The following is a 57,671-nucleotide window of genomic DNA, read 5'->3' on the forward strand; positions in this document are numbered from 1 at the left end:
GCACCGGGGCTGACGACGCAACACTGGCTGGAGGGCCATCGTACGCTCCTGCTGTGGGGCGGCAGTTTGCAAACTGAACCCGATGCCGCGCAACTGGCGGCCCTGCGTCGCTTGCGCCGTTTCCGCCCGCTTAATGGTATCGTCTGGGCGCTGACCGAACAACAAAGCGCGCAGCCGGTCTGGATGGATAAGGCATTGCGGATGTTGCAGAATCAGGCCCAACAGTTGCACTGGCAGGCGCCTGTCTATTTGTGGCAGGTGTGTCACAGTCTCTGGTCACAGGAAGGGCGGGTGACTCAGGCGGTGGGGTGCTTTTTACCTGAACGCTGTACCCCCGAGATTGTGGAGACCCAACTGCACCAGTTGATTGACCCGATACGCAAGCGGGGGATGCAGCAACTGTTGCCCGAGAATGCCCATGATTTTTTATATCGGCTGGCCTCCACGCTGGAGAAAACAGGCATTGACCACTGGCGCAAGGTGTTGACGCCGTGGCTGGCGGAGTACGCTCAGGTCGTGTCGTTGCGTGGCCTGATGTTCAGTCTGCCGCTGGAAGCGACCCTGGATGCAGGACCGCAAAGCTGGCTGCCCGATGCCGCCTGGCAGGGGGTATTAGCTGACAGTCGGCACCGGCATGGCAGACGGGTCGGATGGATCCAGAAGCGCAACGTTTATCACGGCCTGATGGCCCTGGCCTTATTGTGGGGCGCAGGCAGTGTGCTTTCTTTTTTTACCAACCGCGACCAGATAGCGGGGGTCAACGCGGCGGTGACTGATTTGCAAGCCCGTCCTGAGGCGTCCGATGCCCAGTTGATGGCGTTTAAGGCGCTGCGTAATGAAATGGGCCGGTTGCAGTACCGGGCCGAACATGGGGCACCCTGGTATCAGCGTTTCGGTTTGAATCAAAATCAGCCGCTGTTGACGGCGGTGTTGCCGTACTACACCCAAATGAATAACCGGCTGATACGGGATAAGGCGGCGGCGATACTGCGCCAAAAACTGAGCGCGCTGGTGAATCTGCCCCCGGGCAGCCCGCAACGGGCCCGCCGGGCGAAAGCCGCGCACAACCAACTCAAAGCGTATCTGATGATGGCCTACCCACAGAAAGCGGAGGCCGCGTTTTTAACCCGCGTCCTGAGTGAAAATGAGCCGGCCCGGGCCGGTATTGCCCCCGGTGTCTGGTTGAGTGCGGCCCCGGATTTGTGGGATTTTTATGCGGAGAATCTGCCCGCCCATCCGGAATGGCGGATTACGCCGGACACGGCGTTGGTCAGTCAGGCGCGCCGGATATTGCTGGCGCAGATGGGGCGGCACAATGCGGAAGCCACGCTCTACCAGCAGATGCTGCAATCGGTGGAGAAGGATTATGCCGACCTGACCTTAAGGCAAATGACCGGCGACACTGAGGCGGAACGGTTGTTTACCACGACACGCGTGGTGCCGGGAATGTTTACCCGTCAGGCGTGGGAAGGGCAGATACAGAAAGCGATTGATAACGCGGTAGCTTCACGTAAGGAAGCGATTGACTGGGTGTTGAATGATAACCATCAGGCCGTCCCGGCAGCCGTCTCACCGGCCGAGCTGAAAGCCCGCCTGACCGCGCGTTACTTTACCGATTTTGCCGGGGCCTGGCAGGATTTTCTCAACAGCCTGCGCTGGAATAAAGCGCGTAATCTGGCCGGGGTGACAGACCAGTTAACCCTGATGGCGGACGGGCGCCAGTCCCCGCTGATAGCGTTGATGAACACGGTGGCGTATCAGGGACAAACCGGCCAGCAGGGGCCGGCGTTATCGGATGCATGGGTGAAATCCGCGAAGACGTTGCTGAATAAAACGGCGGTGCCGGTGATTAACCAACAGGCTGGCGAAGTAAACGGACCGATGGACAGCACTTTCGGTCCGTTACTGGCGCTGATGGGGAAAAACAATCCACAAAGTGTGATGACCGCGGACAGCAACCTCAACTTACAAACCTTCCTGACCAGAGTTACTCAGGTGCGGCTGAAACTGCAACAGATAAACACCAGTGATGATCCCTCAGAGAGGGCGGGGAGGCTGGCGCAGACGGTGTTTCAGGGCAAAAGCACCGACCTGACGGAGACCCAGGGTTACGGCAATCTGATGGCGGCCAGTTTGGGTGACCAATGGCGCGGTTTTGGTCAGACGATGTTCGTACAGCCGTTAAATCAGGCATGGCAGGGAATACTGAAACCGGCAGCGGCAAGTTTAAATGAACAGTGGCAGACAGCAATAGTGGCTAACTGGAATACCGCCTTTGCCGGTCGCTACCCGTTTGCCGGTGGGCAGAGTGACATTTCATTGCCGATGCTGGGGCAGTTTATCCGCCCGGACACCGGGCGCATTGAGCAGTTTTTGACGCGCCAGTTAGGCGGCGTATTGCATAAAGACGGCAACCGTTGGGTGCCGGATAAAGTGAACGGTCAGGGGTTGCAGGTTAACCCGCGTTTCCTGAAAGCGGTGAATCAGCTCAGTCAGTTATCGGATGTGCTGTTTGCGGACGGCAGTCAGGGACTGCGGTTTGAACTGCGTGCGCGAGCGGCGCGGGATGTGGTGGAAACCGACCTGACGATAGACGGGCAGAAATTGCGTTACTTCAACCAGATGGAAAGCTGGCAGCGTTTTCGCTGGCCGGGAGAGACGTATAAACCGGGGGTGATGCTGACCTGGACCAATGTCAATGCCGGGGCGAGGCTGTTCGGTGATTATCCGGGAACCTGGGGACTCATTCGCTGGCTGGCGCAGGCGAAAGCGGAAAAGTGGGATGAAAGCCGTTACCGGCTGACATTCACTATGCCGGACGGTTTACCGGTGACCTGGATATTACGTACGGAAATGGGCAGCGGGCCGCTGGCGTTGCTGAAACTGCGGGGATTTACGTTGCCGAAAGAGATTTTTGACACGACACCGGGTGATGACCCGGTCATCTCACTGGTCGATGACGATGACCTGACGGAGGGATCATGTTGCAACGATTGATAACAACCTGTCTGGGTGAGCGTGATGTGTTGACCCTCGCCCGAAAGCAGACCGAACGGTGGACGACGTGGTTGTTGCCCATTAGCGCAGAAGCGCCGACCGGGGAGGATCCAGTTCATCACGATGATTTTCAGCGCATGCGTGAGGAGGTCAATAAACTCAGTGGCATTGATACGGCCCTTATCTGTCAATTGGCGGAAAAACTGCTGATGACCTACTGCAAAGATGTTCGCGTGGCGACCTATTACGTCTGGGCACGTCTGCATCAGGAGGGTGAAAACGGTCTGGCTGAGGGGTTGACGTTGTTAGCCGCGCTGGCGGACCGTTTTGGCGAAACCTTGCTACCCCATCGAGCAGGCAGCCGTCAGGCTGCGCTGGTATGGCTGACCGGGGGCAAAATTCAGGCCAGTTTATCCCGCTACCCGGAAGTGAATCGCGCCGATTTTGAACGCGTGCTGGCCGCGCTGGCGTTACTGGAACACGTGTTTGCCGACTGGGACGCGGCGGCTCGTCCCACCCTCGCCGGGCTGGCGGGACCCCTGGAAACCCGTCTGGCCCAATCGGGCGGTGTTGACGCCGTGGTGCCGCAAACTATCGCACAGACCGCGTCGGCGAACGGTGACGGGCCTTCACCCGTCGTGCGGCCCGTGCAGTCCGGGCGTGATTTGCTGGAACAGGCGCGTGAACTGGCGCGTTATCTGCATGATCAACCGCACGGGTGGTTATCCAGTCATCGCCTGATGAAAAATCTGCGCTGGGATACCGTCCATCAGTTACCGCCGCAGGATACCACCGGACTGACCCGTTTGGTGCCGCCTCGTACGGAATACCGGGCGCAGTTGAAACGGCTCTACCGGCAACAAAGTTGGCGTGAGTTGTTGGCGCAGGTCGACCGGATGTTTGCGGAAGGGGTTAACCACTTTTGGCTCGATTTACAGTGGTATCTCTGTCAGGCATTAAGCAAATTGGACCATCCTGATGAAAGTTGGGCGGATATTGTGAAACAGGATCTGAGCATCCTGCTTGGGCGCCTGCCGGGGCTGGAGAATTTGGCCTATAACAACGGAACACCGTTTGCCGATGAGGTGACCGGTCAGTGGATAGCGCGGGACGTGATGGCGGCCCAGGACCACGGGTTACCGGACGCCCCGCCGGCACAGGGTGAGAATGACATCCTGGCGCTGGAAGCGGAGGCGTTACAACTGGCGGACAGTGAAGGTATTGAGGCCGCGTTGCGTTGGCTGGGGCAATTGCCGGGGATCATGGGGGTGCGTCCCCGCTGGCTCCAGCGCTTGTTGATGGCGCGGGTGGCGGAGCAGTACGGCAAAAATGAGATGGCGTTGCATCTGCTTACGGAGCTGGACGCCGGCGAACCGTTGGGTCTGAGTGAGTGGGAACCGGTGCTAATGTTTGAGGTGAAAGCCCGGCAACTTAAGTTGCTGCGGATGAAAGCCCAACGCAGTGAACAGGATAAGGTGCTGACGGCACAACGCAGGGAGACATTGCTGGCCGGACTGGTGGCGATTGATCCGGTCAGGGCGGCGGTGTTGTGTGGCTGATGGCCCTAGAATATGGCATGACAATCTTATCCCTGTTCGACCCGTTTTACCCTCCCCAATGTATTTATTCTGAACTGTTTATTTGAGGACAATCCGATGGATGATTTAATCCTGCGCTATTACGAGGCAGAAATGCGCTACCTGCGTGAAGCGGGCAACGAGTTTGCCAAAGCCTATCCTGACCGGGCGGCTCTGCTCAATCTGGACAGAGTCGGCACCCGTGACCCCTATGTGGAGCGTTTGTTTGAAGGCTTTGCCTTTCTGATGGGCCGCCTGCGCGAGAAGCTGGATGATGACTTACCGGAGTTGACGGAAGGGCTGGTCAGTTTGCTGTGGCCGCATTACCTGCGCACCATCCCTTCCCTGTCCATTGTGGAACTGGGCGCGGATTGGGCACAGTTGAAACAGCTGAAAAATCCGGTGCAGGTGAAAAAAGGCTTTGAGATACTTTCGCAGCCGATCGGCCCGCAACAGACCCGGTGCCGCTATACCACCACTCAGGCGGTTCAGTTGCTGCCGCTGGCGCTGACTGACGCTTCGCTTAAATCTGAACCGGATGGCCGGGCTGTCATTCGCCTGCGTTTTAATTGTGGCACTCAAGTGGACTGGCGCCAGGTTGATTTGAGTCGTTTGCCGCTGTACCTGAGTGCGGACAGCCCGCTGGCCTGTGCGTTACATCGGGCATTGACGCTTCAGACGCAACAGCTGTATCTGCGTCTGCCCGGTCAGCCCGACCGCCAGCCGTTTGACGGGGGATTCTCCCCGTTGGGATTTGGCGATGAGGAAAGGCTGTGGCCGAAAGGGGACAGTGCGTTCAGTGGCTATCAGCTGCTGCTGGAGTATTTTACCTTCCGTGAGAAATTCATGTTTGTCGCGTTGTGCGGGCTGGAACAGCTGACTATACCCGACAGGACGCCGTGGTTTGAACTGGATGCGGTGTTGGGTGAAAGCTGGCCTCAGGAGTGGCCGTTTTCTGCGGCGCATATCCGTTTGCACTGTGTGCCGGTGATTAACCTGTTCCCGCTGGAATCCGATCCGTTGCCGCTGTCACCGTTGAAAACAGAGTATTTGCTGCGCCCGATGCGCCTTCAAGACGGGCATACCGAGATTTATTCGGTGGATGCGGTAGTCTCCTCGAAACGCAGTGATCACCAGTCGTATGTGCCCTTCAGTAGTTTTCGCCACAAAGGCGGTATGCTGCGCCATGACGCACCGGCGCGTTACTACCATACCCGGGTAAAACAGGGGCCGTCGGGTTTGTACGACACCTGGCTTATTCTGGGCGGGGAGGAGATTGATAATAATGAAGGATCGCGTGAAGCAGAAAATCTGTCACTCACGATAACCGGTACTAATGGGCAACTGCCTCGTCGGGCATTGCAGGAGACGCTGCTGGATACGGCGGTGTCTCCCCCGTTGGCGGAACTGACCGTGCGTAATCTGTGTGAACCGACATTGCCGTGTTATCCGCCAAACCGGGATCGCTTTCACTGGCGGGTGCTCAGTCATCTCGGCTCCAATTTCCTCAGTTTGATGGATAACCCGGAAGTGTTGCGCGGCACGCTGGCCCTGTATGACTGGACCGATGACGAGATGAACTATCGCCGTCTGACGGCCATTGTGGCGGTGAAACATGCGCTTATCGAGCGGTTTGAGCAGGGGTGCCTGCAACGGGGCGTGCATATTGAAGTCACGCTGGACAGCAACGGCTTTACCGGGACCGGGGATATCTGTCTGTTCGGTGAAATGCTCAGTCGCTTTTTTGCCTTGTACACCGATATCCATCTGTTCAACCGGCTGACGCTGGTCTTACAACCCACAGGAGAACGCTTGTCATGGCAAGAGAAGCACAGTCAGTGTATTCCCGGTTAATGCCCGGACTAAAGGACGATATTTCGACGCTCAATTTCTATCAGTTCTGTCAGGCCGTTGAGCGCACGGTCCCGGATCGGCACCCCCTGGGCAGTACGGATAATCCCGCCGATGATGTGATACGTTTCCGGCCCCATCCGGGGATGGGGTTCCCGACCAGTGCACTGAAAGCGATGGAAACTGACTGCGAATACCCGGATCGCCCCCCGACAGTCAGAACCACGTTTATGGGGCTGTACGGCGTGGATTCCCCGTTGCCGACCGCTTACCTGAACGATATCGCGCAGCACCGGGAAGGGCATGAAGCGGTGGAAGCCTTTCTGGATATGTTTAACCACCGGATACTGACCCAATATTACCGTATCTGGCGTAAATATTCCTACCCGGCGACGTTTGCCTCTGGGGGAAGTGACCCAACATCGCAGTGTTTACTGGGACTCATTGGCTTAGGCATCCCGGGCAGTCAGCAGCAGATTGCCACGCCGGTGTCCCGTTTTCTGGCGTTGCTCAGTGTGATGCGCCTGCCGACTCGGACGGCGGAAGGGGTAGCGGCGCTGGTGATGTTGCTGGCGCCGCAGACCCGTGTCGTAGTGACACCCGCCTGCCCGCGGCAGATTCATCTGCGGCAACCGGCCGGTTTTTCAGACTCGCAGCCGATTTCCCTGTCGCAACGTACCGTGCTGGGCAGAGTCGGCACGGATATCAACAGCCAGTTATTGCTGGCGTTGCACACGGATTGCCCGGAGGAAGCGCGAGGCTGGCTGCCGGGCGGGCAGTTACACACCGATTTGTTGACGTTGCTACGCGTTTATCTGGGTTGGCGGTACCGGGCCCGGCTGCAATTGACCCTTCAAACCCGAATATTACCGGTGCCGGTGCTGGGCAGCGATAAGCCTGTTCAGCTGGGGCTGACCGGGGTGCTGGGGTTGCAGGCTGAAAAAAATCAGGCAGCAATCCCGGACAAGATAACGGTGAGTCTGGGAGATTATCAGGGAATATCGCCGGACAACCATCAAAACACAGGAGGACACCATGTTCACTACCGCTTTTTATAAAACGGTGCCGATGATAGCGGCAATCACCTTACTGCTGACCGGCTGCGGGCTGACGCAGACGGTAGCCGATGGCACGGTATCCGCCACACAGTCCCTTTTTCATCGACAAGTGAAAACAGTGCGGCTGGATTTTACGCCCCGGGCAGCGGTCAACACGGATAGCGGGGAAAGTGTTGCCCTGTCCGTCCCTGCGCTGGTCCGGGTTTATCAGTTGCGGGACAACCAGGCGCTGGAAAAAGCGGATTATGCGGATTTGCTGGAGAACGGCGACCGTATACTCGCTGCCGATTGTCTGGCGAGCCGGGAGGTGGTGGTCAAACCGGGTAGTCATGCTTCACTCAATATGCCGATGGCGGCGCAGGCGAAATATGTCGCGGTGGTGGGTCTGTTCAGAAATCCCGATTTAGCCGGGGCGACCTGGCGCCTAATCATCAGACGCCAGGCGCTGTCACCGGATAAGCCGCGTACCATTGAGTTGAATGGCGGCAGCCTGACTCTGTTGCCTGAAAAGGAGTAAGTTGATGAAAAAGAAAACCAACAAGCCTTCCCTGTATGAATGCCTGTTCGGCAACGTTCGCGGCGGGTTGGATTTGCATCAGATCAGTGAGGAAAATCAGGTGATTTTGTCGGTACTGGATAATATGCAGTGTATCCTCAATGGCCGGGCGGGTTCGCTGAGCCATCTGCCGGATTATGGCCTGCCTGATCTCAGCACTATCCTGCAAGGGTTGCCTGAATCGTCACAACGCTTGATCGCGACGATTGAACACACGCTGCTGACTTATGAGCCCCGCCTGAAGCAGGTCAGTGTGACGTTATTGCCGGAGATTGAACCGACGCATTTGCGTTATGACATCAACGCCGAACTGAAAGAGGTGGGGCGGGTGCGTTTTAGCACGGAATTTGTCCCGGAAGGGAAAGTGTTGGTCCGCCATCTGCGCCAACCAGGGCGGATGGATTAATCTGCGGTGGGGCTACCTTGCCTGCCGCCGCTTTCTGTTATCGGAACGGGCCGGAGTGCCGCCCGGACTGTTGAATGCGTTGATGTTGTCCCGCTGCGTTAATCATGCTGATTTCAGCAACAAATCTGGGTGAAAATAAAGTGATGACTGAAAATATTGTCTATACCGGGGATGATCCCCGTACGCAGCCTGAATTCCGTGCGCTGAAAGACGAAATGAGCAAACTGAGCCATCCGGCACGGCCCGACATTGACTGGGCTAAAGTTGAACAGCTTTGTTTGACACTGTTTCAGGTTAACGGTGTAGAACTGCAAAGTGCCGCCTGGTACACATTGGCCCGGGCACAACGGGCCGGATTTGCGGGTATTCATGAAGGGTTGGCCCTGATTGAGGGGTTAGTGGCTCATCAATGGCCGCAATTCTGGCCGCAATCTACACGTGTACGGGTTGAGATATTGGCCTGGCTGGTCGCACGGTTACAACAGCTGTTACGTACCTCGGTTTTCTCCTATATTGACCTGCCGCTGATTTACCCGGTGGAAAAGGTTCTTGAACATCTGTGTGAAGTGCTTCAACGTCTGGAACTGAAATATGTAAGTCAACTCGACAGCCTCCGCGTGTGGCTTCACAACAGCGCTCAACGCTTAGAGCGGCTGAAACCGGAAACGGGGATGATGCCTGTTATCTCGGTCTCCTCCGTACAACCAGGGGGGAATGCTATTTTGACGCCCACAGCCCCCCTCCGGCCACAACTGATATATGTCATGCGTGAAACGGTTTCTGGTGTCCCCCCTCAGGGCAATGGGGTCCGGGCTTTACCTGTGTCCCGCGGGAAAGTCTGGCACGGTTTTGTCGCGGGTGTCGCGTTGTGCGCGCTGGCAGTGGCCGGTGTTTGGTGGGTGAAAGGGATGCGACAAGCGCCGCCGCTGGCGCAGGCATTGCAAGTGACCACGCAGCCTTTGCCGCGGACCTTACTCCCAGCGCAACTTGCTGAGTTGCGCCACCCGGACAACGCCGTGCTGCTGAATCAGTTGCAGGAGAAAACGCTGGCGGCCAGTCGGTCGCAACTGGCAAGTTTGGATACCTTGCCTGTGTTGTGGCGATTAACGTATGGGACGCAGCTATTATACCAACTGCAAACATTATGGCCGGCCAGCCAAACGGTGCAAGAGATGGAGAAACAGTGGCAACAGCAACGTGAAGCCACAGCGTTACCTGTCTCTGAACTGGAAAATTACCACCTGGCTCAATCGCGTCTGCAACGATTAGCGGCCCGCCTTGATGAGCTGGATGAAAGACGCGGTCGTTATCTCACGGGGTCTGAATTGAAATCGATGGTATTTGGCATTCAGCAACCGTTGGCGAGCACACCGCCATTGGAAGAATTATTGCGCCAACTGGCCGAACAACAAAAAAGCGGCACGGTCTCCCCGGCACTGTGTCAGCAAATTAACACCCGTTTCAATCAATTACTCAATCGTTATGCACTGCTCATGCAGCCTGCTATCCATTAATCAATTCACTGTAAGGATTTTGGTTATCTATGAACAATGTTGTTGACACTTTCTCTCACCTGGATGCAAAGGAATATGCCTTGGTGTGTCAAATCTGGCAGCGTGAACCGGTGTTGCGTGAATTGGTCGCGGAACTCGATAAATAGATACTTCTCGAACCCCGATACAGTGCTCTGTTTAATACCGACCCGATCAGTCGTTTCTCGCTGAGTCAATTTGCTTTTTTTGCGGGTCTCCCTCATTGCGAGTGCGAGTATCTCTGGTGATGTGATCTTCATAATTACCCCTATAACAGATAAATACAAAATATCCCCTGAAAGGGATATATCGACGATTAAGAGAAGGCAAACCTGACCCACGTTACCGCAGGTCAGGCACATCACTGTGATTTTCCTTTATAGAAAGGAGAACCATCACAACTCACGCTTTGGACAATCAATCACGTCGAAATTTTTGCTGTAACAAACGTAAAATTCATCACGATTGATCTGAATGGCTTTTCCCTTCAATGATGGGTTATTTTTCTGGAGGAACTTAATTAACTGTTTATTAGATGGACGATCATTAGGCAATACCAATCCATCAAACAGTTCTTGCTGTTTACTGAAAAATTGATCTGGCGTTGTAAACGCACAAACACCATGTTTTTCCCACTCACCTTGTAACAAATCTGCCCCTGGAGAAGCGCATAGATAAGGTTTAATCACCTGATAATCCAGTGGTGGCAAATCCCCTTTGCAAAGACGTGGATGTTTTCTGACATCAGACCAATCACGGCACTGTGCCATTGATTTACTATCACAGGTTTGCGCCCACAATCCGTGAATTACCCAACTAAATTTGTTTTCGGAGAAACATTGCAATTCAAACTTTTCATATTCACGCTGCGCTTCAGCAAATTTATTACTATTTTTCAGGCGCTCAATATTCTTTGCTTTACTCTTACAAAATGCTGGAGAATAACTAATAGACAGTTTGAAATAATCTGTCGATGCGATTGCGTTCTGACCATAACGGTCACCTTTAGCAACATAATCATAATCTTTCGGCGGAGTAGCAGGTAAGATACAAGACGCCCCCTCTTCCAATGTTGATAGAGACTCCAACGAGTCAGTCACTTCTGGTTGCTTCACACAACCCACAATCAGTAAAACGAATATTGCTGATAATAAATTAAAAAAACGCATCTTAATTCCTTTATGGGAAATTATTTCCCTGTTGATGGTAAACAAACAAAAACCTGCCAAAATTAAGGCAGGCGACTATTAAAATTATTTTTTTCAGTCAGATCAATTTGATACACAGCAAAACCGATCTCATCATTTTCCAAATATTTCACGGGATATTGAGAAAATGCTTTGATGAATTTCGCCGCTTTCTCACTTGGAGACGTTTCGAAACGGATATCCAATTTCTTGTCAGTTTTGATTGGCATAATCGACCAGTTATTCTCTGCTTTAGTCGCTACTATCCCTTTCTGTTTAGACATTTTGGCAATGTAAGCAGCCAAAATAGCGCGGTTCTCATCCGGTGAAGCGAATGCAATGTGATCTTCGCCTGTGCCGGCAAATTTACCACCATAGGCGCGGTAGTTATTGGTAGCAATGAGAAATTTAGCGTGAGGATCGATCGGTTTACCTTGGTAAGTCAGCTCTTTGATACGATTTGCTCCTTGATTGATGATCTGGCAATCAACGTCGTATTTAGCGGGCTGAGTCAGATCAATCTTATAATTCACGCCACTTATCATGTCGAAGTTATAAGTACGGAAACCGCTCCAATTCAACAGATACTGAGGCTGAGTTGAATTTGGATCAATCTGGTTATACATGCCGGCCGAACACTCCAACCATTCAATCACATCAGCACCCGTGACCTTCACAACAGCCAGTGTATTGGAATAGAGATACAAATCTGCTGCGTTACGAAAGGTTAAATCACCTTTTTCAACTTCAATAAACTCTGAAGGTGCATTTTTACGCCCGCCAACTTTGAATGGTGCCGCAGCGGCCAGAACAGGAATATCTGCTAAATCGGGATCACCTTGAATAAAACGCCGCGTGTAATCGGCTTGTGCATCATTCACAATCTGCACTGTCGGGTCGCTTTGAATCAAAGCCAAATAGCTATACATATTGGCAGACGCTTTGCCAATCAATTTACCGACAAAACCCCGCGTCCCCTGATGAGCTTGCCCGATAATTTTTGCCAACTCACTATCACACTCAACCAGTGCCTTTTTATTCACTTTGTCATAAATCGGGCGCGCTTCCGCTTTTGCTTCCGTCACTTTCCATGCCCCACCCCCGTTGTCGATAACCATATCAACAACACCTAAATGATCACCCCATTGGCCGGGCATAACAGCCGGAATACCATTAACCGTACCTTTAGCAACATCAACGCCTTTAATGTCTGCAAATTCTTTACTTGGAAACACACCGTGTGAGTGACCAAACATAATCGCATCAATACCTTTAACTTCACTCAAGTAATAAACCGAGTTCTCAGCCATTGCCTTATAAGGCTCCTTGGAAAAGCCGGAGTGAGGAATAGCAATAATCAAATCTGCCCCCGCTTTTTTCATTTGAGGAACAAATTTTTTCGCGGTTTCAGTGATATCATTAACGACAACTTTCTCATCCAGATTGACCTTATCCCAGATAACAATTTGTGGCGGTACAAAACCGATATAGCCAATCTTGATGGTATGATTCTTACCCTCCCGGTCTTTTACCGGCGTATCAACAATAATATAGGGGGTGAAATAGTTCTTACCGGTTTTCGCATCCATGATGTTGGCATTGATATAAGGGAACTTCGCACCGGCAATGGCTTTTTTCAGATAATCCAAACCAAAGTTAAACTCGTGGTTACCAAAGTTACCCACGGTATAACCCATTGTATTCATTAACTGATGTGCTGGATGAGATTCCCCTTTTTTAAGGCCTTTTGCGGCCACGTAATCAGCCAGTGGGCTACCTTGAATCAAATCACCGTTATCGACCAGAATGGAGTTAGAGGCTTCTGCTTTGGCTGCTTTAATTAAACTCGCTGTGCGTATCAAACCAAATTGTTCTGTAGGTTTATCCTTAAAGTAATCAAAATCAATCAGGTTACTGTGAACATCAGATGTTTCCATTACCCGCAAATCAACTGTTTCAGCATGGACATTACATGCGACCAATAAGGTTAATGTGGAGACTTTCAACACATTGTTAACCATTTCACACCTCTTTTTTAGGTAGTTTAGGAGGACTCAAAATCAGCTCTCCTTTAACTGTCAACTTACAAGTACAGATGAGCGTCGATTTCCACAATCATCTGTTTTTTATTTTCATAAGCTGGATTGTCGCTGTGCGCATCATCATATGCCGTTTCAACGAACAAACTCAGGCTATTGTACTGAGAAATTGCAAAACGTTTATCTCAACCAACAAGATAAATCTGTTTTTTTATAGTTAGGGTATCTGCATTTTTATCACGCAAAAGAGTCACTCACAGACATACCACTTTGCCAAGATCTCACTCCTCCTATGACACTAACACAGTAAAATCTGCCCTCTAGCCACCTTTAACACGGTTTAATTTAAGTTAAGTAAGAATAAAATATCTACAATGCGTTGTATTTAATTATTAGCTTTATTTCTGGACAAAAATCTCTCTATTCCATTGAGCCGGTAAAATATTCAGGCTAATAAATACCGCTCATAATATTACCGTATAAAACAAACTTGTTAACAAATTGTAAATATTTTCAAGCAATCAATTATCATCCATATTATGGTTTCCTTATATAAACTTTTATGGTTTTTAATTACAAAATAATCGTTAATTTAGGTTATAATGATGAACGCTTTTAATTAAAAATGAGTGATTCTATTAAAATTTCAATTTTTTGATATAACCTTCAACCAAACAATCTACTGTAACCATATAATAAATAAACATAAAAATCATTTTCGTGATAAAATGCACAATTACATCGTTAAACAAACAAATAATTAAAATTATTTGTGATAATAATCACATCATCAGGTAACTTTATCTTTTTAATTTTATTAACTACATTATTTATAAAAAAAACAATTTAAACATTAAACTTTAATAATTAATTTAAATATAAATTAATTTTAATTATAAAATAAGAAAACATTAAAATACATAAAAAACAATATTATTAATTTTATATAAAACCGATCTCTAAAATTAATTAAAATTATTTTTTGTAAAATATATAAATATATTGAACATATTATAAAAAGTAAAAAAACATTTATTTTTCAAATAAAATAAAAAACTAATTTAAAAAAATATAAAAATTAACTATCATACTGATTTAAAAGAAAAATAACCAAATGAATATTTTTAAAATTATAATTTATCAATAACTTTGACACCATTAGAATGACTATAAACGACTTTTCTGATCAGCATGACACATTCACCCATCGCCCCCACTATCTCACTCAATTCAGCAATGAAGAGAAAATAAAAAAATTTATGTTCCCCTCTTGACCAGAAACAATAATTACATTAATTTTATTTAACATTAGAAAGAATATTATTGAACCTTATCATTTCAGCACTCACTTAGAGCCGAAAGAATTTAGAATAAGTTTATAGCAATAATTGATTATAGTAATAGTTAATTGGTTAGAACTCGCGTTAACTATTCATTAATTTTAAAGAGATTTTAAGGTTAATCGCTGACGTCAAAACAAAAAACATAAAATAATATAACATTTTTAAAGCATTTTTTCTCATCAGGATTACTGAGGATTTCCTGACAAGTTAATAACACCTCTACTGTCTTTATTCATCACCATTAACCCTAAAATAATCAAAACATTATGATGGAGGTAACTGCAAATGAAATGGTATGTCAAGGAAGCCCTCGAAATTAATCAGGCTATACCATACGAGGAATCAATCAATATCGAAGCGGGTTTTGGACCAACAGGGCTTCCACACATAGGAACCCTTTGTGAAATCCTCCGAGCCAATCTCATCAAAACCGAATTGGAGAAAGCAGGCAGAACAGTTAATTTTTATCTCATTTCAGATGATTTGGACCCTTTCAGAAAAGTGCCTTTGAATATTCCAAATGCTGAACAATTAACGCCTTATCTAGGCCAACCGATAAGCAAGGTGCCGGACCCTTTCGGAAATTTCCCGTCATTCTCTGAAATGGCGGAATATCAACTCATGAAGCTCGCCACAGAATACGAAATAGAGTGTCAGCTAGTCAGAAACTCTTTAGCCTATCAAAATGGCGATTACAATGACGAAATCAAACTATTCCTACAAAATTTTTTGGTGCTAAACCAAATATGCAAGGAATCTACCGGATCTTTAAGACAAAGAACCTACAGCATGATCATGCCCATTTCTGAAAGAACTGGCACCGTACTGGAACATATTATAGTAACCGACGTGAACCCTGCATCAGGAGAAATAACCTATTACATACCTGGCGATGAAGTCATTAATAAACCCGGTTATGAATATGGCGTAGAAATTCGGGAGTTCTATAAAAATGAAATATTGGATCAAGAGCAAACTATTTCGGTACTAAACGGTAAATCTAAACTTCAGTGGAAAGCAGACTGGGGTATGCGCCTCCTTGCCAGAAACATTCATTTTGAAATGCATGGTGAAGATTTGCTGGCTTCTGCCGATGTTGCTCGCCAGATCGCGGGAGCATTAGACAGGCCAATTCCACGTTTTTACAAATATGGGCTTTTCCTTGATGATTCAGGTAAAAAAATATCGAAATCGAAAGGAAATAGTTTCTCTTTAGATGATATTCGCCATCTGCTTACACGAGACGCAATTCGCACTTACCTCTCAAAAGAGCCACAGAGATCGTCTAAATTTTATGTCGCACTGGCACCACATCTCAATGATCAAGTTAATATTTCGCAAAAAGATGGAAAAAGACTATCTTTTTCGAAGATAGCAAGAATATTACACGCGTCAAAACCAGCAAATAAACTCGCGGCTGAAAATTTTCTGAATCGCTATAAAAAACCGGGAGAGTCCATTTCAGATCAGGAATTGGAAATAAGTTATAATTATTATATCAGGACATGTAAAAATGAAAATCAAGGGTTACAAAACATTAAAGAAGAAAAGTATTTCTCAGCCATTGCCAACTCAATAAGTTCAGGAGAAATATCCACTAAAGATCAACTTTTCCAGCATATAATCAGTACATATGAAGACCATTTTTCAGATGATAAATCATCCCAAATATGGCCTCTGCTCTACCGAGGGTTATTTGGCGATACTAAAGGCCCACGCATTAAAACATGGTTAGATTTAAATGAGATGCAACATATTTTAACCCATTTTAACACCCCATATAAAAACTCATACCCAAAAAATGAGGAAAATATCGTTAACCACGAAATTAATAGTTCTCAAAAAGAGATATTCATAAACAATAAAATCGAGGAGAATCAAATCCATATGACTAAGTTATACAGCAAAATTAATTTCACCGAAATCAGAAAAAAATGTGACGAACTTTCCTCCGCTTTACAGAGGAATAGTGAGGCATTAGTTGAAGCGCTCTCTGGCTATCAATGTAAAAACGTCACCGAAGATGAAATTCTCCGTTCAATAGATGTCTTGAATAATATTGAGAACAACAGAGAATATTTCAAAAAGAAAATTTATGGTGTGACATCATTCCTCCCGCTTAACCAACCCATTTACGCTTCTGTATGTTTTGGTTTTATCCCTTCACTTATGGCAGAAAACGTGTGCATACGCCCCCCGACAGCAATGCATACACATTACAAAAAATTTGAGCAGGTTATTAATTTATCCAAATTTTCTCCAACATTATCTATTTCTTATGAAGATAAAGAGTTATTTTTAAGTCAACGCGTAAAAATAACTGATGCAGTAATCTTTACGGGAACACCAGAGAATGCGCTCAAAGTCCGTAAACATTTCAGAAAAAACACCTTATTTATTCTTAATGGCGCCGGTCATAACCCACTTATTATCTCAAAAGATGCAGACATTAATCTGGCTGTTGAAAGTGCAAAACGAGTTGTTCTTTACAATCAAGGGCAGGATTGTGCTGGTCCAAACGCCATATTAGTACACAATGATATATACGATTTATTCAAGCAACGATTAATCTCTGATTTGAAGAATATTGAAGATAGAGTTGGCCCTTATAGTGACTATAAAAATATTGTCGGTCCCAATAGCGATATTGATCACAGTATAAAAATTGCTTCAGTATTTAAAGTAAATAGACCCTATTGCACCTATGGAGGAGAAGTTAATCCCATCAATGGCATGATAAAACCCACGGTTTTCGAGAAAGAATTATCATTAGGTGGCAATTATAAAGAATTTTTTGCCCCTGTGTTCTTCTTACAAAGATATTATCAGGATCAAGATTTAATCCATTATTTTTCTGATCCTTTGTATTCTGCTAATGCTATGTATATATCTTTGTTTGGTACCAGTGACTATATCCATCATCAACTCAGCGAACGCCTTCACTTGCCAGATAGTATTCTGAGTAATACTGACTTACATCTGGAAGAACACGGTTATCTTCCCTATGGTGGTCAAGGGCCGGCTGCTTCATGCCTTTGGTATGAAGGTAATAGGATTAGCGGCAGTACGTTGCCACAACGTGATATATACCATTATTTAATTGAACCCTTTGATACCCTTCCCACGCCAAAGAGTGAAAAGCACCACTGTGTTCAAGCGGGAATTTAAGCTACTCCGGTAAGTCCTCACTTCAACTGGATGACCTGACAGCGCCGTACTTTCATAAGTAAGCACGGCGTGTCTCCGCGTTTAAATATACCCGTTATCTTTCAAGTTGCCTCTTTGTTGGCTGCACTCGCTCACCCCAGTCACATAGTTTGCTATGCTCCCGGGGATTCACTCCCTTGCCGTCGCGATCCATCTTGAAATCCATAGGGTATATAATAAAGTCATCAATCAGGATAATTGACACAAGATACTAGGGCTTATCCCTGTGATTCGCTATCATGCTACCTTATGTTGGTCATGCTCACCGATTCATTGAGCAAAAATATGGGGTAATTTTATGTTGTGGTTCAAAAATTTAATGATTTACCGTTTAAACCGGGAAATTTCACTTTCTGCGGATGAACTGGAAAAACAATTGAGTCCGTTAGCATTCACCCCATGTGGCAGTCAAGATATGGCGAAAACAGGTTGGGTGCCACCAATAGGTTCACACAGTGACGCCTTTACCCATGTCGCGAATAACCACATTCTGATTTGCGCCCGTAAAGAAGAAAAGATGTTGCCTTCACCGGTTATCAAACAAACGCTGCAAGCAAAAATTGAAAAATTGGAAGGAGAACAGCATCGCAAACTTAAAAAAACAGAGAAAGACTCTCTGAAAGATGAAATATTACATACCTTGCTACCACGGGCATTTAGCCGATTCAGCCAAACTTATATTTGGATCGATATCGCCAATAATCTGATCATTGTTGACGCAGCCAGTGCTAAACGAGCCGAAGATAATTTGGCATTATTGAGAAAAAGTCTGGGTTCTTTACCTGTTGTTCCTCTGACATTTACAAACCCGATAGAATTAACCCTGACAGAATGGGTACGTTCCGGTGATTTACCGACAGGTTTTGCTTTAATGGATGAAGCTGAATTAAAAGCTATTCTGGAAGAGGGTGGCGTGATCCGTTGTAAAAAACAAGATTTGGTTTCTGACGAAATCGCCACCCATATAGAAGCAGGCAAATGTGTCACCAAATTGGCGCTCGATTGGGAAGAGCGTATTCAATTTATGTTGTCAGATGATGGCGCTTTCAAGCGCATAAAATTCAGTGATACTCTGCGTGAACAAAATGATGACATTGATCGGGAAGATTTTGCCCAACGGTTTGATGCTGACTTTATTCTAATGACCGGCGAATTGAGTGCGCTGATTAAAAGCACCATTGAAGCACTAGGCGGCGAAGCGGAAAAATAATCACACGATTCATACAATAAACGCCAGTCTATACCCTATGGATTTCAAGATGCATCGCGACGGCAAGGGAGTGAATCCCCGGGAGCATAGCAAACTATGTGACTGGGGTGAGCGAGTGCAGCCAACAAAGAGGCAACTTGAAAGATAACGGGTATATACTGGCGATAATATCAACCTATTTCAGAACCAATAATAACGCCCATTAATCCAATTAAGGTATTCAATGAATTCAGCTAAAAAAGGCTATCAACCGCCTTTCTCAATTACAGCTAAAATGATCCAATTAGTTGCTGAAATCAGTGAGAATATCGGCCGGTTAAGCACTGAACAGGAACAAATAAAAGCTTTGCGGTTGAGACGTATCAATCGGATACGCACAATTCACGGTTCACTGGCAATTGAAGGTAACTTACTTGATGCAAGCCAAATCACAGCCATTATTGAAGGAAAGCGAGTTATTGCACCTATCAGTGAAATACAAGAAGCGCGTAACGCTATTTTGGCTTATGAAAAGCTCAACCATTGGCATTTCACATCAGAGCAAAACTTACTAGAAGCCCATTATGTTCTGATGAAGGGATTACTAGATAATGCCGGTAGTTATCGACACAGCGGCGTCGGGGTGATGGATGGAGAAAAAGTCATTCACATGGCTCCACAGGCAAACCGGATTCCAAAGCTGATGGGTGATCTTTTTCACTGGTTAGGCTCTACTGATATTCATCCACTTATTGCCAGTTGCATTTTCCATTACGAATTTGAATTCATTCATCCGTTTGCCGATGGAAACGGCAGAATGGGCAGGTTATGGCAGACATTAATCCTAAACCATTGGAACCCTTTATTTGAATTTATTCCCGTTGAAAGCCTGGTTTATGAACATCAAGCTCATTACTATCAAACAATTAATCTAAGTAGCCAACTTGCTGATTGTGCGCCATTTATTGAATTTATGCTGCACATGATCCGTGATGCAATTCTGACATCCACCCATCAGGCTACCCATCAGGCTACCCATCAGGCTACCCAACAAGTTAAACAACTAATTATGGTATTGAAAGGGGAAATGAACCGTGGGCAACTGCAATCAGCACTTGGATTAAAAGATCGTAGCTCATTCCGTCTGCGCTATTTGCAACCCGCACTGGCAGCAGGATTAATTGAAATGAGCCATCCAGAAAAACCTAGCAGCCCATCACAACGCTATCGTTTGACAGCAAAAGGGACAAATTTAAAAAATCACCATAAACAGTAAAGAGTCACCAATCCCTACCTTTCAATGATGCCCCTATTTTAACGGCACTATAATTCTTTGACACACTGCACACAGAACGAATCTATTTATACCCGTCATCTTTCAAACTGCCTCTTTGTTGGCTGCACTCCCTTGCCGTCGCGATGCATCTTGAAATCCATTGGGTATAGTTTAATTCAATAAAATAATGATTCATATAAAAACATTTATCACCTTACAACCAAATAAACATCATTAAAAAAATATTATTTTCAAAGACAATCCCATTATATAGAAAGATAATTACTATTAATTTATTAATAATAAAAATCTATTTATTCCGAAAAAAAACTTATTTCAATTAATTATTCAGACTCTTATAAGAGTCTGAATAACTTTATTCTCCAATAATTAACGTAAAAAGAAAACAATTTATTCTAATATTTTCTCTGCATATAAAATTAATGATGAATTAGCTCCAATAAATACAGCGTTACCGTTGAAGGTTTCGCGCCTTTATCTACCAACGTTAATTTATTATTAGCTATAGACACATTAATCTGGTTAGTCACCTCTGGCGGCGTCATTTTTTCCAGCGATCCGCCTTCTTGAATACGATATGCTTTAACTTTAAATTTCTTGCAACCTATATGATCAATCACCACTGTAACGCCGTGATCACTATAAGTATAATCACGAGTTTTAGGCCTCAAAAGAGAATCTTCAGGAAGTTGTTGTACTGGCTCTTTCTGCACTACCGCATTATTAGATTGAATGGTTGTCGGATCAACACCGCCAAACCATTTATTCTTACTACCGGTATCCGTTAATTGATCTAATGTTCGGCTGGTATCCAAATAGTATTGTCGATATAAATCCGCAGGAACTGGTGCTACATTACCATCAGAAAAACCCTTATCCACTTTATAATTTGCCGCGAGGATGTTAATTTTATTACCCGATTTATTTTCGGCAGCCAAAACCGTCAAGCCAGTTGAAAAATCCTTTTGACTACTTAATATATAAGGTGTTTTCAACATTTTAGCAAAAAGACCAAAAGATTGGGCTGAATAGGTACAGAAATTTCTAACACTTGGGTTTTTAGAATTAGGTTGATCATTAAATAAACCAAAAGGTAAACCATCACCCCGATAATAATGAGCCAGGTCAACTTTGGTATATTGCATATAAATCAATGAGGAGGCGATATAGGCTGCATTTTTAGGACTCTGCACTTTTGTAAATGTATTTCTCGATCCAAAAGGAGTAGAGTTCCACTCAGTACAAATACTCTCAGTTTTAGTAAAGCCATAAGTATGCAAACTTTTCTGAATCGTATTACCCATATCAATAATGTTTTGCGGGTCCCCAGTATCAACGTATCCATGCCAGGAAAAGAAATCTAACGGTACATTATTATCACGACAATATCGGAAAAACCCATCAATATAATGTCCTCCTGCATGATTACTAAACGAAATACCTGCACCACCGACTTTAGCATCAGGATCAACCACCTTAATTAATCTCACTACTTTTTCATATAATTGATAATACTTTTGTGGATCATCACTATTCCAGAAAAACAGCAAATCAGGCTCGTTCCAAATCTCCCAATAACTTATTTTTCTCGGCAGCCCAATGTTGGCATAGTTTACACCATAACGATTCACCAAGGCTTTAACTAATGCTGCATAAACATCAAAATCCTCTGGCATTTCATAACCGCCATCAAGTGAACGCCCAATACGAAAAAAAAGTTGTCGCTGAATATTATCTGGATTCACATCTACTTTATTATTCAAAACATCACGCAAATAAGCATCGGTCATTTCATAATTGGCATCTTTTAATGCAAGATTCACATCATGATTTCTCATCCCAATAGCCGCATTGGGAAAAATACTTCTGACATTTGCAATATCAGCAACAAGCTTTTTAGCCGCCGGTTTCTTTTCCTCCGGCACATTGATAATCATTTGATCTTGGTTGTTTTTCCTATCCACCTGGAAATAATTATCTATATCCCCAATACCAAAGCCGTCATGGAGCCGGACATGTGTAACTCCCATCTGATTAAATTCATTATCTAAATTAGGGAAACCTGGCGCTATCGATTTAGGAAGACCATTGACACCATTAACCGCTTTAAGATGTGAGTTATACCCCGCTGATAAATCTCGATGATTTTTATTAAATGAAAAAATTTTAGTCATAATACCCTCTATATTAATTAAGAAATTGTACTCCTATAAACCAAAAACAATATCAAAGAATAAATAAATTTATCTGAAAACTCAATAACAATAAATGAATGGAAGACCCAGACAATAGTTAAATATTACTTTTAACTACACCTTAAAATTACCAGCTATTACTTTGAATTTATTGAATTAAATAAACAATTACATTAACACAATTATTTAAAATAATAAAATTGACTCGACGGCCTATTTACTCATAGAATCATAAAAAGAGAAAAAAACACACAATAAAACCATACAGAGCGTAGATTATGTTTAAAAACATCGTACAAAAGATCATTGACACATATTAAAAACATATTTCCAACCTTAACAAGCCACCATGAAATATAAAAAACCATATAATTCAATTAATTGCTATCAAAATGGCTCTTTTCAGAGCCTATCAGATTAAAATAATTTTATTTTTCATTGATTAATTGAACAGGGGAGATAATTTACAATAATATCTCTATTGCATATAAAATCAATTATCATCTAGCTCTAATGAATATAATGTTACCGTTGCAGGCTTCGCTCCCTTATCCACTAGCGTTAATTTATTATTAGCTATAGACACATTAATCTGATTAGTCACTTCCGGTGGTGTCATTTTTGCCAGAGATCCACCTTCTTGAATACGGAATGCTTTGACTTTAAATTTTTTATAATCTATATGATTAATTACTACGGTAACACCTTGGTCGCTATCAGCATAATCACGATTTTTAGCTCTCAACATATTATTATCTGGAAATGGCTTAACAGGCTCATGTTGTACTACCGCGTTATCAACGTGAACGGTTGTCGGATCAACACCGCCAAACCATTTATTCTTACTCCAAGTATCCGTTAATTGATTCAGTGTTCGGCTGGTATCCAAATAGTATTGTTGATATAAATAATCAGGGGCTGCATTACCATCGGCAAGACTCTTATCAACTTTATAATTTGCGGCAAGGATATTAATTTTATTGCCTTCAGCATTCTCAGTTGCCAAAACGGTTAAACCTGTTGAGAAATCCCTATGACCACTTAAGATATAAGGTGTTTCAAACATTCTGGCAAACAGGTAAAAGGATTGAGCTGAATAAGTGCAAAAATTTTTAGCACATGGGTTTTTAGGATTAGATTGGTTATTAAACAAACCAAAAGATAAGCCATCTCCGCGATAATAATAAGCTCTGTCAGCTTTTATATATTGCATATAAATCAACGTAGAAACAATATATGCCGCATTTTTAATTCCCTGAACTTTTGTATATGTATTTTTTGTTCCAATTGGGCTAGAATTCCATTCAGTACAAAAACTTTCTGTATTGGTAAAACCATAAGTATGCAAACTTTTTTGAACCACATTCCCCAAATCAATAATGTTTTGTGGATCTCCAGTTTCAACGTATCCATGCCAGGAAAAGAAATCTAACGGTACATTATTATCTCTACAATATTGTAAAAACTCATCAAGATAATCTTCTTGTCCTCTATCAATAAATGCAATACCCGCACTACCTACTTTAACCGAAGGATCAATAGCTTTAATTATTCTTGCAATCTTGGCATATAATTCATAATATTTTTTAGGATCATCATTATTCCAGAAGAAAAATAAATCAGGCTCATTCCAAACTTGCCAGTAAGTTATTTTACTTGGTAAACCAATTCTGGCATAGTTTAAAGCATAGCGATTTACCAACGTGGCGACTAATATTGCATAAATATCAAAATCCTGCGGTATTTCATAACCACCATCACCGGTACGTCCAATACGAAACATGATTTGTCGCTGAATATTATCTGGATTCAAATCAGCTTGATTATTCATAATATCTAACAGATAAGCATCAGTCATTTTATAATTAGCCTCTTTTAATGCAAGACTAATATCATTACTTCTCATTCCAGCCGCCGCATTGGGAAAGATGCTTCTGATATTTGCAATATCAGTGAGCAGTTTTTTAGCCGCGGGTTTATTTTCTTCTGGGACATTAACAATTATTTGATTTCGATCATTAACTCTATCCACCTGGAAATAATTATCCATATCGCCAATACCAAAACCATCATGAAGCCTGATATTCGTAATTCCCATCTGATTAAATTGATCATCTAAATCAGGGAAACCCGGCATCAAAGATTTAGGAACACCATTGACACCATTAACTTCTTTAAGCAATGAATGATTCCCTGCGGATAAATCTCGATGATTTTTATTGAATGAGAAAATTTTAGTCATAATAAACCTCTATATTCATTAAGAATGATATTGTTATAAGTGTAAAATAATATAGAAGAATAAATATATTTCTCTGACAACTCAACAACAATAAATGAACCGGATACTTAGAGAATAGTTAAATATCACCTTTAACTATATCTTAAAATTACCACCTATTAATTTTAATTTATTACAGCAATCAACAATCACATAGATATAATTATTTATGCCAATAATCTAACCTGTGATTTATTTAACAAAATCAGCACCAAAGAACATATATTTCAATAATAAATTGATATTAATAACGATAGTAAAAAAACACCCAATAAAATCGTATAGTGAGTGAATTATATTAAATAATATCACATAAGATCATTAATATATATCAGGATAATTCGCTTAAATAATCTCGGCAAGCCTCTTTTGCAATAATGACATAAATACTGTTAATTTTGCTGGCGGGTGAGCAAGTGCCCGCAGTAAATAAATATCTTCTTTACGTCCATCTGGATCATTAAATAAAGGCACCAGTTTTTCAGAACGAATATCTGTGGATACCACCCAATTAGGCAGAAGCGCTATTCCAAATCCACTCACCGCGGCCATTCTCAATGTTTCAAAGTCATCGCTGCGAAGAATCCTTTTCTCATCGTTGAAGTTAATAGAATCCCGATAACGTGACCAGCAAATGCCAGCGGGGTCATGATGTTTATCAAGCAAATAGTGATTATTTAATTCGGTAAATGACGTCGGTGTTCCATGCCTTTGAATATAGCCTGGGCTGGCACAAATAATCCAAGTTTGTGTAGAGATGCACTTTGAATAAAGCGTGCTATCTTTTAATTCATCAATACGAATAACGGCATCAAGACGATCTCTGACAGGATCAGTTAAACGTTCGGTTTGATCAAGTTCAACCTGAATTTTAGGATATTGAGTAAATAGCTCTGCTAGCATCGGAATAATATGTTGACGCCCAAAGGTTGGCAAACAAGCTATACGTAATACCCCTTGCGGCTCACCATTCAATGCCGCTAATTCAGCCTGAACATCAACAAGATCATTGATAATACCTTGCGCCTTTGAAAATAAAATCTCCCCGGCATCAGTCAACGATAAACCACGGGTAGAACGAAAGAATAGTTTTGTCTCTAGCATCTGTTCGAGGTTATCTACTTGACGAGTGATAGAAGATGCCGCCATACCTTGCAAACGAGCAACGGCAGAAAAACTTTGTGAGCGGGCAACATGAATGAATGTTGCTAGCATATCGGTACGTAATAAATCTTTCATCGCAATTTTTACCTTCGAATATTCAAACGCCTTATATACCTTATAGATTTCAAGATGCATCGCGACGACAAGGGAGCGAATCCCCGGGAGCATAGATAACTATGTGACCGGGGTGAGTGAGTGCAGCCAACAAAGAGGCAGCTTGAAAGATAACGGGTATATATTACAAATAATACACAACATCATAATAACGCTATCATCTTTGCATTCTACGCAAAACAACTTTGCTCGCTCTCTTCATTCCCGCAATCTGCGGATAGTGTCAAAATCATTTCATCATAATTCCGGCCAAATGCTGAGAGTTCCCATGTCAAATACAGCAATTAAACCAAATCTTATTTCTTCCGTTTCTCTTATCTTATTATCTGCTGCTTGTGGTTTTGCTGTAGCGAACATTTATTATAACCAACCATTATTGCCAGTAATTGGGACAAGTTTTAACGTTAATGGTTCAATATCTGGCTGGATCGCGACACTAACGCAGATCGGCTACGCAATGGGGCTTCTCTTTTTTGGACCACTTGGAGATGCACTAAGCCGTCGCAAACTGATTTTCTGCCTCTTAATCGGCAATATAATCAGCCTTATCTTATGTGCCACAGCACCAAATTTTACATATCTTCTGGCAAGTAGCCTGATTGTGGGGCTAACTTCTATTTCAGCACAGATCATCATTCCTGCCGTATCCGGCTGGGTAATACCAGAAAAGCGCGGCCGAGCGGTAGGAAGCCTGATGAGTGGCCTTTTTGCCGGAGCACTGCTTGCCAGGGCACTGAGTGGTGCAGTCGGAGAACATGTCGGCTGGCGTGAAATGTTTATATTGGCAGCTTTAATTGATATATGCCTGCTTTTTCTGGTCTGGTTTATATTGCCACAAATAGAAATACCACACACGATAACTTACAGCCAACTTCTTATTTCACTCGGTAAATTAATAAAGCAACAATCCCTTTTGCGTGAAGCAGCATTATCCGGTTTTTTACTGTTTGCCGCTTTTAATACGCTGTGGGGTTCTCTGGCCTTATTGCTTTCTCAACCACCTTACGGATGGGGAAGCGATATTACAGGCCTCTTTGGTTTGACGGGAATTGTGGGAATGTTAGCTTGACCAATAATAGGTTCATTGACAGATCGCTTTGGTGGGAGAGCTATTGTTGCCACAGGTGCTTTATTAGTGACATTAGCCTTGTGTCTAATTAGCGGCACGAGCCACAGTATTCTATTTTTATTCGCCAGTATTATTCTATTGGATCTTGGTAGCAGAGCGGGTTTAGTGGCAAATCAAACACGGTTATACACATTATTACCTGATGCCCGTAGTCGGCTTAATACCGTATTTATGACCTGCTATTTCACCGGCGGCGCAATAGGTTCCTCTTTGGGAGCTGTCGCAGCCTGGCATTTTTCTTGGTATGGCGTCGCTTTCAGCGGCGGAGGATGCGCATTATTAGCCGTTCTGAGGGTTCTGTTTAGTTCAAACAGCAGATAGAAGTTACGTCAGTGAAAATCATACATTCAATCATAACCCATAAGTTATGCATAACTCTTGAGTTATGCCTCAAGATGCGATATAACCTCCTCTGTTAAAGGAGGCTGAATGTTTGAGTTGATATTTCACCCTGATGCTTTAGATGAAATTCGGGCGCTTGATAAACCAATGAAAGCAAAAGTATTAACGGCACTTGATAAGCTAGAAGCAAAAGGCAATGCATTACGTTATCCCAATACTGATATTATTCGTGAGGGATTATTTGAATTGCGAGCTGGCAAGAAAGATATTACGCGAACTTTTTTTGCTTTCGCCAAAGGAAAGAAAATTTATATCTTACGTACATTTATAAAGAAAACACTAAAAACACCACCCACCGAAATAGCCATAGCCTTAAGAAGGCTTGAGGAGTTGAATGATGAGCATTAAAGGTGTCCCATATTCCGACGTTAAAGCTGAACTGCTTGCTGATCCAGAAGTTCATACCCTTTATATGGCTGAGAAAAAAGGAGAAGAGTTGAAGGAGCTTCTTCTTAATATGCGTAATCAGGCAGGATTAAATAGCACCCAGGTTGCCGAACGGATGGGAATCACTCAACCCGCCGTAAGCAAACTGGAAAAAAATGCTGGAAAGGCCAGTATTTTAACACTTGAGCGCTATGCTGCTGCTTGTGGAGTCAGTTTAAGCATTAGCTTTCTGTCTAATTAAGAGCAAGTAAAGCTGCCACCCTTAGTGACTGAATTAAGTCATTAGCAATCTGATCCTCATGATGAGGTTTGTCTGTTCTCACCGAAAATCTCATTTACCACTTTATTTCCACTAATGCTTTCTAATCTCAACCGCGCTTTCCAGCGCGGTGATTTATTGAAGCGGTCGCTAACCTGATGAAACCGCTTCCATCCCTACCAAGCCCACTTTCAGATAGCCCGATTTACGCAAAGAATCCATCACGCTCATCAGTGTTTCATAATCCACGGTTTTATCAGCTTGAAAGAAAATGGTTGTCTCTTTATTGGATTGGGTCGTCTGATCCAATACCGCCGCCAAAGTATCATAATCGACCTGTTGATCTCCGACATAAAGCTGGCGATCAGCTTTAACCGTCAAGAATACCGGTTTTTCTGGACGCGGCTGCGGTTTTGCCGATGAAGCGGGTAAATCCACTTTAATATCAACGGTTGCCAGTGGTGCTGCTACCATGAAGATAATCAATAACACCAACATCACGTCAATAAATGGTGTGACGTTGATTTCATGCAATTCGCCACTATCATCCAGATCTTCATTAAGACGTATTGCCATAAATCACCTTGTCTTGCTATTTGCTAAATCCAGATCACGGCCAAGCAGTAATATTGACTGTGCCGCCATGTCACCAACCTGACCACGGTAAGCAACGATCATACGGGCGAAGATGTTATATATCACAACGGCAGGGATCGCTGCGACCAAACCAAGTGCTGTCGCTAACAAGGCCTCCGCAATACCCGGCGCCACAACCGCGAGGTTAGTTGTCTGTGAGTGGGCAATACCGATAAAGCTATTCATGATGCCCCACACCGTACCAAATAAACCAACGAAAGGAGAAATCGCCCCAATGGTTGCCAGATAGCCATTACCACGCCCCATATGACGGCTGATAGCCGCAACGGAACGTTCCAGACGGAAAGCGGCACGCTCTTTCGTGCTATTCAAATCAGTACTCTCAGAAGATAATTGACGTTCTGCCTGTACTTCACTCAGCAACAAGCGGCCAATACTGTGTTTGCTGAAACCTTCGGCAATTTCCGTAGCCTGATCAAGGCTATTCACGTCCGTTAAAGCGAATTGCTCTTTACGTAAACGACGGCCGGCAGCTATCAGTTCAGTACCTTTTGAGAAGAACAGAGCCCAAGTAATAACAGAAGCAATCACCAAGCCAATCATCACGGTCTTAACCACAACATCAGCGTTCTGATACATCCCCCAAATAGACAGATCAGTAGCAAAGCCACTGGAAAGGCTGGCTTCATCAGCAGGAGCTTTAGGTGCAACCTCATCCGTTGCAACCGGCGTCACTTGGGCGCCCTCCGTCGCAGATGCCGTTTGCAACGCAATCTGATTTGCAAGTGGTGCAGTTGCATCCGTCACCGCCGGGGGGGATGCCGGAATAGACCCTGAAATCTGTACGGTTTTCGCCGTGTTATTGGTCTCTGTTGCAGATGCTGGTGCTGTATCAGCCAATGCCGAACCTGCCAGCCCGAGCGCTAATATTATTGAAGCAGTCAAATTTCGCATCAGTTGGCCTTTACTCCCTTTGCTATAAACCTTGTTATTTAGCAGTGAATTACTTTTCGTCATCTCACTAACCTTATTTATACTGAGTCTTTGCTCATCTTCACCAGATTGAATGAACATGCAGGCTGATAATATCAAACCTTAAGTGATTTGATAGTAATTATCATTATTGTTTAATAAAAAAGTATTACCCCTTCACAAAATAAAGTTAAGCACCCCCTACTCACAGGTAATGAGATGAATTTTCGTCAAGTTGTTCTAATCCCTTTGTACAAAAAGGTCTAAATCTTTTAACGTGTTAACTCTATTTTTTACACCATTTCAAAAATTGAAGTGTTCTAAGGTAGCAATGGATCATGGCAGAAAAAAAACTGGAAACTTCACTGGTCAATGCTGGTAGAAGCCAAAAATTTACTCAAGGCGCGGTCAATCCCATCATTCAGCGAACATCATCGGTGATCTTCGATTCTGTCGCCGCCAAAAGACATGCGACGCAAAACCGGGACAAGAGCGAACTGTTTTATGGCCGCCGTGGGACACAGACTCATTTCTCTTTTCAAGCAGCAATGGCTGAACTAGAAGGTGGCGCCGGCTGTATGCTTTACCCTTCTGGTGCTGCCGCGGTTAGTAATGCCATTCTCGCTTTTGCCGCCGCCGGTGATCATATTCTATTAACCGGTTCGGCTTATGACCCGACGCAAAGTTTCTGTGACAAGATATTGTCACGGATGAATATTACCACCGATTATTTCGATCCCATGATTGGCGAAGAAATTGCTGATCTGATTAAGCCCAATACCAAAGTGGTGTTTCTTGAATCCCCTGGCTCCATCACAATGGAAGTACAAGATATCCCCGCGATTGTCCGCGCAGTGCGCCAAGTCAATCCGGATATTGTCATCATGATCGATAATACTTGGGCAGCAGGCGTGCTGTTTAAAGCGCTAGAATTCGGCATCGATATTTCGATTCAATCAGGCACCAAATATATTATTGGTCACTCAGACGCAATGTTAGGTATTGCTGTGGCTAATGAACGCTGTTGTGTACAACTGCGAGAGAGTTCCTATTTGATGGGACAAATGGCAGATGCCGATACAGTTTATATGGCCAGCCGTGGATTACGGACTTTAGCTATTCGTCTGAAACAGCATGAAAAAAGCAGTATTGAAATCGCACGCTGGCTGCAACAACGAACCGAAGTCGCCGCAGTCTATCACCCCGCTCTGCCTTCCTGCCCCGGTCACAATAATTTTATCCGTGATTTCAGTGGCAGTAGTGGCCTGTTCTCTTTTCAATTGAAAGAGAAATTAACCCCACAGCAATTTACGGATTATCTGGATAATTTTCACCATTTTAAAATGGCATTCTCATGGGGCGGTTTTGAATCCCTGATCCTGGGTTATCAACCAGAAGAGATAAAAATGATGCGCCAGTACGGTGCGCCACAAAGAACGGGCACCCTGTTCCGCCTGCATGTCGGGCTGGAAAATGTTCAAGATTTGATTGATGATCTCACAGAGGGATTTAGTCGAATTTCGGTTGATTAATTTTGTTGTTATTCAATGTAATAAACTGAAAAACTTAACACTTGGAAGTCAGCATGAAACAATAATATAGATATTGCCAGTACAATGCATTTGCATTACACTTCGTTGAACAGATTCTCAAATCAGCATAACGAGGTAGAAATATGCACGCATTACCAAGTGTTGAGTTCGAGGTTGGTGCAGAATCCAAACTTACCCGTCGCAGTCAGACAACCATCCCAACATCTGTCCGTAAAGCGCTTAAGCTAAAACCAGGTCATGACAGTATCGCATATAAGATTTTATCTTCCGGTGATGTACTTATCAGTCGTAAAAATAGTGAAGAAGAAAAAGATCTTGTCATGGAATCATTTCTGAACTTTCTGGCAAAAGACATTCAGAAATATCCTGAACAAGTACAACAATTAGATGAACAACTCATTAACCGGGCGAAGTCACTTATCGCTGGAATAGACATAGATCTGAACAACCCATTATCTGCTGACGATGAGTAAAGAGCTATGTATGATCGAGTGCGTGTAATAAACGGATGGGCTCTTTTTGCTCATCCATGCTTTATAGAACAATTAAAACAAGCAATAGATAAGGTAGTACAACTTCAGCAAAAATACCCAAATGACTACTTGAAAAAAAATGATACAAAACGCCTGGCTGCAATCATAAAACTCGTTACTGAAATTATTCCCAATGACCCAGCTAATATAGCCTTTCGTTTAGGTGACACATTGGGTGGAAAAAGAAAACACTGGTTCAGAGCAAAATTTTTCCAACAATATCGCCTTTTTTTCCGTTTCCACGCCGAAAGTAAAATTATTATCTTTGGCTGGGTAAATGACGAGAGAACAAAAAGAGCATATGGTGATAAGCATGACGCTTACAAAGTATTTGGTGAAATGCTTAACGTTGGACATCCACCGGACAATTGGAATTCTCTTTTAAAAGAGTCTATTGATTCACCACATTTAACTGAATTTATTAATGATGAGGATATTCTGGATGTGGTTCGTGAGCGTACCAAAAATCCAGCAAAGCGGATCAGAATTAATCTAGATGAAATTTAACATCGATTTTGATGAGCGAGCCTTAAAATGTACTTTGAAAAGGTTGCGATGAATCGCTCCTTTTCTATTTTTTTAACTTTTATTTGATGGTTATGTGCCCCAATTGATTCATTAGTATCAGCCATTAATTTTCTCTTATAAGGGATAAAGTCAAGCCATGCCAAAACTTTTACTGTAAACTGACTTTATATATACAGATGAAATAAATTTATTTTATACCCTATAGATTTCAAGATGCATCGCGACGGCAAGGGAGCGAGTCCCCGGGAGCATAGATAACGATGTGACCGGGGTGAGTGAGTGCAGCCAACAAAGAGGCAACTTGAAAGATGACGGATATATAACAGTCACAGGATAAGCAATGGAAGTACTAAACGGGATCATGCAGGCATTATGGCAGCATGATTTTTCTAAACTTGCCAACCCCGATGTTCTCTGGATTATCTATGGCATTCTATTCGTGACGCTGGTTCTGGAAAATGGCTTATTACCTGCCGCTTTTCTGCCTGGTGATACTCTGTTAATCCTTGCCGGTGCATTAGTTGCCAAGGGAGTCATGAGTTTTATCCCAACCGTTTTTATATTAACAGCGGCGGCAAGTATCGGTTGCTGGCTCGGCTATCTTCAAGGGTTATGGCTTGGTGATACCAAACGGGTTAAAGATTGGCTGGCACAACTTCCTATTCAGTATCGTCAGCGAGCTAACGAGTTGTTTTTCAAACATGGTCTGGCCGCGTTACTGATTGGCCGTTTTTTGGCTTTTGTCCGCACTCTGTTACCAACATTGGCTGGTATATCCGGTCTTAACAGTAAACGCTTTCAAGTTTTTAACTGGTTGAGTGGCTTGCTATGGGTTGTCATCGTGGTCGGTTTTGGTTATCTCCTCAATCAGATCCCGTTTATTAAAAATCACCAAGATTTGGTGATGAATATTTTGATAATTTTACCCATAGTGCTGTTGTTAAGTGGTTTAAGCGCCTCTCTGTTGATGTACTGGCGCCACAAGAAAATCTCGGCGATAAAACGTAAATAAAAGTCATTATGGTTTACAAGCAGCAGCAGGGTTTTTATCCTTAACTTAATGTACCAATATTATATAGGCTAAGGCTCAGCACTAAGTGATATTGTTGGTATCGATGCGCCACCAAACCGGTTAATTCATGTGTTTGGCCATGTATTGATCACAATACATGGCTTAGATCACGCCAATTGTATTACTTCCTTCAATTACGCTTAATATCAACTTAATATCAATCGCCATAATTTTAACTGATATTTTAAGTCTATCTTTTTATAGGAGTTAGTAATGGATAATCAACCTATTATCAGACTTGCTGATGGGAATCACATGCCACAATTGGGGCTTGGATCATGGGCCGCAGACGACCAGCAGATAGCAGAAACAATCCATGCTGCACTGGATATCGGTTATCGGGCAATTGATACCGCCGCTATCTACAACAATGAGAAAGGCGTAGGCAACGCGTTACAAGAAACAGATATCCCCCGTGAAGATATCTTTGTTACAACTAAATTGTGGAATGACAGACACCTTGATGCCCGTGCTGCCTTGGCAGAAAGTCTGGAAAAGTTGCAACTGGATTATGTTGACCTTTACCTCATTCACTGGCCTGCACCACCGCAAGATCAATATGTCTGTGCCTGGCAACAATTGATTGAATTACAGAAAGAGGGGTTTATTCGCAGTATCGGTGTTTCTAACTTCCAACCTGAACATATCCAGCGACTGATCAATGAAACCGGCGTTCATCCCGTCATTAATCAGATTGAGTTGCACCCTCTGCTACAACAACGTCAGCTTCATGCCTGGAATGCCACACATAATATCGTTACCGAATCCTGGAGCCCACTGGCACAAGGTGGTGAAAACGTATTTGATAATCAACTGGTTCAACATCTGTCACAAAAGTATGGCAAAACACCCGCGCAGGTTGTTATCCGCTGGCACATTGATAACGGCATGATTGTGATCCCAAAATCAACCACGTTATCGAGAATTAAAGAGAACTTTGATGTGTTCAACTTCAAACTAGAAAAAGAAGATTTGACCGCGATGACTACGCTAGATATCGGTAAACGTCTGGGACCAACCCCTGAAATATTCGTTGATTTCAGTGAATTCATTCAGCTTCTTGAGCAAAATAACGCTAATAATCAGTGCTGAAAAACGGCTGATAAAATTGATAAGGTGATAGTGGGCAAAACAGAATTAAAACGTGCGCGGCATCAACGCCGCGCCCCGATTTTGCTGAGCTATTTTTATAGTTCTACCGATTATCACTCATCTGGTTTTTTCCATTATTGATTGACCGGTATAGTCACTAACTGCCCAACAGAGCCACGATCGGCCATTTCCAGAATCTGACTGTAATATAGGAATGGGAAGTGTTCATAAGAGGGCTGGTTCATATAAACCAGCAACTCCACCCGCCCATCAACCCAAACTGTATCCTTCCAACCATAATCTTGCGGTTGAGGGGCCTCACCGTTGTGATTAATCACCTTAAACTGCACACCTTCAATATGGAATGGTTGTGGGGCAGAGGCATTTACGATCCAACGCTCCCACGTTCCTTGCTGGCTAGTAATATCCACCCGATTCATATTCCATAACGCACCGTTTATTCCAGGCGTATTATCATCAAGATAAATTTCCCGGTTACGGATTGCATTGGAAACTGGCGTAACATCATCAACCAGACGAGATGGGAGATTATCTGTCACCAGAGATAATAAACCGGTTGCTTTAATGGTCAGAACAGTGCTGGAAATCAACACGGTAGAGGGTTCAAACAACCCACGTAACTTATCAAGTACCCCGGCTGATTCACCTGCGGTAACAACAACTTCGTCCTCTTTGGACATATCAATTAATACCTCACGCCGTTCTCCTGGCGCAAGGGAGAGTTGCTGAATGGCTATAGGAGCAGGTAATAACCCCAAATCAGTGCCTATCATATAGAAAGGACGGCCATCACCAATCTGTAACTGATATCGGCGGGCATTGGATGCATTGAGTAAACGTAAACGGATCCAGCCACGAGATACCTCAATAAAAGGATTTTGTACGCCATTAACTAACAGAGTATTACCGATAAATCCACTATCAGAGGCCGGCTGATACTCAGGAACCCCAAAGTTATCCAACCGTTTATCTTGAAGAATAACCGGAAAATCATTAACACCATAGTGTTTCGGCAACGGCAAATGGCGGCTGGTTTCATCTTCTACCAACCACATACCAGCCAAACCTTTATAAACATGTGGCGCCATCCGATTAGGTGTATTGGCGTGATACCAGCAAGTTGCCGCCTGCTGACGAATAGGCAACACTGGCGACCAGCCAGACCCCGGAGAAATCTGACGGGCAACCCCACCGGTCAACGTACCCGGTAATTGCAATCCGCTGACAGTCATCGAAACCGGCTCCGCTAACCGATTACTGTATATCAGTTTGACATCATCGTTTTTATGAACCCGTACAGTCGGACCAAGATATTGGCCATTAATTCCCCATACACTGGTTTTATATTGTCCATCAAAAGTCCAATGCGCTTTTTGTAAAGTCAGAAATAACGGCTGCCCACCACGGGATTCCAATAAAGGGGGAACCGGCAAAGCAGTCTGCTGATTTTTGCTGGCTCGAACCAATAGAGGAGCGGCTCCGATACACATCGCCAAGCCTGATACCTGAATAAATTGGCGCCGACTAAATGACATATTTTCTCCGCGACAAACCTAATTAAATTCCGGGTTTATATGCCTCAAAAATAGTTGAGACACTGCAATCATTCACCCCGGAAGCGAATAACTCATTATTGAAGTTATTAAAGCTTATTATCCTTTTGATTGCGCTTAACAAAAACATTATTTATCAAGCTCTCATCATAACGCGAATATGGAGGGAATTAAACTATCTGAATGCATTACACGAATCTCTCTCGGTCAGCGATCAGTACATGTCATTTCCGACTAAGAATAAATTGTGGTCATAGACAACGAACAAAAATCCTCACATATACTAAATATGTGAGGATTAAAGTACGCTTAAAAGCTATCGCCTTTGTCAGACCCGCACTTTATTATAAAAGAGTGGCCCTATATAACCTATTATGAGTATATTATGAGTACTTACCCTATTTCTCCATTACAACCAATTCTTCATCCAATGCATCTATCTTAGCTTTCATCACTTGATGACAATATTCTGCCAACTCGCGCACCTGCTCTTTGGTATAGCCAGAAGTATCAATGGGAGGCAACATTTCAACAATGACGGAACCATTATTCCAGCGATTCAGCTTAATACGTCCATTAGTGATGGAAGAAACGCAGACCGGGACAATCGGCACTCCCGCAGAGATCGCAGCATGGAAAGCGCCAGTTTTAAACGGCAATAAACCACGACCACGACTACGTGTCCCTTCCGGAAACATCCAAACAGAAAGACGACGATTTTTAATCTGCTCCACAACCTGGGTAATCGTGCCATGTGCTTTGGCGCGGTTAGCACGATCAATCAGAATATTGCCAGCCAACCAATAAAGCTGACCAAAAAATGGGATCAGCACCAAAGTTTTTTTACCGACTGTCACTGTGCCCGGCTGAACCGCATTGGACATAGTTATCATGTCATAGTTGTTTTGGTGGTTGCCAATGTAGATACTCGGACCATAATGCCTGGCTTCAGCAGGAATACGTTCAATAATTTTGACGCCAAATATTTTTGACAACCGACCAAACATATTACCAAACACCATAACATGGTCAGGGTGACGTGGTCTGAATAAACAGTAAATAGCACCAGAGACACACACTACAATCGAAAACAGAATAACAATAATGCCGCGAATAATTGCTAACATAGCCGCCTCTTATAATCCCACTATTTAATTACGTTAGTAGCAGAAGGTGGGGTCTCAACCTGAACCCGTTCAATACGCTGCAATCCACGAGGCAGAGGTGTTCCCTTACGACCACGTTCTGCACGGAATTTCTGAAGATCTTCAGGACGCAACGTCAATTTACGCTTTCCAAAGTAAAGTGTAATAGACGATTGTGGCGGTAGTATCAATAACCAACTCAACAGGTCATTTTCTGCGGCTGACTGAACAGAAATTATCTTATTCCCTTTCCCTTTAGAAAGTTGCGGCAAATCTGCAACCGGGAACATTAACATCCGGCCTGCGCTGGTAATTGCCAACAACATATCATCCTGCGGGTTATTTATTTCCAGCGGCGTCATGACGCGAGCATTTTCCGGCAATGTAATCAGTGCTTTACCTGCTCGATTTTTAGCAACCAAATCACTAAAAGTACAGATAAAGCCATAACCAGCATCAGAGACCATCAGAAACTTCTGCTCATCCGACGCCATCAGTACATGCTCTACCGTTGCCCCCGCGGGTAAAGTCAATTTACCCGTTAGTGGTTCCCCCTGCCCTCTGGCAGAAGGTAAATCCCGCGGATCAAGCGAGTAACTGCGACCTGTTGTATCAATAAAAACAACCGGCTGATTGCTCTTACCACGAGCCGCACCACGGAAGCTATCACCTGCTTTGTAATTCAGCCCAGCCGGATCGATATCATGGCCTTTCGCACTACGAACCCAACCCATCTCGGACAATACGATTGTCACCGGCTCAGAAGGTGTGATGTCATGCTCACTCATCGCTTTGGCTTCATCACGTTCTCTCATTGGAGAACGACGCTCATCACCATAAGTGGCCGCATCAGCTATGATCTCTTTCTTCAACAGCGTATTCAGTTTGCGCTCAGAACCCAAAATCGCCTGTAACTTATCGCGCTCTTTTGCCAGCTCATTCTGTTCGCCACGGATTTTTACCTCTTCCAGTTTAGCTAAGTGACGTAATTTCAGCTCAAGAATGGCTTCCGTTTGCGTCTCACTTAAACCAAAACGTGACATTAATACCGGTTTTGGCTCATCTTCACTACGGATAATGTGAATGACTTCATCAATATTGAGAAATGCGATCAGTAAGCCTTCCAACACATGCAGGCGCTTAAGGACTTTTTCCAAACGATGGTTCAGACGTTTACGAACTGTTTCCCGGCGGAATACCAACCATTCGGAGAGGATCTCAACCAGCCCTTTCACGGTCGGACGATTATCCAATCCGATCATATTCAGGTTGACACGATAACTCTTTTCCAAATCTGTAGTGGCAAACAGATGATTCATCACCTGCTCCAAATCAACCCGGTTTGTACGAGGGACAATAACCAGACGAGTTGGATTTTCATGATCAGATTCATCTCGTAAGTCGTCAACCATAGGCAGCTTTTTAGCCCGCATTTGGTTAGCGATCTGTTCCAACACTTTGGCACCAGAAACCTGATGCGGCAGCGCAGTGATCACGACATTGCCATCTTCTTTTGACCAAACAGCTCGCATCCGTACCGAACCACGGCCATTTTTATAAATCTTACGGATATCTTCGTGAGAAGTGATGATCTCCGCTTCAGTCGGATAATCAGGACCTTTAACGTGCTCCATCAGATCATCAAGGGAACTCTGCGGCTTATCCAGCAGCGTGACTAGTGCATTCGCCACTTCACGCGCATTATGGGGCGGAATATCTGTCGCCATCCCCACCGCAATACCGGTGGTGCCATTCAGCAAAATATTTGGCAAACGCGCCGGCAGCATTTTCGGTTCCTGCAACGTACCGTCAAAGTTTGGCACCCAATCAACTGTACCGTGCCCTAACTCAGTCAACAGTAACTCGGCATATTTGGACAGGCGAGACTCGGTATAACGCATTGCGGCGAAAGATTTGGGATCATCCGGCGCCCCCCAGTTCCCTTGCCCATCCACTAAAGGATAGCGGTAAGAAAACGGCTGCGCCATTAACACCATAGCTTCATAACAGGCGCCATCACCATGCGGATGGTATTTACCCAGTACATCACCCACGGTACGGGCGGATTTCTTAAATTTGGCGGTATTGTTCAACCCCAGTTCTGACATGGCATAAACAATACGGCGCTGAACCGGTTTCAAACCGTCACCGATAAAAGGCAACGCCCTATCCATGATGACGTACATGGAGTAGTTCAGGTAGGCGTTTTCAGTAAATGAGTGGAGCGGCAGACGCTCCACGCCATCATGAGTTATCTCACTCATTCGCTAATTTCCTCAGAATCTTTTTTGACTATCCCTGTGGGTGTTACACTTCAATTTCTACCGTATCGCCCTTCTCTTGCAGCCAGTTACGGCGATCTTCTGAACGCTTCTTCGCTAGAAGCATATCCATCATAGAGAAGGTTTCCTGGTAGTTTTCATCATCGATAGTCAACTGCACCAGACGACGGGTATTCGGGTCTAACGTTGTTTCACGCAGTTGCATGGGGTTCATCTCACCCAATCCTTTAAAGCGCTGTACGTTAGGCTTACCCCGTTTGCGGCTTAGACGATCCAACACCGCACTTTTTTCCTCTTCATCCAGTGCGTAATACACTTCTTTACCTAGATCAATACGATATAAAGGCGGCATTGCCATATAAACATGGCCGTTCTTAACCAATGTTGGGAAATGGCGGACAAACAGGGCACACAATAGCGTCGCAATATGCAAACCATCTGAGTCTGCGTCTGCCAGAATACAGATTTTGCCATAACGTAACTGACTGAGATCGTGGCTATCCGGGTCGATACCAATTGCAACAGAGATATCATGGACTTCCTGTGATGCCAACACTTCATCTGAAGAAACTTCCCAAGTGTTCAGAATCTTCCCTTTCAGCGGCATAATGGCTTGATATTCACGGTCACGCGCCTGTTTTGCCGATCCCCCCGCAGAATCCCCTTCTACCAGAAACAGTTCGGTAAAATTGAGATCCTGTGATGTGCAGTCAGCTAGTTTCCCCGGTAATGCCGGGCCACTGGTCAGTTTTTTACGCACAACCTTTTTCGCTGCACGCATTCTACGTTGTGCACTAGCGATCGCCAGTTCGGCCAACTGCTCTGCTTCCTGAACGTTCTGGTTTAACCATAAGCTGAAAGCATCTTTGACAACACCAGAAACAAAAGCGGCGGATTGGCGCGAAGAGAGGCGTTCTTTCGTCTGACCCGCAAATTGCGGATCCTGCATTTTTACCGACAGAACATAAGCACAGCGATCCCAAATATCATCGGCAGCAAGCTTCACACCTCGTGGCAAAATATTGCGGAATTCGCAAAATTCACGCATCGCATCCAGTAATCCCTGACGCAGCCCGTTTACATGTGTTCCCCCCTGCATCGTCGGGATGAGGTTGACATAACTTTCAGCCAGTAGCTCTCCCCCTTCCGGCAACCAGAGTAACGCCCAATCAACCGCTTCGGTTGCACCACTGAAAATACCGACAAAAGGCGCTGCCGGCAATGTTGTCAAGCCATTAACCGCAGCCATTAAATAGTCGGTCAGACCATCAGCATAACACCATTGCTGTTCGGTATCGTTGATCTTGTCTTTAAAAACAATTTTCACTCCCGGACATAAAACTGCTTTCGCTTTCAGCAAATGGGTCAAGCGAGAAACCGAGAAACGTGGGCTATCAAAGAAACTTTCATCAGGCCAGAAGTGAACACTGGTACCGGTATTGCGTTTACCGCAACTACCTATCACTGCCAATTCCTGCACTTTATCGCCATTCTCAAAAGCAATCTGATAAATCTGACTGTCACGGCGAACGGTGACTTCAATCCGCTTGGACAAAGCGTTAACCACCGAGATCCCCACACCGTGGAGACCGCCAGAAAACTGATAGTTTTTATTCGAAAATTTACCACCGGCATGTAAGCGGCTCAGGATCAACTCAACCGCTGAAACTCCTTCTTCTGGATGAATATCAACCGGCATGCCGCGGCCATCATCAATGACCTCCAGTGACTGATCGCTATGAAGGATCACTTCAATATGTTTAGCGTGACCTGCCAAAGCTTCATCCACGCTGTTATCGATCACTTCCTGTGCCAAATGGTTCGGACGCGTTGTATCAGTGTACATTCCCGGACGACGGCGAACCGGTTCCAGACCACTGAGAACTTCAATGGCATCTGCGTTGTAACTAGATTGAGTCATGTTGTAATTCTGTTGGTTGCTTCTTGATTAAAGGGCTAATCAGTTTTGTATACTGTTGATAATACCAGTCGTTCAAACATTTTTGGCAAGTTTTTTCTCGCCATCACTAGAAAGCCCAAGAAAGTTGATGATTTGTGGGAAATAGTGTTCAAATCCGATAAAAGAATGATTACCGCCAGATTCAATAGTTTGCTTACATAATACCAGATAAGCAACCGCTTGGCGGTAATCCAGCACCTCATCTCCGGTTTGTTGCAATAACCAGATAAGATCCGGTGACTCCAATGGTTCAATCCGCATACTTTTGAGATCATGAATATGGCGCGATTCCAACGTATATCGTTGGTTAGTATAGGGGTTAATATTTTCCCCAAGATAATCCCGCAGTAATTCAAACGGACGCACGGCTGGATTGACGACCACAGCGGGCAAGCTGAAACATTGTGAAAGCCATATCGCCAAATAACCACCGAGAGAAGAACCAACGATACCCAAATCATCCCCGGCATGCTCCATCACCAGATTTTCTAGCAGCTCAGCCGCTTCTTCAGGATAAGGGGGTAACTGAGGCACCAGCATGTCAATTTCAAGATGATGCTGATACAGCCACGCTTTTAAGGCATTGGCTTTTGCAGACTGCGGGGAACTATTAAAACCGTGCAAATAGAGTAACGTTGACATCAGACCGTGCCCCTCAATTGTGCATAAATACCACCGGCCACTATGCTCCTGTGCGACATGCCACAGATAGTGAGGCTTGGCAAATCCAATAAGCAGAGAGTAACACAGCAACACAAGGAGACAAACACAACCTAATATCCATCCGAATCTAAATCAGGGCAGAATTCATTACTTGCCAGTCTATAGACCTGGGTTGTCAGACCAAATTCGCCATTATCGGCAACAGACAATTCGAGATAACGCCATCCCGGAGCAACAGTATCAAGCATAAAATTGGTACAATGTGGTTTGAATTGCAAACATGTTGATGGTGTCGCCATCATACGAATGCCATTCCAATCCAGATCCATCTCCTGATGTATATGCCCACAAAGCATCGCCTTAACCCGTGAGTAACCTTGCAGATACTGGGCCAGAATATGTGAATTGCGCAAACTATGCTGATCCAGCCAGGTACAACCTGATGGTAATGGATGATGATGAAGCAAGATCACCGCGTAACGTTCAGGGTACCTATCCAGGCACTTTTTCATCCATTCAAGCTGATATTCCGACAACTCCCCGTGGGGAACGCCCTGCACCTGACTATCAAGCATCAAAAGTTGCCAGTGCTTACCGACTAAAATCTGTTTCGACGGAGAAACGCCAGCCGCCGCCAAAGCATCCACCATCGCAGGCTGGTAATCATGATTGCCGGGCAACCAGACACAAGGTGCCGGTAAACGGGCAATACCATCAGCAAAATGTCGATAAGCTTCCAACGACTGATCCTGCACCAAATCACCTGTCGCTACGATTAAACCAATATCAGCATTTTGTTTAAGGATGGCATCCAGCACCGCTTGGTAACTGCGATAAGTATTGATACCCAATAAAGTATCTTCTTTGCTGGCAAAAAGATGCGTATCTGTTATTTGCAATATTTTGGCTGTGGTTCCCTCTACCACAGGCAGTTCAAACTGGCTTTCCAAATGGTTTCCTTGTCCTATAAGTCATCAACGAGCATCATAACTCGTTTTAACGCAAGAGATCTGCTGACTGGCACACACTTCCCTTTTCTCGGTTAAAAATTAGGAATCATCTGAATTCCATTCTTTTTTTAACTTTTCATGGTGTAATGCCAGCCATTGTATCGCAATAACTGAAGCAGCATTATCAATAATTCCCTCTTCCATCCAATGATAAGCTTGTTCACGGCTGACTACATGCACCCGAATATCTTCATGTTCACCAGATAATCCATGAATACCAGTAGCTGTCGTCGCATCCACTTCCCCCACCATCACAGAGATACGTTCCGTTGTTCCTCCGGGACTGGAGAGATAACTCAACACTGGTTTGCAACGTTTAACTTCGATTCCTGCCTCTTCCATCGTTTCTCGGCGCACCACCTGTTCCACATCTTCGCCCTCTTCAATCATACCGGCAACAATTTCCAGTAACCACGGCGTTGCTTTCGTCTCTATTGCCGGAATACGTATCTGCTCTATCAATACAACCTCATCACGACGTGGATCATAAGGCAACAATGCACCGGCATGGCCCCGCTCAAAAACTTCACGGCTAACCTCTTCACTCCAACCACCGGCAAACAGACGATGACGGAAACGGTAATTTGTCAGCTTAAAGAATCCATTGTACAAACTTTTTTTCGCGATAATTTCTATATCCTGCTTATCCAACATGACTGGCATTAACGGCTTCTTATGCATAAAATTCTCCTAAATCGTTCCTGACTTGCTAGCCACTAAGATGATATTAATCAAGCAGAGTTAAAAAATTCACTCTTTGATGGTGTAAAGTTAAGCTAAATTAAGGCAATATGGCACAAACGGCTACCTTTCGCTGATAGCATACTCTGCTAGAATCAGTAACATTTCGTTTTTCACCAAGGCAACGTAAGAGTCTATCCCAATAAGCGTAATTGGTGCAGGCCGTTTTTGTAAATGAACAGTGAACTCAGACTGTGCTCAGCACCTGAAGCATTCACTCTTTATCACAAAACATGGCAAATAAAATAGCCTAATGGGATAGACAACGAGCAAAATAGCTGTGCAATCAAGGAATTACAATGAAAAAACTGCTCTCCATTTTTATCGCTATGAGCCTGACGGGATTTAGTTCAATGGGTCAGGCTGAAGATCTTTTGCAAGTTTATAAGCAAGCAAAAGAGAGTAACCCTGAACTACGTAAATCAATGGCTGAACGTAATAAAGCTTTTGAAAAAATTAATGAATCCCGTAGCCCATTATTACCTCAGTTGGAATTAAATACTGGATACTCCTATAACAGTGGTTACCGCGATCAACGTGACACAGAAAGCAATACATTGAATGCAAAGCTTGGTTTGACTCAAACCATTTTTGATATGTCTAAATGGCGCCTATTGAACTTAGAAGAAAAAACGGCAGGTATTGCTGATGTTACCTATCAAAGCAGTGAACAAAAACTGATCTTGGATAGTGCAACAGCTTATTTCAAAGTACTGCGTACCATTGATACACTCTCCTACATTGAAGCTCAGAAAGCGGCCATTTACCGCCAGTTGGATCAAACGACTCAACGTTTTAATGTCGGTCTGGTTGCAATTACTGATGTCCAGAACGCTCGTGCTAACTACGATGACGTACTAGCTCAGGAAGTTGCCCGCCGTAATGATCTGGACAATGCACTGGAAGCTCTGCGTCAAGTAACCGGTATTTATTACCCTCGGCTAGCCTCGCTGAATATTGATCATTTCAAAACACAAAAACCAGAAGCAGTGGATATTCTGCTAAAAGAGGCAGAGAAACGTAATTTAGGTCTACTATCTGCCCGTTTAGGTCAGGATCTGGCTCGTGAACAAATCAAAGCGGCCCAAACAGGGCATATGCCAACTATCAATTTAGGCGCTTCTACCAATGTTTCAAACAGCCAGAATCATGCACCAGGCAGATCAAACAACTATAGCGGTGAAAACAGCGTTGGCCTGACACTTAGTCTGCCAATTTATAGCGGCGGTGCCACCAGTTCCCGCGTTGAACAGGCACAATATGGTTTTGTCAGCGCCAGCGAACAATTAGAGAGCACCTACCGCAATGTTGTACAGACTGTCCGTTCTTCCTTTAACAACATATCTGCTTCCATCAGCAGTATCGACGCCTATAAACAGCTTGTTGTTTCTGCGCAAAGCTCACTCGACGCAATGGAAGCGGGTTATCAAGTTGGTACACGCACCATTGTTGATGTACTGAATGCCACTACCAAGTTGTACGATGCCAAACAGAAGCTATCCAATGCTCGCTATGATTATCTGATTAATCAGCTAAATATTCAGCATGCACTGGGTACGCTAAATGAGAAGGATTTAGTTGCTCTAAATAATTCGCTAGGTAAACAGCTCTCAACTTCCGCTAACAGCATTGTTCAAGAAACAGCAGCACCAGCAACATCTGCTCGTAACTGATTCAGTTCTTCACTCTCACTAATTAACGGCCCGCCATAAAGCGGGCTGTTTTATTTCTTACTTACCAACTAAATTTAGGTGCCGAAAGAAAAGCCGCTATTTTTCTTAATAAAAAATATATAAATTAAAAAAATCCTTCAAATGGATTCCAACTCTGACTATTTAGCTTTTCTTTCAAATAGTAGGCATAGTTAGCAGTAGTACCCCATATTGCTGAAAATGCAAATTTAATCCCCATTCCGACAGCAGGAGAAATATCAATACTCAGAGCATCTTCAATAACTCCCAATATAATCACTACTAACAGCGACTCCAAATAAAGTCAGGTTCTTCCGCCATAAACCTAAAACAAAAAAGTAAATAAAACCAAAGAAGAAAGCGATAAAATTCATATTTAACAAGATACGACGCATAAATGGTTCTGCTTTCGTAGCAGCTTTGTACTCAGGCGCTTTAGGAGCACCATTGCGCTCAAAGAATGTAAAACGCGTCTGCCATCTTTCTGAATAATGACTCTTTTCCATACGACTTAATTTCCTTAATTAAAATAAAAAATACAACACCAATAATATAATAACAATTTGTTATTAATTTAAGATTATATTCCTAACATTACCCATTGGAATTATCACCGAGAATAATGCAATTAGTAGATTCACTTACATAATAATCTTACTCGTTTAATTACCCTTAAATTACCATAAGTTACAGGAGCAGGATTAATATCATAAAATATTAATAACAGCACCCATTTTTTAAATTCACATATCTATTTCACAACATTAAAACCAGATTAAACAAAAATACCAGACAATCAATATCCCGCCGTCTTTTCAGCCAGGCAAAAAATTAGGCTGGCAATCCTAAGGTTTATGCTTTAATTTTGTTCATATTTCCCCTATCCTTAAAGCTATTTCATGAAAGAATTATAGACACCTAAAATCTGGGTATACGACTATGACAATAAAGCGGACTAAAGATATTAATCACGACACATTCCGTAAGGCTTGGCGCAACTATCGCCTTGCACCTGTGGCAATGGCTGTCAGTGCGGTTTTCATGTTATCTGCCTGTGAAAAGAGTGATGAAACTGTCTCTCTTTACATGAATGCAGATGAATGTTCTCAAGCCAATCCATCACAAAGCGCGCAATGTACTACTGCTTACAACAATGCGTTGAAAGAAGCGGAAAAAACAGCGCCTAAATATGCCACCAAAGAAGACTGTATTGCCGAATTTGGTGAAGCACAATGTACTCAGGCCCCGGCACAAGCTGGCCCCGGTACCGCCACTTCTAGTACCACCACTAATGGCGAAGCACAAGCACAACAGCAGCAAAGCGGCAGCTTCTGGATGCCGCTGATGGCGGGCTACATGATGGGACGTCTAATGGGGGGTGGTTCAGCACCATCACAACCTCTGTTTAGCTCCAAATCCCCCACCAGCCCGGCAAACGGCCAATTCGTTGATGCATCAGGTAAGAGTTATGGAGCAGCAACCGCAGGGGGCCGTTCCATGACGGTGCCTAAAACAGCTATGGCGCCAAAACCAGCAACAACGACAACCATTACCCGTGGCGGCTTCGGTGACTCTGTTGCAAAACAGTCAGCCATGCAACGCAGCGCCTCTTCGGGTTCCACATCCCGTTCAGTGGGAGGCTAACCACGGATGAAACGTATTGCGATTACTGAACGCCCGGATTGGCACGAAAAAGCGATAGAATATGGTTTTAATTTTCACACCATGTATGACAAACCTTACTGGTGTGAAGAGGCTTATTACCAGTTTTCTCTTGCCCAAATTGAAGAAATCGAAGCTACCACCGCAGAACTACACCAAATGTGTTTGCAGGTAGTGGAGAAAGTTGTCGATAGTGAAGAGTTGTTGACTAAGTTTCAGATTCCAAAGCATTGTTGGGATTTTGTCCGTAGTTCCTGGATTACCAGCCAGCCATCACTCTATTCCCGTTTAGATTTGGTTTACGACGGTAAAAGCCCGGCAAAACTGTTGGAAAATAATGCTGATACACCAACTTCGCTGTATGAGTCCGCTTTTTTCCAATGGATCTGGTTAGAAGATCAGATGAATGCCGGGTTGCTGCCAGCACATGCCGATCAATTCAACAGCATGCAAGAGCAATTAATTGAACGCTTTGCTCAGTTGCGTGATGAACATGGCTTTGGCTTACTGCACATGGCTTGCTGTCAGGATACGGAAGAAGATCGCGGTACCGTTCAATACTTGCAAGATTGTGCTCTGGAAGCGGGTGTTCCAACCGAGTTTTTATTTATTGAAGATATCGGTCTGGGAGAGAAAGGGCAGTTTACAGATCTAAAAGACCAGGTGATCAGCAATCTGTTCAAACTCTACCCTTGGGAATTAATGTTCCGTGAGATTTTCGCTACTAAATTGGAAGATGCTGGCGTTCGTTGGTTAGAACCCGCCTGGAAAAGTATTATCTCCAATAAAGCATTGCTACCCATGTTGTGGAAAATGTTTCCAAATCATCCAAACTTGCTACCCGCTTATTTTGCCGATGATAACTACCCAGCAATGGATAGCTATGTTATTAAGCCGCTGTTCTCACGGGAAGGGGCTAATATCCGCATCATTGAAAAGGGTAAGGAAATTGCCAGTGTTGATGGTCCTTACGGTAAAGAAGGCATGATCGTTCAGCAATTTCATACATTGCCAAAATTCGGTGATAATTATACGGTAATTGGTAGTTGGCTGGTGAATGATCAGCCTTGCGGCATTGGTTTGCGGGAAGACAGTGAATTAATTACCCAGGATTTATCTCGCTTCTATCCACATATTATTTTGGATTAATTACTAATCAGGGAGGAATTAGAATAGGTTGTCGCAACGCCAAAGATTCCTCCTTCAACAATCCGATAAAAAACATTATATCCTTATAAACTTATAATAAAGGTAAATACTATGGCGAACACGATATATTTAACCATTACAGGTAAAAAACAAGGGCTGATATCCAGTGGTTGTTCTACCTATGATTCCATAGGGAATATATATCAAACAGGTCATGAAAATGAAATTTATGTTTATTCATTCGACCATGATATTAGCAGAGAACAAAATGTTAATCACTCACCTATTTCAATCACTAAACCTATAGACAAATCATCTCCTCTATTAGGTATAGCAATATCAGAAAATGAATCCATAAATTGTAGATTAGATTTTTATAGAACATCAAGTAATGGTGCTCAGGAAAAATACTACTCAATTGATATTATGCATGCCTCGATAAAAAGCATATCCACTCATTATCCTAATTCACTTACCCATAATGACGCACAGCCCTACGAAATAATATCCATTGCCTATGGCAATATAACATGGAAACACCATATTGCAGGTACATCTGGATATAGTATATGGGATGAAAGAGTTCGTTAAAATCAATATGTTGGGGAGAAATCCCCAATATATTTTCAATTATTTTATCTCTTTTGAAAAAATCAATACTAGACATTTATTTACTTTATGAATAGTTTATCATAATATCAAATAATAATTAGAGCTTATTAAACTCATTTAACATTTTCAGCGAAGGTTAATTCTAAGCAATGATCTTTTTTCTTATCACCAACTATAGATGATTTTGACAATATAAAAGAATCATCATATATAGTCTCAGAACCTTTCATATACCATATTGCATCATTATTTACTATATAGCCAGTTGATTTTATATAATCAACAATTCTATTATAACTATTTTCCATATCTATCAAATCACAAGAATAAATAGAACTATATATAGGCGATGATTCATCATTCGGATAATATCCGAAAAAATAATTTTTAGAAATACGAGGAGCTTCTTTTATTTTTTCATTAGTAAGAAGATGATATTTTAAAAAATCATTTTCTTTATAAATAACATTAGGCATCATAAATAACCATAAAAATAAGCATATACAAGATAACGCCATCATTAATATTATTACTATTGTCACGGTTAATTTATTCATAATTTCAGACCATAAATAGTTGTAGGTTTATACCCTATGGATTTCAAGATGCATCGCGACGGCAAGGGAGCGAATCCCCGGGAGCATAGGTAACTATGTGACCGGGGTGAGTGAGTGCAGCCAACAAAGAGGCAACTTGAAAGATAACGGGTATATAATGACTAATAACAATATCCTTTCTATAAGAATAAAAAGGTTTAATTATATTAAGGTAATAAGGGAGGCTTTTCTTATATGGGAAAGCATTATTAGGATACTTATCAGGATCAGGAAAAAACCAAGGTTTAAGTTCTCTATTCTTATACTTACCAACGGGACCATAATAATCCCATATTTTATATGCATATTCTTTATCTTTGGGTTTTATTAAAGACATATAATCTCTTGGCAATACAGATTTATAGAAACCTAATAAATTTTAAACTAAATCCTCACAACTAAACCCGCTATCACTAAAATGGGAAAAAAATGAGTTTGATTGTAAAGTCTCAAACTCCAATGAAACACAATACATTATTGAAAATGCAATGGACCTTTTAGTTTCTATAGATAATCCTTTTTTTACCATCCACTGAGCAGCAACTCTGGTTGAAATATTATATTTACTCATCTCCTGAAAATAGTAAACCAAGAAATAGCCTTTTTTATAAGGTGAACCATTACCTTCAGTGATTAATTGATCCCACAACATTTTAGAATCATCACCTTTCGCATGACCTAAATCAATCCACCCTAAATCTTCAGTATAAATTAATCTACCGTTTTCTATATCTTTTCTACTCGTCATTCACTAATCTACCTATGCAACATTTAATTATATTGAAATTACAATTGTAGCTACCCATTTTCTTAAACTAAAAAATCATATTACTTAGTCTACAATCTTTCCAGACAGAATTCTCTTGTTATACTCACGAAATTAATATTTTTATATATGTAGCAAATCACTAGAAGAAATTCAGAAATAAATATTGGCGTTGAGATAATTATTAATGGAATCTAATCCGACGTAAGGCCATGTTTCAATGATCATAGCGCAGACAAGATGGTGATGATCTCACCACCAGAAGTTGCCAAAAGGGTAAATAACCTTCAATCAATACAGCACGTAAACCGGCGATTCAACCAACCTGCACAGACAACATGCTCAGCGAACCAGACACAATACCATCTACTGGAATGGAAACCGCCTCTTTTCTATCCCACGTTCCCATGATATACAGCAATGGTAAAAAGTGTTCAGGAGATGGATTCGATAATAAGCCATCTTCCCTGTCCAATGCATGAATCAAAGGGTAAGGCTGCTCATAACTGGTAAGGTTATCACGCACATAATGGTTAAATGATTCCGCCCAAGGGTACAGTTCAGCATTAGGTTCTTGCCGCTTCATAGTACGAAGATTGTGTACCACATTACCACTCCCTAGAATCAAAACACCTTCATCTCGTAAAGCCGCCAGCTTTTTCCCCAATTCATAGTGGTACGTCGCTGGTTTGGCGTCATCTATACTCAGTTGAATCACAGGAATATTAGCCTTAGGATACATCTTAACCAGAATACCCCAAGTCCCATGATCCAATCCCCACTGATGATAATCGGCATAAATTTCTACAGGTTCCAACATCTCCTGTACTAAAACCGCCAGTTCAGGTGATCCCTTCGCTGGATACTGAGTTTCATACAATTCCTGAGGGAAACCACGAAAATCATGGATAGTTCTCGGTTGAGTCATGGCTGTCACCGCCGTGCCATTGGTATACCAATGAGCAGAAATCGCCAGAATCGCTCTGGGTATAGGCAGCCTTTCACCAAGTTCACGCCACACATTGGTATAGCGATTTTCTTCCAGTACATTCATTGGGCTGCCATGACCAATAAACAGTGCTGGCATTCTGGAAATATTCATAACGACCTCCCACACCAAATATAGGTAATTTTAATACTTGCGGACAGGTTACGCCTTTCAGATAAGCAAAACAGTGGGCTAACGGTGATGGAGTTTTTCAAAAAAACTGAAAAGTCACAGCTTGCGTAAACTGTGACTTTAGAGAACGTGTAGGTTATAACTGATATTTCATCCGGTTATCGGACAATTACGACTCAACTTGCTATCTGCTCTATTGCCTGGCGATAAATCACCAAATCCTCAATAGTGACTACCGGCATATTATGTCGTTTCGCAAATTGCACTACCTCCGGGGTACGCGCCATTGAACCGTCATTATTGGTTAATTCGCACAATACACCTGCTGGTTTAAAACCGGCCAAACTGACTAAATCAATTGCTGCCTCAGTATGCCCCTGACGAACCAACACACCGCCAGGTTGAGCACGCAGCGGAAAAACATGTCCCGGACGGTTCAAATCACTGGGTTTGGCATTATCTGCAATCGCTGCACGGATAGTCGTGATACGGTCAGCCGCAGAAACCCCCGTCGTCACCCCTTGAGCGGCCTCAATGGTTACGGTGAATGCAGTCTGGAACGAACTAGAGTTATTTTCTACCATCATGGGCAATTGTAATTGCTGACGGCGCTCTTCTGTCAGACATAAGCAGACAATACCACTGCCATGACGGATAGTCAGCGCCATTTGCTCTACGGTCATTGTTTCGGCCGCAAAGATAATGTCACCTTCATTTTCACGATCTTCGTTATCCAGCACCATCACCCCCCTTCCATTACGCAAAGCGTTAATGGCGTGTTCAACACGTTCTGATGATGTGCCATATTCAGAAAGTAGCGTCTGATTCATGGTAAAGAAACCTCATTAAAATTTATGGATTACCAGAATCAGGGCGGTCTTGAGGAGTTCTCGCGATGACATTACGCCGCAACATTAATGCTATTAATATAATGCGCGAATGCCATAGCCGGAACAACAGACGAGCACAAAGCCCGACAGATGTCGTTATTCTCTCCCATCCGGACTATCACCGTCGGCTCCAGAATTACACTGGATCTGCTGACCTCCGCTTTATCACAAAAGATAACCTCAAACGGAGCGCTCGCGGGCTTCACCAAGCCACCCGAAAGATGGACTGATGTTACCGCCGGTGGGGACTTTCACCCCGCCCTGAGATAAGCCAGTGAACTATAACGCTAATATTTACCGGCGGCAATCAACAAAATCAAATGTGAAACCTAGCTCACAATGGTTTGTGGTTTTACTATCTGGTATTACACTATTCAGGAATTATTTATGTCATAAAAAGGATGCATCATGCTCGATCCCAAAAAAATTGAACAAATTGCCCGCCAGATCCAAGATTCTTTACCAAAGGGGGTTAAAGAGTTTGGTGGTGATGTAGAGAAAAAATTACGGATGATTTTGCAATCCCAACTTGGCAAGCTTGACTTAGTGAATCGTGAAGAATTTGATATCCAAACTCAGGTTCTGCTACGTACTCGTGAAAAATTGACCGCAATGGAACAGCGTTTAAATGAACTAGAAGCGAAGTTTGAAAATAAGAATGTTCCATCTGCTAATGACACAGCAAAAGAAGAGTAATTATTACCATACAAAAATAACCGTGATAATGAGCAGAATGTGATATCTGCTCATTACACATTCACACTAATCAGAAATTAATGCTGTTCTTTACCGTAATGCTCAGAACGTGGACCATAAAGCAAGCCACGACTACCACCGGCTGTCAGTAAGCGGTTACTTGTAATGCCGGCAATTTCATGACCTTTATCCATAATGGTATTCGCTATCTGTGAAACTACGGCAGATACCAACATGCCAACAAGGCTATTCGAACTGCTTTCATTTTCAGTCGATGAGGCAACCGCCCGTCCATGCCACAATTGTTTACCATTACGCAAATCCACCAGCTTCGCTGAAGCCGTTACACGCGTATCGCTGTTGATAATCTGATATTGCGTACCATATTCCTCAATATCCAAATAGAGCGCGGAATCCGCGCCAAAAATATCATGCAATTTTTTGTAACTGATATTCTGAACATCCTGCGCCGCTGTCATGCCATTTTGCTGAAATGTCTCTTCCACAACAGCAACCGGAAAAACGTAATAGCCCGATTCCGCCAATGGATATGTCACATGAGAAATCAGGCTGTGCCCTGCTTTGACTTCCAGAGATTTATTTACCGCCGGCAGAACCAGAATGGATTTCGGTTTGCTCTCTCTAAATGCAGAATAATCATAAGGGACAGATTTACTACATCCAGTCAGTACAAACGCCGCCAATAAACTAAATGCTAAAAGAATACGGTTCATTGCATAGTTCCTTTATTTTTACTTAATAAAAAGTCCATAAATGGCGCTGACTCAGGAAACAATTTTTTCTCTGTTTCAAACTGATGGAACGCTTCCGAAACACGGCCCGTTTTGCTATAAAGCAAGCCTATCTGTGCATGCAACCCAGGCGGTACAGGTTTATTCTTCGCTTTAGCTTTTTCAATTACTTGCTGCAAAGCCTGTACTTGCTCTTCGAAACCCATTTTATCCTGCTGATAATATTGATAAATTGTAGGTTGGTATTTATCCCACTCATAAATTGTTTTTGGCTGCGTGACGCAACCCGCTAAGGCCATAGCTGCCAGCAATAAGCCCGCTTTTTTCATTAACATCATGAATATATATCCCTATATTTCTTAATTAGATGGCTTCCATGCACCGGTTTCAATACTTTCAACCAGACGGTTTACTGCTTCACGAATAGCCAGATCCAATACCTTACCATTCAGTGTGGAATCATAGCTGGCAGTGCCACCAAAGCCGATAATTTCACGGTTGGATAATTTATACTCCCCAGCCCCTGCTACAGAGAAAACCACTTCGGAAGTTTCTACATTCACCACATTCAGCATAACCTTAGAATAAGCCACCTGTGATTTACCACGCCCTAACAAGCCCCATAATTGATGATCACCCACCTCTTTACGGCCAAATTCAGTCACATCACCGGTAATAACGTAAGCAGCACCTTTCAACTTCTGCGATTTACCTTGTAAACCTGCTTCTGCTTTCAGTTCCGCCATATTAGTACGTTCCAGCACCGTAAAGCGTCCAGTCTGCTGTAAGTGCGAGACTAAAATCGTTTTAGATTGGTTACCAAGGCGATCAATTCCGTCGGAGAAAATGCCATTTTGATAGCTGGAACGGTTTTCAAACTTACCGATCGCAATTGGACTACGAACACCCTGATATACCGTATTATAAGAATTAACTTTTTGTACCTGGACGGTATTAGAAGATTCAGTTGTACACCCTGCTAATATTGCCGAAGCTAAACAAATTGAAGATAAAATCAACTTACCTTGCATAAGAACTTATTCCTGCGTAAAAATTTATCCGTTTTATCTACTAACCTTAAGATGTAAAAGTTATAGATAAGATATTTTATTAAAAAATCATTTACATCAGAAATCATTATGAATAAGCCAGCGTTATGTGACCAGCATTTTATGCCAAAAAGATAAAAAATTATCTGTCACATCACACTTCTTCTGATTAACCCCTTATCATCCAGAGAATAAAATTACACTAAATCAAATTATAATTAAAATATTTTAATGATAATCATATCGTTAATTAAATTACTCGCACACGATATTAAAAATATCTATATTATTTATGATGAAATATCACTCAACCAAGTACAAGTTAAATAAAAAATAGCCAGGAAGATTTCATCTCTTACCCGGCCTTCATTCTAATAATATGATCAAATAAATAATCTACAGCGTTCAATACAGTAATATCTTCTGGCTGTTTTCAATAAAAAGCTAAAGCATTATTTACTGATTTTTAATCGCCTTGATGATATTAGTTGTTGAAATACCATCTTCAAAGTTCAATACTTTGACTTCTCCGCCCGCAGCCCAAACTTCTTCACTGCCAGCAATTTCTTCCGGTTTATAATCTCCCCCTTTTACCAATACATCCGGCAAAACATCCGCAATCAATCGCTGTGGTGTATCCTCTTCAAACGGCACAACCCAATCCACAGCGCCCAGAGCAGATAACACAATCATTCGTTGCTCTAGTGGATTAACAGGACGACTCTCACCTTTCAGCCGTTTAGTTGATGCATCACTGTTAACAGCAACAATTAACCGATCACCCAATCTACGAGCATTCTCCAGATATGAGACATGACCTGCATGCAGAATATCAAAGCAGCCATTAGTCATCACGATCCTTTCACCACGTTGACGCGCATCATCAATAGCCTGTTTAAGCTGAAATTCAGTCATCACACCAAAACCCGTTTCAGCACGGCCACGGATAGCATTCTCCAGTTCAATCGGCGAAACGGTCGACGTTCCCAGTTTGCCAACGACAACTCCCGCAGCCGCATTCGCCAGGAAACAAGCTTCATTCAGTGATTTTCCAGCCGCAATCGCTGTTGCTAACACGCCAATAACCGTATCGCCAGCCCCCGTAACATCAAACACTTCCTGCGCCTGCGTAGGCAAATGTAATGGCGGTTGATCAACACTCAATAAACTCATCCCCTGTTCAGAACGGGTGATCAGTAATGCCTGAAGATCCAAATCCTTAACTAGTCGAGTACCCTTTTCAACCAATTCATTATCATCTTTGCAGTGGCCCACTATCGCTTCAAATTCAGACAGATTCGGCGTTAACAAAGTTGCACCACGATAACGCTCAAAATCATTACCTTTCGGATCGATTAATACCGGAACCTTAGCCGCGTTTGCCAGTTTGATCATTTCCTGAACCTGACTCAATGCACCTTTGGCATAGTCAGATAGAACCAATGCCCCAATATGGGGTAACGCCTGTTCAATGCGCTCAAACATCGGCTGCGCATCGACGTTATCGAAACCTTCTTCAAAATCTAAGCGAATTAACTGCTGGTTACGGGAAAGCACTCTCAACTTAGTGATTGTCGGATGGGTTGGAACAGAAACAAAATCACAGCGCACCTTAACGCTACTCAGTTTCTCACTCAGTGCATGTGCTGCGTCATCAATTCCAGTCAAACCGATTAAACGCGAATTTGCGCCAAGAGCAGCAATATTCATAGCAACGTTAGCAGCCCCTCCCGGACGCTCCTCAATAGTATTGACTTTTACAACAGGCACCGGCGCTTCCGGTGAAATCCGGCTGGTCGGTCCATACCAGTAGCGATCTAACATAACATCACCGACGACTAAAACTCCTGCACAGTGAAAATCCGGGAGTGTCATTTTCATCCCTTGCTCCAAATATTAGATATTAAATTGGTGCCAAATATTATCATACGACCGTAAAATCCCTACACCAAACCAGTAAAACCCGTTATTGTTCACCCAACCACTGTTGCCAACTACGACGTATCCGTTCCTGTTGTTCACTGAAACAATGGGTTGATACCCGACTGGAAAGCTTCTGTAACGCCAGATGATGTAGTTCATCACGCATAGAAACGTAAGCCTGCGTTAATGCGGCTGCCTCATCTTCATCCATAATTTCATAAGCCGCCATTAATTGAAAAATCCGTACATTATCCGACCAACTCACCAAACGCGCATTTTCAGTAGCATAACGAAGCACCAAATATTGAGCGATAAATTCGATATCGGTGATCCCTCCCGGATCAGCTTTAATATCAAATTGATCTGGATGGTGACTGCCTAAATGTTTATGCATCTTTTCCCGCATTTCCCTTACTTGCTGACGTAACAAAGCGGGTTCTCGTCGCGTACATAATGTCTGATGGCGTATCCGCTCAAAATCCCGATGCAAGTTTTCATCACCAAATACCATACGGGCACGTACCAACGCCTGATGTTCCCAAGTCCACGCTTGATTCTGCTGATAATCAGCAAACGCACCGATGGTACTGACTAACATGCCTGATTCGCCTGAAGGACGCAGGCGGAGATCCACGTCATACAACACACCAGAGGAGGTTCGAGCACTGAACAAGTGCATAATTCGTTGGGCAAGACGCAAATAAAATTGTCTAGCATCGATCGATCGATCGCCATCAGTCATCACATCCACCGGGCAATCAAGCAGGAAAACTAAATCAAGATCAGAACTGTAGCCCAACTCCCAACCACCCAATTTGCCATAACCAATCACAGCAAATCCCAGACCTTGCCGCTGACTCAAATGTGATGGAA

General features: G+C 43.5%; 50 protein-coding genes and 1 riboswitch (1 of these 51 running past the window's edge). Of the genes, 24 read left to right on the forward strand and 26 right to left on the reverse strand.

Annotated features, from left to right (window positions below):
• From AACQ83_RS14145 to AACQ83_RS14175, 7 genes are all read left to right on the forward strand, one after another.
• Positions 1-2,997, forward strand: a 2,997-nt coding sequence (locus AACQ83_RS14145; protein WP_112886945.1) for an ImcF-related family protein, incomplete at its 5' end; no start/stop codon positions are given.
• Positions 2,982-4,556: a type VI secretion system protein TssA gene (gene tssA, locus AACQ83_RS14150; RefSeq protein ID WP_112878279.1), complete on the forward strand. Its 1,575-nt coding sequence runs from the start codon at positions 2,982-2,984 to the stop codon at positions 4,554-4,556. The genes AACQ83_RS14145 and tssA, both read left to right, overlap by 16 nt.
• A 96-nt stretch (positions 4,557-4,652) precedes the next feature.
• Complete coding sequence (gene tssF / locus AACQ83_RS14155) at positions 4,653-6,428, forward strand: type VI secretion system baseplate subunit TssF (protein WP_112878280.1); 1,776 nt, start codon at positions 4,653-4,655, stop codon at positions 6,426-6,428.
• The gene (gene tssG, locus AACQ83_RS14160) at positions 6,392-7,483 is read left to right on the forward strand and encodes a type VI secretion system baseplate subunit TssG (protein ID WP_112878281.1); all 1,092 of its coding nucleotides are present in this window, start codon (positions 6,392-6,394) and stop codon (positions 7,481-7,483) included. The genes tssF and tssG overlap by 37 nt, the downstream gene beginning before the upstream one ends.
• Positions 7,461-8,000 carry a type VI secretion system lipoprotein TssJ gene (tssJ, locus tag AACQ83_RS14165; protein ID WP_112878282.1) on the forward strand — a complete coding sequence of 180 codons (540 nt, stop codon included), beginning with the start codon at positions 7,461-7,463 and terminating at the stop codon, positions 7,998-8,000. Before tssG ends, tssJ begins: the two co-directional genes overlap by 23 nt.
• Positions 8,001-8,004: 4 nt before the next feature.
• Positions 8,005-8,445: a type VI secretion system baseplate subunit TssE gene (tssE, locus tag AACQ83_RS14170; RefSeq protein WP_112878283.1), complete on the forward strand. Its 441-nt coding sequence runs from the start codon at positions 8,005-8,007 to the stop codon at positions 8,443-8,445.
• A gap of 104 nt (positions 8,446-8,549) precedes the next feature.
• Positions 8,550-9,959, forward strand: a complete 1,410-nt coding sequence (locus AACQ83_RS14175) for a VasL domain-containing protein (RefSeq protein ID WP_240000804.1) — start codon at positions 8,550-8,552, stop codon at positions 9,957-9,959.
• A 413-nt stretch (positions 9,960-10,372) separates the two neighbouring features.
• Here AACQ83_RS14175 and AACQ83_RS14180 read toward each other — a convergent pair whose 3' ends face one another.
• Positions 10,373-11,146 carry a ribonuclease T2 family protein gene (locus AACQ83_RS14180; protein ID WP_112878284.1) on the reverse strand — a complete coding sequence of 258 codons (774 nt, stop codon included), beginning with the start codon at positions 11,144-11,146 and terminating at the stop codon, positions 10,373-10,375.
• 62 nt (positions 11,147-11,208) lie between these two features.
• Positions 11,209-13,185: a bifunctional 2',3'-cyclic-nucleotide 2'-phosphodiesterase/3'-nucleotidase gene (locus AACQ83_RS14185; RefSeq protein WP_112878285.1), complete on the reverse strand. Its 1,977-nt coding sequence runs from the start codon at positions 13,183-13,185 to the stop codon at positions 11,209-11,211.
• Positions 13,186-14,831: 1,646 nt separating this feature from the next.
• Here AACQ83_RS14185 and AACQ83_RS14190 point away from each other — a divergent pair.
• The 3 genes from AACQ83_RS14190 to AACQ83_RS14200 all read left to right on the forward strand — a co-directional run bounded on the left by AACQ83_RS14190 (position 14,832) and on the right by AACQ83_RS14200 (position 20,218).
• Positions 14,832-17,714, forward strand: a complete 2,883-nt coding sequence (locus tag AACQ83_RS14190) for an aldehyde dehydrogenase family protein (RefSeq protein ID WP_112878286.1) — start codon at positions 14,832-14,834, stop codon at positions 17,712-17,714.
• A 337-nt stretch (positions 17,715-18,051) separates the two neighbouring features.
• Positions 18,052-18,963, forward strand: coding sequence for a recombination-associated protein RdgC (gene rdgC, locus AACQ83_RS14195; protein WP_112878287.1), 912 nt, complete (start codon positions 18,052-18,054; stop codon positions 18,961-18,963).
• Positions 18,964-19,186: 223 nt separating this feature from the next.
• Positions 19,187-20,218, forward strand: a complete 1,032-nt coding sequence (locus AACQ83_RS14200; RefSeq protein ID WP_112878288.1) for a Fic family protein — start codon at positions 19,187-19,189, stop codon at positions 20,216-20,218.
• 440 nt (positions 20,219-20,658) lie between these two features.
• Here AACQ83_RS14200 and AACQ83_RS14205 read toward each other — a convergent pair whose 3' ends face one another.
• The 3 genes from AACQ83_RS14205 to AACQ83_RS14215 all read right to left on the reverse strand — a co-directional run bounded on the left by AACQ83_RS14205 (position 20,659) and on the right by AACQ83_RS14215 (position 25,954).
• Positions 20,659-22,413, reverse strand: coding sequence for a GH39 family glycosyl hydrolase (locus tag AACQ83_RS14205; RefSeq protein ID WP_112878289.1), 1,755 nt, complete (start codon positions 22,411-22,413; stop codon positions 20,659-20,661).
• Positions 22,414-22,927: 514 nt separating this feature from the next.
• Positions 22,928-24,676: a GH39 family glycosyl hydrolase gene (locus AACQ83_RS14210; RefSeq protein ID WP_112878290.1), complete on the reverse strand. Its 1,749-nt coding sequence runs from the start codon at positions 24,674-24,676 to the stop codon at positions 22,928-22,930.
• A 384-nt stretch (positions 24,677-25,060) separates the two neighbouring features.
• Complete coding sequence (locus tag AACQ83_RS14215; protein ID WP_112878291.1) at positions 25,061-25,954, reverse strand: LysR family transcriptional regulator; 894 nt, start codon at positions 25,952-25,954, stop codon at positions 25,061-25,063.
• 307 nt (positions 25,955-26,261) lie between these two features.
• Here AACQ83_RS14215 and AACQ83_RS14220 point away from each other — a divergent pair, with 307 nt between their 5' ends.
• The 4 genes from AACQ83_RS14220 to AACQ83_RS14235 all read left to right on the forward strand — a co-directional run bounded on the left by AACQ83_RS14220 (position 26,262) and on the right by AACQ83_RS14235 (position 28,152).
• On the forward strand, positions 26,262-27,062 hold the full coding sequence (locus AACQ83_RS14220) for an MFS transporter (protein WP_205068659.1): 801 nt from the start codon (positions 26,262-26,264) through the stop codon (positions 27,060-27,062).
• Between the two features lie 6 nt (positions 27,063-27,068).
• On the forward strand, positions 27,069-27,443 hold the full coding sequence (locus AACQ83_RS14225) for an MFS transporter (RefSeq protein ID WP_304465966.1): 375 nt from the start codon (positions 27,069-27,071) through the stop codon (positions 27,441-27,443).
• Between the two features lie 108 nt (positions 27,444-27,551).
• Complete coding sequence (locus AACQ83_RS14230; protein ID WP_112878292.1) at positions 27,552-27,872, forward strand: type II toxin-antitoxin system RelE/ParE family toxin; 321 nt, start codon at positions 27,552-27,554, stop codon at positions 27,870-27,872.
• A complete protein-coding gene (locus AACQ83_RS14235) occupies positions 27,862-28,152 on the forward strand; it encodes a helix-turn-helix domain-containing protein (protein ID WP_112878293.1) in 291 nt (96 codons plus the stop codon). The genes AACQ83_RS14230 and AACQ83_RS14235 overlap by 11 nt, the downstream gene beginning before the upstream one ends.
• A gap of 168 nt (positions 28,153-28,320) precedes the next feature.
• Here AACQ83_RS14235 and exbD read toward each other — a convergent pair whose 3' ends face one another.
• Positions 28,321-28,746, reverse strand: coding sequence for a TonB system transport protein ExbD (exbD, locus tag AACQ83_RS14240; RefSeq protein ID WP_112878294.1), 426 nt, complete (start codon positions 28,744-28,746; stop codon positions 28,321-28,323).
• Positions 28,747-28,749: 3 nt separating this feature from the next.
• Positions 28,750-29,784 (reverse strand): tonB-system energizer ExbB, encoded by a 1,035-nt coding sequence (gene exbB, locus AACQ83_RS14245; RefSeq protein ID WP_370446062.1) that lies wholly within the window; start codon positions 29,782-29,784, stop codon positions 28,750-28,752.
• 293 nt (positions 29,785-30,077) lie between these two features.
• Here exbB and metC point away from each other — a divergent pair, with 293 nt between their 5' ends.
• The 5 genes from metC (at position 30,078) to dkgA (ending at position 34,517) form a co-directional block, all read left to right on the forward strand.
• A complete protein-coding gene (gene metC / locus AACQ83_RS14250; protein ID WP_112878295.1) occupies positions 30,078-31,271 on the forward strand; it encodes a cystathionine beta-lyase in 1,194 nt (397 codons plus the stop codon).
• 143 nt (positions 31,272-31,414) lie between these two features.
• Entirely contained in the window at positions 31,415-31,765 is a 351-nt protein-coding gene (locus AACQ83_RS14255) for a type II toxin-antitoxin system PrlF family antitoxin (protein ID WP_112878296.1), read from the forward strand.
• 6 nt (positions 31,766-31,771) lie between these two features.
• Positions 31,772-32,332 carry a type II toxin-antitoxin system YhaV family toxin gene (locus AACQ83_RS14260; RefSeq protein ID WP_240000805.1) on the forward strand — a complete coding sequence of 187 codons (561 nt, stop codon included), beginning with the start codon at positions 31,772-31,774 and terminating at the stop codon, positions 32,330-32,332.
• A 361-nt stretch (positions 32,333-32,693) separates the two neighbouring features.
• Positions 32,694-33,365, forward strand: coding sequence for a DedA family protein (locus AACQ83_RS14265; protein ID WP_112878297.1), 672 nt, complete (start codon positions 32,694-32,696; stop codon positions 33,363-33,365).
• Positions 33,366-33,638: 273 nt separating this feature from the next.
• A complete protein-coding gene (gene dkgA, locus AACQ83_RS14270; protein ID WP_112878298.1) occupies positions 33,639-34,517 on the forward strand; it encodes a 2,5-didehydrogluconate reductase DkgA in 879 nt (292 codons plus the stop codon).
• A 134-nt stretch (positions 34,518-34,651) separates the two neighbouring features.
• Here the strand turns inward: dkgA and ftsP are convergent, their stop codons facing one another.
• The 7 genes from ftsP to nudF all read right to left on the reverse strand — a co-directional run bounded on the left by ftsP (position 34,652) and on the right by nudF (position 43,832).
• Positions 34,652-36,073, reverse strand: coding sequence for a cell division protein FtsP (ftsP, locus tag AACQ83_RS14275; RefSeq protein ID WP_112878299.1), 1,422 nt, complete (start codon positions 36,071-36,073; stop codon positions 34,652-34,654).
• A gap of 416 nt (positions 36,074-36,489) precedes the next feature.
• The gene (locus tag AACQ83_RS14280; RefSeq protein WP_112878300.1) at positions 36,490-37,218 is read right to left on the reverse strand and encodes a 1-acylglycerol-3-phosphate O-acyltransferase; all 729 of its coding nucleotides are present in this window, start codon (positions 37,216-37,218) and stop codon (positions 36,490-36,492) included.
• Between the two features lie 20 nt (positions 37,219-37,238).
• Positions 37,239-39,500, reverse strand: coding sequence for a DNA topoisomerase IV subunit A (parC, locus tag AACQ83_RS14285; protein ID WP_112878301.1), 2,262 nt, complete (start codon positions 39,498-39,500; stop codon positions 37,239-37,241).
• 43 nt (positions 39,501-39,543) lie between these two features.
• Positions 39,544-41,439, reverse strand: a complete 1,896-nt coding sequence (parE, locus tag AACQ83_RS14290; protein ID WP_112878302.1) for a DNA topoisomerase IV subunit B — start codon at positions 41,437-41,439, stop codon at positions 39,544-39,546.
• Positions 41,440-41,511: 72 nt separating this feature from the next.
• On the reverse strand, positions 41,512-42,120 hold the full coding sequence (yqiA, locus tag AACQ83_RS14295) for an esterase YqiA (protein ID WP_112878303.1): 609 nt from the start codon (positions 42,118-42,120) through the stop codon (positions 41,512-41,514).
• A gap of 131 nt (positions 42,121-42,251) precedes the next feature.
• Positions 42,252-43,091, reverse strand: a complete 840-nt coding sequence (gene cpdA / locus AACQ83_RS14300) for a 3',5'-cyclic-AMP phosphodiesterase (RefSeq protein WP_112878304.1) — start codon at positions 43,089-43,091, stop codon at positions 42,252-42,254.
• Between the two features lie 99 nt (positions 43,092-43,190).
• The gene (gene nudF, locus AACQ83_RS14305) at positions 43,191-43,832 is read right to left on the reverse strand and encodes an ADP-ribose diphosphatase (RefSeq protein WP_112878305.1); all 642 of its coding nucleotides are present in this window, start codon (positions 43,830-43,832) and stop codon (positions 43,191-43,193) included.
• Positions 43,833-44,191: 359 nt separating this feature from the next.
• Between nudF and tolC the strand changes: the two genes are divergently transcribed.
• Positions 44,192-45,565, forward strand: coding sequence for an outer membrane channel protein TolC (gene tolC, locus AACQ83_RS14310; RefSeq protein WP_112878306.1), 1,374 nt, complete (start codon positions 44,192-44,194; stop codon positions 45,563-45,565).
• Between the two features lie 124 nt (positions 45,566-45,689).
• Here tolC and AACQ83_RS14315 read toward each other — a convergent pair whose 3' ends face one another.
• Positions 45,690-45,854, reverse strand: a complete 165-nt coding sequence (locus tag AACQ83_RS14315) for a DUF2628 domain-containing protein (protein WP_240000806.1) — start codon at positions 45,852-45,854, stop codon at positions 45,690-45,692.
• A complete protein-coding gene (locus AACQ83_RS14320) occupies positions 45,841-46,089 on the reverse strand; it encodes a DUF2628 domain-containing protein (protein ID WP_240000807.1) in 249 nt (82 codons plus the stop codon). Before AACQ83_RS14320 ends, AACQ83_RS14315 begins: the two co-directional genes overlap by 14 nt.
• 433 nt (positions 46,090-46,522) lie before the next feature.
• Here AACQ83_RS14320 and AACQ83_RS14325 point away from each other — a divergent pair, with 433 nt between their 5' ends.
• The 3 genes from AACQ83_RS14325 (at position 46,523) to AACQ83_RS14335 (ending at position 48,985) form a co-directional block, all read left to right on the forward strand.
• Positions 46,523-47,227: a DUF1190 family protein gene (locus tag AACQ83_RS14325; RefSeq protein ID WP_112878307.1), complete on the forward strand. Its 705-nt coding sequence runs from the start codon at positions 46,523-46,525 to the stop codon at positions 47,225-47,227.
• A gap of 6 nt (positions 47,228-47,233) precedes the next feature.
• The gene (locus AACQ83_RS14330; protein ID WP_112878308.1) at positions 47,234-48,394 is read left to right on the forward strand and encodes a glutathionylspermidine synthase family protein; all 1,161 of its coding nucleotides are present in this window, start codon (positions 47,234-47,236) and stop codon (positions 48,392-48,394) included.
• A gap of 111 nt (positions 48,395-48,505) precedes the next feature.
• A complete protein-coding gene (locus AACQ83_RS14335; protein ID WP_088373685.1) occupies positions 48,506-48,985 on the forward strand; it encodes an Hcp family type VI secretion system effector in 480 nt (159 codons plus the stop codon).
• Between the two features lie 134 nt (positions 48,986-49,119).
• Here AACQ83_RS14335 and AACQ83_RS14340 read toward each other — a convergent pair whose 3' ends face one another.
• The 5 genes from AACQ83_RS14340 to ribB all read right to left on the reverse strand — a co-directional run bounded on the left by AACQ83_RS14340 (position 49,120) and on the right by ribB (position 52,318).
• Complete coding sequence (locus AACQ83_RS14340) at positions 49,120-49,563, reverse strand: hypothetical protein (protein WP_146747903.1); 444 nt, start codon at positions 49,561-49,563, stop codon at positions 49,120-49,122.
• Between the two features lie 43 nt (positions 49,564-49,606).
• Entirely contained in the window at positions 49,607-49,939 is a 333-nt protein-coding gene (locus tag AACQ83_RS14345) for a hypothetical protein (RefSeq protein ID WP_112878310.1), read from the reverse strand.
• A gap of 42 nt (positions 49,940-49,981) precedes the next feature.
• Positions 49,982-50,350, reverse strand: coding sequence for a hypothetical protein (locus AACQ83_RS14350; protein ID WP_112878311.1), 369 nt, complete (start codon positions 50,348-50,350; stop codon positions 49,982-49,984).
• Between the two features lie 334 nt (positions 50,351-50,684).
• On the reverse strand, positions 50,685-51,470 hold the full coding sequence (ygiD, locus tag AACQ83_RS14355) for a 4,5-DOPA dioxygenase extradiol (protein WP_112878312.1): 786 nt from the start codon (positions 51,468-51,470) through the stop codon (positions 50,685-50,687).
• A 194-nt stretch (positions 51,471-51,664) separates the two neighbouring features.
• Positions 51,665-52,318: a 3,4-dihydroxy-2-butanone-4-phosphate synthase gene (ribB, locus tag AACQ83_RS14360; protein WP_112878313.1), complete on the reverse strand. Its 654-nt coding sequence runs from the start codon at positions 52,316-52,318 to the stop codon at positions 51,665-51,667.
• A gap of 154 nt (positions 52,319-52,472) precedes the next feature.
• Positions 52,473-52,650, reverse strand: a riboswitch (FMN riboswitch).
• Between the two features lie 136 nt (positions 52,651-52,786).
• On the opposite strand from ribB, the gene ubiK reads away from it, so the two are divergent.
• The gene (gene ubiK, locus AACQ83_RS14365; RefSeq protein WP_088373690.1) at positions 52,787-53,074 is read left to right on the forward strand and encodes a ubiquinone biosynthesis accessory factor UbiK; all 288 of its coding nucleotides are present in this window, start codon (positions 52,787-52,789) and stop codon (positions 53,072-53,074) included.
• Positions 53,075-53,151: 77 nt separating this feature from the next.
• On the opposite strand, the gene AACQ83_RS14370 is transcribed toward ubiK, so the two are convergent.
• From AACQ83_RS14370 to glnE, 5 genes are all read right to left on the reverse strand, one after another.
• Complete coding sequence (locus AACQ83_RS14370) at positions 53,152-53,808, reverse strand: DUF799 domain-containing protein (RefSeq protein ID WP_112878314.1); 657 nt, start codon at positions 53,806-53,808, stop codon at positions 53,152-53,154.
• Positions 53,805-54,164, reverse strand: coding sequence for a DUF4810 domain-containing protein (locus tag AACQ83_RS14375; protein ID WP_112878315.1), 360 nt, complete (start codon positions 54,162-54,164; stop codon positions 53,805-53,807). Before AACQ83_RS14375 ends, AACQ83_RS14370 begins: the two co-directional genes overlap by 4 nt.
• Before the next feature lie 21 nt (positions 54,165-54,185).
• Positions 54,186-54,857, reverse strand: a complete 672-nt coding sequence (locus AACQ83_RS14380; protein ID WP_112878316.1) for a CsgG/HfaB family protein — start codon at positions 54,855-54,857, stop codon at positions 54,186-54,188.
• 474 nt (positions 54,858-55,331) lie between these two features.
• The gene (gene hldE, locus AACQ83_RS14385) at positions 55,332-56,756 is read right to left on the reverse strand and encodes a bifunctional D-glycero-beta-D-manno-heptose-7-phosphate kinase/D-glycero-beta-D-manno-heptose 1-phosphate adenylyltransferase HldE (protein ID WP_112878317.1); all 1,425 of its coding nucleotides are present in this window, start codon (positions 56,754-56,756) and stop codon (positions 55,332-55,334) included.
• Between the two features lie 85 nt (positions 56,757-56,841).
• A protein-coding gene (glnE, locus tag AACQ83_RS14390; RefSeq protein ID WP_112878318.1) for a bifunctional [glutamate--ammonia ligase]-adenylyl-L-tyrosine phosphorylase/[glutamate--ammonia-ligase] adenylyltransferase crosses the window boundary here: on the reverse strand, positions 56,842-57,671 show its end. It continues 2,029 nt past the right edge of the window; the window shows 830 of its 2,859 coding nt (coding positions 2,030-2,859); its start codon lies off the right edge, out of view; its stop codon occupies positions 56,842-56,844.

This window comes from Photorhabdus sp. S10-54 (genome assembly GCF_963878145.1).
GTDB classification, from domain to species: Bacteria; Pseudomonadota; Gammaproteobacteria; order Enterobacterales; family Enterobacteriaceae; genus Photorhabdus; species Photorhabdus kayaii.

Excerpts from the sequence above, each read along its gene's own strand:
- exbB (WP_370446062.1), bottom strand. The coding sequence starts at position 29,784 with ATGACGAAAAGTAATTCACTGCTAAATAACAAGGTTTATAGCAAAGGG.
- tssF (WP_112878280.1), top strand. The coding sequence starts at position 4,653 with ATGGATGATTTAATCCTGCGCTATTACGAGGCAGAAATGCGCTACCTG.
- AACQ83_RS14260 (WP_240000805.1), top strand. The coding sequence starts at position 31,772 with ATGTATGATCGAGTGCGTGTAATAAACGGATGGGCTCTTTTTGCTCAT.
- ygiD (WP_112878312.1), bottom strand. The coding sequence starts at position 51,470 with ATGAATATTTCCAGAATGCCAGCACTGTTTATTGGTCATGGCAGCCCA.
- AACQ83_RS14210 (WP_112878290.1), bottom strand. The coding sequence starts at position 24,676 with ATGACTAAAATTTTCTCATTCAATAAAAATCATCGAGATTTATCCGCA.
- AACQ83_RS14175 (WP_240000804.1), top strand. The coding sequence starts at position 8,550 with ATGCTGATTTCAGCAACAAATCTGGGTGAAAATAAAGTGATGACTGAA.
- AACQ83_RS14235 (WP_112878293.1), top strand. The coding sequence starts at position 27,862 with ATGAGCATTAAAGGTGTCCCATATTCCGACGTTAAAGCTGAACTGCTT.
- tssJ (WP_112878282.1), top strand. The coding sequence starts at position 7,461 with ATGTTCACTACCGCTTTTTATAAAACGGTGCCGATGATAGCGGCAATC.
- parC (WP_112878301.1), bottom strand. The coding sequence starts at position 39,500 with ATGAGTGAGATAACTCATGATGGCGTGGAGCGTCTGCCGCTCCACTCA.
- AACQ83_RS14215 (WP_112878291.1), bottom strand. The coding sequence starts at position 25,954 with ATGAAAGATTTATTACGTACCGATATGCTAGCAACATTCATTCATGTT.
- yqiA (WP_112878303.1), bottom strand. The coding sequence starts at position 42,120 with ATGTCAACGTTACTCTATTTGCACGGTTTTAATAGTTCCCCGCAGTCT.
- tssG (WP_112878281.1), top strand. The coding sequence starts at position 6,392 with ATGGCAAGAGAAGCACAGTCAGTGTATTCCCGGTTAATGCCCGGACTA.
- AACQ83_RS14230 (WP_112878292.1), top strand. The coding sequence starts at position 27,552 with ATGTTTGAGTTGATATTTCACCCTGATGCTTTAGATGAAATTCGGGCG.
- dkgA (WP_112878298.1), top strand. The coding sequence starts at position 33,639 with ATGGATAATCAACCTATTATCAGACTTGCTGATGGGAATCACATGCCA.
- AACQ83_RS14255 (WP_112878296.1), top strand. The coding sequence starts at position 31,415 with ATGCACGCATTACCAAGTGTTGAGTTCGAGGTTGGTGCAGAATCCAAA.
- tssA (WP_112878279.1), top strand. The coding sequence starts at position 2,982 with ATGTTGCAACGATTGATAACAACCTGTCTGGGTGAGCGTGATGTGTTG.
- AACQ83_RS14220 (WP_205068659.1), top strand. The coding sequence starts at position 26,262 with ATGTCAAATACAGCAATTAAACCAAATCTTATTTCTTCCGTTTCTCTT.
- AACQ83_RS14350 (WP_112878311.1), bottom strand. The coding sequence starts at position 50,350 with ATGACGAGTAGAAAAGATATAGAAAACGGTAGATTAATTTATACTGAA.
- parE (WP_112878302.1), bottom strand. The coding sequence starts at position 41,439 with ATGACTCAATCTAGTTACAACGCAGATGCCATTGAAGTTCTCAGTGGT.
- ribB (WP_112878313.1), bottom strand. The coding sequence starts at position 52,318 with ATGAATCAGACGCTACTTTCTGAATATGGCACATCATCAGAACGTGTT.
- ubiK (WP_088373690.1), top strand. The coding sequence starts at position 52,787 with ATGCTCGATCCCAAAAAAATTGAACAAATTGCCCGCCAGATCCAAGAT.
- AACQ83_RS14320 (WP_240000807.1), bottom strand. The coding sequence starts at position 46,089 with ATGGAAAAGAGTCATTATTCAGAAAGATGGCAGACGCGTTTTACATTC.
- AACQ83_RS14375 (WP_112878315.1), bottom strand. The coding sequence starts at position 54,164 with ATGATGTTAATGAAAAAAGCGGGCTTATTGCTGGCAGCTATGGCCTTA.
- AACQ83_RS14190 (WP_112878286.1), top strand. The coding sequence starts at position 14,832 with ATGAAATGGTATGTCAAGGAAGCCCTCGAAATTAATCAGGCTATACCA.
- tssE (WP_112878283.1), top strand. The coding sequence starts at position 8,005 with ATGAAAAAGAAAACCAACAAGCCTTCCCTGTATGAATGCCTGTTCGGC.
- AACQ83_RS14180 (WP_112878284.1), bottom strand. The coding sequence starts at position 11,146 with ATGCGTTTTTTTAATTTATTATCAGCAATATTCGTTTTACTGATTGTG.
- AACQ83_RS14335 (WP_088373685.1), top strand. The coding sequence starts at position 48,506 with ATGGCGAACACGATATATTTAACCATTACAGGTAAAAAACAAGGGCTG.
- AACQ83_RS14280 (WP_112878300.1), bottom strand. The coding sequence starts at position 37,218 with ATGTTAGCAATTATTCGCGGCATTATTGTTATTCTGTTTTCGATTGTA.
- AACQ83_RS14340 (WP_146747903.1), bottom strand. The coding sequence starts at position 49,563 with ATGAATAAATTAACCGTGACAATAGTAATAATATTAATGATGGCGTTA.
- metC (WP_112878295.1), top strand. The coding sequence starts at position 30,078 with ATGGCAGAAAAAAAACTGGAAACTTCACTGGTCAATGCTGGTAGAAGC.
- ftsP (WP_112878299.1), bottom strand. The coding sequence starts at position 36,073 with ATGTCATTTAGTCGGCGCCAATTTATTCAGGTATCAGGCTTGGCGATG.
- exbD (WP_112878294.1), bottom strand. The coding sequence starts at position 28,746 with ATGGCAATACGTCTTAATGAAGATCTGGATGATAGTGGCGAATTGCAT.
- AACQ83_RS14370 (WP_112878314.1), bottom strand. The coding sequence starts at position 53,808 with ATGAACCGTATTCTTTTAGCATTTAGTTTATTGGCGGCGTTTGTACTG.
- AACQ83_RS14265 (WP_112878297.1), top strand. The coding sequence starts at position 32,694 with ATGGAAGTACTAAACGGGATCATGCAGGCATTATGGCAGCATGATTTT.
- AACQ83_RS14205 (WP_112878289.1), bottom strand. The coding sequence starts at position 22,413 with ATGACTAAAATTTTTTCATTTAATAAAAATCATCGAGATTTATCAGCG.
- hldE (WP_112878317.1), bottom strand. The coding sequence starts at position 56,756 with ATGAAAATGACACTCCCGGATTTTCACTGTGCAGGAGTTTTAGTCGTC.
- AACQ83_RS14185 (WP_112878285.1), bottom strand. The coding sequence starts at position 13,185 with ATGGTTAACAATGTGTTGAAAGTCTCCACATTAACCTTATTGGTCGCA.
- nudF (WP_112878305.1), bottom strand. The coding sequence starts at position 43,832 with ATGCATAAGAAGCCGTTAATGCCAGTCATGTTGGATAAGCAGGATATA.
- AACQ83_RS14380 (WP_112878316.1), bottom strand. The coding sequence starts at position 54,857 with ATGCAAGGTAAGTTGATTTTATCTTCAATTTGTTTAGCTTCGGCAATA.
- rdgC (WP_112878287.1), top strand. The coding sequence starts at position 18,052 with ATGTTGTGGTTCAAAAATTTAATGATTTACCGTTTAAACCGGGAAATT.
- tolC (WP_112878306.1), top strand. The coding sequence starts at position 44,192 with ATGAAAAAACTGCTCTCCATTTTTATCGCTATGAGCCTGACGGGATTT.
- AACQ83_RS14330 (WP_112878308.1), top strand. The coding sequence starts at position 47,234 with ATGAAACGTATTGCGATTACTGAACGCCCGGATTGGCACGAAAAAGCG.
- AACQ83_RS14325 (WP_112878307.1), top strand. The coding sequence starts at position 46,523 with ATGACAATAAAGCGGACTAAAGATATTAATCACGACACATTCCGTAAG.
- AACQ83_RS14345 (WP_112878310.1), bottom strand. The coding sequence starts at position 49,939 with ATGTCTTTAATAAAACCCAAAGATAAAGAATATGCATATAAAATATGG.
- AACQ83_RS14200 (WP_112878288.1), top strand. The coding sequence starts at position 19,187 with ATGAATTCAGCTAAAAAAGGCTATCAACCGCCTTTCTCAATTACAGCT.